The organism is Streptomyces sp. NPDC034085 (assembly GCF_055575555.1).
Genome location: NZ_JBVISL010000013.1, coordinates 1 through 57,671, shown reverse-complemented (window position 1 = coordinate 57,671; position 57,671 = coordinate 1). Strand labels below are relative to the sequence as shown.

Below are 57,671 nucleotides of genomic sequence, written 5' to 3'. Positions count from 1 at the left end.
CGGCCGGAGTCCGGGACGGCGGCGGCGGGGCGTGCGCCTGCCGCACTGCCCGCAGGGGCGGCGGGCGGGGGCACCTTCGCGGGGCTGCTGCGCGGGGCCCGGGCGCAGGGCCGGACCGCCGAGGGCGCGGCGCTGCTGATGGCGGCGGCCGAGCTGCTGCCCGGCTACGACGCGCGGTCGGGGGTGGAGCGCTGGCCGGCTCCGGCGCGGCTGGCGCCGCCGCGGGAGGGGGCGGCGGACGTGTTCGCGTTCCCCTCCCTGGGCGCGGCCTCCGGCCCGCACGAGTACCGGGCGCTGGCGGCGGCCCTGGACGGCCGGCGGGGCCTGACGGTGCTCGCGCACCCGGGCTTCGGGGGTGATCCGGTGCTGCCGCGCAGCCGGCAGGCCCTCGTACGGGCCCAGGCGGAGGCGGTGGCCGAGGCGGCGGGCGGGGCGCGGCCGGTGCTGCTGGGGCACTCCTCCGGCGGGTGGATCGCGCACGCGGTGGCCCGGGAGCTGCCGGAGGTCGGCGGGGAGGCGGCCGCCGTCGTCCTGCTCGACACGTACGCCCGGGACGCGGGCCTGCACGGTCTGGTGGCGTTGACGGAGCGTCTGCTGGACCCGGCGGGCCCGCTGGGCGTGCCCGAGGACGGACGGCTGCTCGCGATGGGCGGCCACCTGCGGGTGTTCGCGGACTGGACGCCCGAGCCGGCCGCGGCGCCCACGCTGCTGGTGCGCGCCTCGGCGTCCGCGGCCTCCGCGGCGGGCGGCTGGGAGTACGCGGACCACCTCGCGGAGGTGGACGGCGACCACTTCTCCCTGCTGGGCGCGGACGCGGGCGCCGTGGCGGACACCGTGGACGGCTGGCTGCGGGACGTCACCCGCTGACGGCGAACGGCCCCGGCCGGCCGGCTGCCGTTCGCGGGCCATTGACGACGGCGGGGCCCCGGGCAGGGACCGAATGCCGGTGCGGGACGCCCGCTCGAGTGGGAATCCGGCGGAATTCCGTTCAGGTAGGGGCGGGGCGGCCGGCGGGAATACGGAAAAAGGCTGCCGCGATCCGATGGGGTATTCGGATCGCGGCAGCCCGGGCGGGGTGCGGGGGTGATTCAGCCGGCCTTCCGGCGGAAGGTCCGGCTCTGGCCGTGGGGGCCGTTGTAACCCTTGAGCTTGAGATGGCCCTCGCTGTTCGCCTGCCGGGAGCGGGAGATCCGGGCCTTGCGCTCCAGAGCCTCCCGGAACTCCGCCTTGCCGTCGCTCTCGGCGGCCTGGTTTTCCGGCGTATCGGTCACGGGTACCTCCTGCGTTCTTTTCCGGAGCGGTCTTATGGTGACATCCGCGTGCTCCCTCCGGCGACCCCGTTTCACGGTGGTCGGCGGAATTCCGGCGGAGAAAGCAGAAGGGCCCGGCCGCAACTCGGTGGGGAGTTGCGGCCGGGCCCTTCGATCAGGCGGAGCGGCCGGCGGGTTCCGCGGCGCCGTCAGTGCCGGACGGGTTCCGGCTCACCCGGCACGGGACGCGAGCACGGCCGGCTCGTGACGGCACACGGCGTGCGCGTCCTCCCCGTTCTCGAGGACCGCGGCGGCGGCGCGGTCGAGGATGGACATGGCCCAGCCCGGCAGGTCCTGCTCCATGTCCGCCGCCGCGCTGGCCCAGCGCTGGCGCCGGTCGCGGGAGACGTTCACCTGGATCCGCATGCCGATGGCGTTTCGGTCGTTCTGCTCGTCCGCCTCGCGCGCGGCCTTCACGCGGGCGCGCAGGAAGTTCCGGGACCAGTTGAGCCGCTCGGCCCGGTCCATCCAGTAGTCCTGTTCCTGCTCCGGCAGGCTCGCCAGTTCGGCGTGGTGCTGGAAGCTCAGCGCCGGGCGCCTGCGCACGGGCGCGAACCGCCGTGCCACCCAGGCGTAGTTCCTCAGCGTCTGGTAGTCGAGGTCGGTCTCCTCGACCGCCCGCCGGTAGCGGTCCGGGTAGGACGACTGGCCGTAGATGAGCCAGTCCCCGAGCCACCAGGCGGACGAGTCCGCAGCGGCGAACAATCGATTACCAATCGTCCTCCAATCGTCCATGGATATCCCGGAAGGCATTTCCAGTACGGTTCGGCGCGCAGCGACCTGCTCGACGGCCCCGGCACGTCTCTCGACGGCCGCTTGCGCGGCCTGTCGAAAGACTCCGAACCGTTCCCTCGTTTTTACATCCCCCATGACGATCCTTCAGAGCTATCGATTCACTTGAGACAGTCGACACCACTGTACCCAGCCACGAGTGCGTCCCGTCCCGCCCGTCGGCGTCCTGTCGGGGATGAACTCGGGATTACGTGAAGATACGGCGAAGGAGATGTGTGAACCTGCGAACCGGGCGGCTCGGCGTCAAGACCGGTCCTCCGGGTTTCCGGCGTCGTGCACGAAGAGCGCGACCTGGACGCGGTTGTTGAGGCCGAGTTTGGTCAGGATGCTGGAAACATGGGTCTTCACCGTGGAGACGCCGAGATACAGCGCCTCGCCGATTTCCGCATTCGATTTCCCCTGGCCGATACCGAGGGCCACCGCCCGCTCCCGCTCGTTGAGGACCGCCAGCCGCTCCTCGGCGTCCCGCCTGCGGCTGCCGTCCGGCAGGGACACGACCCGGTCGATGAGCCGCCGCATGACGGGCGGCGACAGCACCGGCTGGCCCTGGGCCACCCGTCGGATGGCGGCGACGATCTCCGCCGGCGGGGTGTCCTTCAAGGCGAAGCCGGCGGCGCCCGCGCGCAGCGCACGGAGCACGTACTCGTCGGCGTCGAAGGTGGTCAGCACCAGCACTTCGGGGGCGTCGCTCATCGCGCGCAGCGCCTCGGTGGCCGCCAGCCCGTCCATGACCGGCATGCGGATGTCCATCAGCACCACGTCGGGACGGTGCCGGCGCGCCAGCTCGATCGCCTCGGCGCCGTCACCGGCCTGGGCGACGATGCGCAGGTCCTGGGCTCCGCCCAGCATCACCGACAGCCCCATGCGCACCAGCGGGTCGTCGTCGGCGATCAACACGTCGACCGTGGGCTGCTCGGCTGAGGTCATGCGGTGAGCATAACCGCAGCAGAACGGCCCCCGAGGCCCCCGGGCGGGGGGCGGGGCGGGCGACGGCGCACGGCACGGAAGTCGAGGCGCGGAGGGCACTTTGGTCCCGTCCGGCGGCCGGACCGCGGTGCTTCGGTCGCGCCGGGATGTACCGGTGAGGGATCTGCGGCACGGACAGGTCTTCCTAGCCTGACGGCATGCCAAAATTCCTTCAGTTCGCGGGAGCCTTCCTCGTCGTCGCCGGGATCAGCGGCACCATCGACCAGTTGGCGGTACAGCCCTTCCTGAGCCCGGTGCTCAACTTCGTCAACCTGTACGTGGTCCCCCACATCTCCGCGCTCCACGGGTACGAAGTCATCTGCAACCTCTCCCTGTCGGTCCTGGGAGTCATCCTGGTCATCGTCGCCGACGGTGCCCGAAAGACCGCCGTCTGAGCCGTGCCGCACGCGTGCCACGAGTCCGGCGGACACCATCCGTAAGAACAGGACGACGGCCGCCGAACCGTGTCCTACGTGGTGAGGTGATCGCCGAGGTGGCCAGGGGCCAGGGCACGTGGAGCTGGGTGGTTCCGGACGGGCTGTGGGAGGCGGCGAAACCGCTGATCCCGCCGCCCAGGGTGCGGCCGCAGGGCGGCGGGACCCCGGACACGCCTGACGAGACCGTCTTCGCCGCGATCGTGTACGTGCTGGTCAGCGGGTGCGCCTGGCGGGCGCTGCCGCCCTGCTTCGGCATATCGAAGTCGACGGCGCACCGCCGGTTCCTGCTCTGGTCGCGGTCCGGGGTGTGGGGCCGCCTGTACGAGGCGACGGCCCCGTACGGCGACGGCTCGGACGTGTCGGTGCTGACGCGGGTGCTCCTGGACTCCGCGCGCGCCCGGTACGACGGGGCGGGCCCCGCGTCCCGCGACGGGCTCGGCCCGGGGCGCCGGATTCCGCGGTGCGCCCTGTGCCGGCACCGCCGGACCTGCCCTTCCTCCCCGGCCGGCCGGCCGGCGCACGGGGGCGGACCGCGGGTGCCGCGCGGCGGCTGACGGCTCCCGCGGCGGCCCTCCGCGCGCGCCGCCACATGGGACACGGCCTTCGTGCGCGATCCCGGCCGCGGGGGGAACAGCGTCCGGCCCGCGCCGGGTTGTGACGCAGGGACGCCCGCGGCTGTCCCGCCGGCGGGACGCACCGGCGAGCCGCACGAGCGGGACGCGAGCAGGTTCAGACCATCCTCATAGGACCGCGGATCACGATCGGACCCGCGGGTTCACAGCACCATTTACCACCCTTGCGAAAACTCGAACGCCGTACACATGGCAGCCGGGTTCAGTGAAAGGAGCAGAAAGACATGCTCGACCACGCCAAGGAGAATCCCGTCACCGTCAGCCCCTCTGCGGCGTTTGGTCAGGCCATCCGAAGAAGAACGACGCTCTCCATCCCGCGTGGCATGTCGATGGAGGCCTGGAGCAGCCTCGGGCAGCAGATCGAGGCGATTTCCAATTCCTCTTCGTGGTGGCTCGGAGACTGGCTCATCTACGGTCAGAGCGAATTCCCGAACCGCTACAAGCACGCGATAGCGCAGACGTCGCTCGACTATCAGACCCTGCGGAACTACGCCTGGGTCGCCCGTAGTTTCGCACCGCACCAGCGGCTGGCCGAGCTGAGTTTCCAGCACCATGCCGAGGTGGCGGGCATGGATCCCGAGGAGCGGGGCCGGCTGCTGAGCCAGGCAGCGGAGCAGGGATGGTCCCGCAACGAACTGAGGCGGCAGGTCAGGGCGCGCAAGTCACCGGTCGAGGAAGAGCGTCCCGTTCCGCTGAAGATCAAGCCGAACGACGATCAGCGAGAACGCTGGCAGGCTGCCGCCCAGCACACGAGGCAGGATCTCCTGACGTGGATTACCGCGGCTCTCGACGACGCCGTGGAGTCCATTCCGGCCGTCGGCAGCTGAGTTCTCGTATTTCGTGTTCCGCTCTTCTTACGAGGGCATATCGGCGGTGCAACATGACGGTATGACTGGAGCAGAGGCGCCTTCCCCGGCGCTGTCGATCGGAACGCCCCGCGACCGGATCCGCCCGCCCCGCCACCGCGTGGAGAAGCGGGCCGTCTGGTGGTGGACGATCCGGGTCGTCATCTCCACGGCCGTCGTCCTCGGGACACTGGGGCTCACGTACTGGCTCTGGGACGCGTCCCGGCCCTGGCTGGGGCCGGGGCTCGTCATCCTGGCGGCCGGCCACGCGGTCACCGCGGTGCTCATGCCGAGCCTGCGGTACCGCGTCCACCGCTGGGAGTGCACCGAGCACGCCGTGTACGACCTCAAGGGCTGGCTCGTGCGGGAGTGGCGCATCGTCCCCGTGTCCCGCATCCAGAGCGTGGACGTGGTCCGCGGCCCCGTGCAGCAGTGGCTGGGCCTGGCCACGCTCCGGGTGGTGACCGCTTCCCACGAGGGCCACGTCAAGATCGTCGGACTCGACGCCGACGTGGTCGCGCGGACCGCCGCCGAACTCACCGCCCTCACCCAGGCCACGCCCGGGGACGCGACGTGAGTGCCGTGGACGCCGCCGGGACGGACGCTGCGGCGCCCGAGGACGACCTCGACGGGGCGCCCTGGCAGCGCCTGGACGGGCGGCTGATCTGGGTCAACCTGATGCGGCTCCTGCTGTCGCTGGCGCCGACCGTCCTGTCGGTCCTCTTCTTCGGCACCGGACGGCGCCTGTCGGACCTGTGGCCCGCGATGGCCGCCACCGGCGTCGGCGTCGTCATCAGCGTCGGCGACGTCGTGCGGTGGCTGCGCACGCGCTACCGGATCACCGGGGAGCTCGTCGAGATCAGGACCGGCCGCATCATGCGGGTCTACCGCCAGGTCCCGCGCGACCGCATCCGCGCCGTCGACCACAAGGCCCGGCTGCGCCACCGGCTCGCGGGCCTGCGCGTGGTGGTCATCAGCTCCGGCGGGGCCCGGCCGGCGCTGCGGCTCGACGCGGTCTCCAAGGAGAGCGCGCAGGCCCTGCGCCTGGAGCTGATGCGCGGCGTCCCGGACCCCGAGGCGGAGCAGGCCGCGTCCTTCCGGGAGACCCCCATCGCGCGGGTGCGCTGGTACTGGATCTTCTACAACGTCATCAACATCTGGGGGATGCTGGTCGGGGCGCTGATGCTGTGGAGCCTGGACTCCATGGCGGAACTGGTCGGCCTCGACCTCACCGGTGCGATCGGCGGCGTCGTCGACCGCCTCGCCCCCGGCCGCTGGGGCTCGTACGCGCTGTGGGGCGCCGTGGTCTTCCTGCTCGGCTTCCTCGCCCTGGCCACCGGCTTCGTGCAGGACAACTGGCACTTCACGCTGGTGCGCAGGTTCAAGGAGGACGGCAGCGAACTCATCACCCGGCAGGGGCTGATGTCCACCCGGGAGGTGCACCGCGACGACCGCCGGCTGCGCGGGGTGCAGCTCAGCGAACCGCTGTTCTGGCGCTGGATCGGTCTCACCGAGACGGCGGTCGTCTCCACCGGGCTCGCGAGCTGGTCGCTCACCGGGGAGCCCGCCAGCAGCATCCTGCCGCGCGGCCCCGTCCGCGAGGCCAGGCGGGTGGCGGCCCTGGTCCTGCCCGGCCCGGCGCGGCCCCTGGAGGCGCCGTTGCGCCGGCACCCCCGCGGCGCGCTGCTGCGCAGGCTGCTGTGGGCGGTGGCCTCCTGCACCGGGCTGTCGGGGCTGGCCGCCTGGCTGGGCGCCACGGGAGCGGTCCCCGGGTGGGTCTGGGCGGTGCCGCTGTGGGCGCTGCCGCTCGCCGCCGCCGGGGCCGTGGTCGCGTTCCGCGCCCTGGGGCACGCGTACGCGCAGCCGTACCTCGTGATGCGGCACGGCCTGTCCCGGCGTCAGACCTCGGCGCTGCGGCGGGAGGCGGTCCTCGGCCTGAGGATCCGCCAGTCCCTGGTGCAGCGGTGGCTGGGGCTGGTGAGCGTGGCCACGCCGACCGCTGCCGGACTGCGCATCTACCAGGCCCCGGACATGAGCGTCGAGCAGTTCGTGGCACTGGCCGGCGAGGCCGTTCCCGAGCTGCTCGCGGAGTTTCTCGAAGGCGGCGCACCGGAGAATCTCCCCACCCCCGCAAGTAATGCCCGGTGACGGCTCCCGGCTTTCCGGCCGATACGGAATGATCTGGGTCGGCGATCCGCCTCCCGAAGTGAATCCATGTGCCCTGCGGGCTACCGCCCCGGCCTCTCCGCAGCAGCACGAGAGTTGTCACCACCGGATTTTATGGAGTACATAGAAATGTGGCGCACCAAGCTGACCGACGGGTTTTCCGTGAGTGCGCTCGGCCTTGGCTGCAGTTCGATGTCCCACGGCTACGGAGCCGGTCCGCGGGATGACGAGGAATCCACCCGCGTCATCCACCGGGCCCTGGAACTCGGCATCAACGTCTTCGACACGGCCGATGTGTACGGTCCGTTCACCAATGAGGAACTCCTCGGCCGCGCGCTGGAACACCGCGGGGACGACGTCGTCATCGCGACCAAGTGCGGAATGATCGCCCAGCCCGACGGGAAGTTCGTCCGCGACGGCCGGCCCGAACACCTCCGCCGTGCCTGCGAGGCGTCCTTGCGCCGGCTTCGGACGGACACGATCGGCCTCTATCAGCTGCACCGCGTGGACCCGGCCGTGCCGATCGAGGAAACGTGGGGCGCCCTCGGCGAATTGGTCACCGAGGGAAAGGTGCGCGGCCTCGGAATTTCGCACGCCACCGGCGAGGAACTCGAGCGGATCCACGCGGTCTTCCCGATCACGGCGGTGCAGTACGAGCTGTCGGTCTGGTCCCAGCAGAACAAGCGGGACGTCCTGCCCTGGTGCCGGCGCAACGGCGTCGGGTTCCTCGCCTTCGCGCCCATCGGACGCGGCTACCTCTCCGGCCGGGTCGCGCACGAGCACCTGCACCCGGACGACTCACGGGTCCGGGACCCGCGGTTCGGGGCGGATGCCATGCGCGCCAACCGGGCCATCCTCGACGGCCTTCAGGAGATCGCCGCCCGCCACGAGGGCGCCACCGCCTCCCAGGTGGCGATCGCCTGGGCGCTGGCGCAGGGCCCGGACGTGGTCCCGATCCCGGGTACGCGGCACCTGCACTGGCTGGAGGAGAACGTGGCGGCCGCCGGCCTGCGGCTGACCGCGGCGGAGCTGAGCCTGCTCGACCAGCTGCCGACGGCGGTGGGCGACATGCGCTGGGACAGCCTCCGGGCCGGCCGCGCGCCCGCACCGCAGGCGCCGCACGCGGGGGGCGGCACGGCGGACGGGACCTGACGGCCGTCCTCCGCACGCCCACGCCTCCCCGACCGATTGGATCCCGACGTGCTCTTCCCGCACACCGCTTCCCGCCGCCTCGCGTTCCGCCCCGCCTCCACCCGCCACCACTCGGAACTCGTCCGCACCATGCTGCGCACCGGCATAGAGAGCGTCAGCCCTTCGGCGCGCGGGGAGGGCCGCGACCTGTCGAAGTGCGACGCCGCCTTCCTCGTCACCGCGCGGGGCAGCGGGGACGTCCTCGGGTTCAGCACGCTGCACGGGCTGGATCCCGCGGGGCACGTCAAGTCCGGGGTCTATCTGGACCCCCGGCGCGCCCGGCTCGGGGTCGGTTCCGAGGCGATCTACCTGACGATCAACTACGCCTTCGCGATGTTCGACATCGACAAGGTCATCGCGCAGACCACGGAGGCCACCTTCGGCTCGGTAGGCCTGACCCCCGACAGCAGTCAGGCCACCGCGGTGCTGCGGGAGCACCTCTACTTCCGCGGGCGCCACTGGGACCTGCACACCTTCGAACTCGGGCGCGCCGAGTGGGAGCGCCACGTCGACGGCGCCCTGGAGGGCGTCCTCGGCCCCGGGCTGAGCTGGCGCCGGGCCCCCGCGGGGCCCGCCGCCGCGCCCTTGCGCCCCCGCCCCGCGGCCTGACGCCGCCGGGCGCGCCCGCGCCCGCCGCCCACCGGAACAGGATTAAGGAGAACCAGTGCCAGGTCACGCAACGGCACCGCTGATCACCGTGCTCGGTGCCTCAGGCCTGCTGGGTACGGCCGTCAGCAGGGAACTCGCACGCAGGCGCGTCCGGCTCCGGCTCGTCGGCCGCCGCCCCGTGGCGGTCCCGCCCCGGCCCGTCGCGCTGATCGAGGAACGCCGGGTCGACCTCACGCGGCCCGGCGCGGTGGCGGACGCCGTGGCGGGCTCCGACGCGGTGGTCCACCTCGTGGCGCACCTGTCCGGGAAGGGCACCTGGCGGGTCGCCGACGGCGACGCCCTCGCCGAGCGGGTGAACGTCGGGCTGGTGCACGAGGTGATCGAGGCGGTCCGCGCCGAGCGCCGGGCGGAGCCGCCGGCGCTGCTGTTCTCCGGTTCGCTCTCCCAGTCGGCCAGCGTGCCGGCCGCCCCGGCGGACGGGGTCCCGCCGCAGTCGCTGCTGACCACCTACGACCGGCACAAGCTGGCCGCCGAGCAGGCCATCGCGGACGCCACGGCCGAGGGCGTGGTGCGCGGCGCGACGCTGCGCCTGTCGACCCTCTACAGCCTGGGCACGGACGCGACGGACCTCGACCGGGGCGTCGTCGCCGCCATGACCCGGCGTGCGGTCGCCGGGCAGCCGCTCACGGTGTGGCACGGCGGCAAGGCCAAGCGCGACCTGCTCGGCATCGACGACGCGGCCCGGGCCTTCACCGCCGCGCTCGACGCGCTCGACGCGGTCGTCGGCGGGGCGTGGGAGGTCGGCTCGGGCGAGCAGACCAGCGTCGCGGAGCTGTTCACGGCGATCGCGCGGGCCGTGTCCCGGCACACCGGGCTGCCGCCGGTGCCGGTGGTGGACACGGTGCCCGCCGAGTTCGCCCTGCCGACGGACCGGCTGGACTTCGTCCTGCGGTCCGCGCGGTTCCGGGAGCTGACCGGCTGGACGCCCCGCGTACCGCTCCGGGAAGGCCTGGACCGCCTCTGCGCCGCCGTGGCGGGAGCACAGCACGGTGTGACGGCCGCCCGCGCCGGTCGCGACTCCTAGGGGGAATCATGCGCGTACTGTTCACCTCCACTCCGGACAAGAGCCTCTTCCAGCAGATGGTGCCGCTGGCGTGGGCGCTGCGCACCGCCGGACACGAGGTCCGTGTGGCGGTCCCGCCGAAGTTCGCCGAGGTGGTCACCCAGGCGGGACTCACCGCCGTCCCCGTCGGCAGCGACCGTCCCGTCTGGCGGCTGCCGCAACTCGATCCCGACCGGATGGAGGCGGACCGCAAGGGCCTGCCCGACCCCTACAGTGCGGCCGAGCGGGCGCCGGAGGACCTCGACTGGCAGACGATGCGGGCCGGTTACGCGCACGTCGTCGGCCAGTGGCACAAGACCGACAACTTCCCGATGACCGCCGACCTGGTGGAGTTCGCCCGGCACTGGCAGCCCGACCTGGTCCTGTGGGAGCCGCTCGCGTACGCCGGCGCGATCGCCGCCAAGGCGGTGGGCGCGGCCCACGCCCGCCTGCTGTGGAGCATCGACGTGCTCGGGCTGACGCGGGAGCGCTTCCTGCGCCTGAAGGCGTCGCGGCCGCGGGAGGAGCAGGGCGACCCGCTCGCCGAGTGGCTGGGCGGATACGCCCGCAAGTACGGCGGCCCGGGCGCGGAGTACACCGAGGACCTCGCCACCGGCCACTTCAGCATCGACCAGTTCCCCGCCTCCATGCGGATGGCCGCGGACCTGCGCTACGTGCCCATGCGGTACGTGCCCTACGGCGGGCCCGCGGTGGTTCCCCGGTGGCTGTGGGAGCAGCCCGCGAGGCCCCGGGTCGCCCTCACCCTGGGCATCGCCGCCACCAACCGCTTCGCCGGCCACGTCGCGGACGTGTCGGACATCCTCGAGTCGCTGTCCGACCTCGACATCGAGGTCGTCACCACCCTCGCCGAGTCCGAGCAGCGCAAGCTGAAGCGGATCCCCGACAACGTCCGGGTCGTGTCGTACGTGCCGCTGCACGCCCTGCTGCCCACCTGCAGCGCGGTGATCAACCACGCGGGGCCGGGGACCTTCCTGACCACGGTGCTGAACCCGGTGCCCCAGATCGCGGTGCCCTGGGACTTCGACGAGCCGGAACTGGCCCGCCGGGCCGCCGCGGAGGGGGCCGTCCTGTCCGTCCGGGCCGACCGGGCCACGGGGGCGGTGGTGCGGGAGAACCTGCTGCGGGTCCTCGGCGAGCCGTCCTTCCGGCAGGCGGCGGCGGAGCTGCGCGAGCGGTTCCTCGCCCTGCCGACGCCCAACGAACTGGTGCCCGTGCTGGAGGAGCTCACCGTCGAGTTCCGATCTCCCGTCCGTCGTTCCGAGTAAGGCGAGGCCATGCGTGTCCTGTTCGCGGCGAACCCGCACAAGAGCATCTTCCAGTACATGGCGCCGATGGCCTGGGCGCTGCGCACCGCCGGCCACGAGGTGCGCTTCGCGAGCCTGCCCCGGTTCGCCGACGTGATCACCCAGGCCGGTCTGACCGCCGTGCCCGTCGGCCGCCGGCAGAACCCGGCCCGGCTGCTGGAGCTGGTCGATCCGGCGCTGCTGGCGAAGTCGCGCGCCGGTCTGCCCACGCCCTGGGACGTCGCGGAGGACCCGTCCAAGGCGACCTGGGAGCACCTGTCCACCGGCTACGAGCTGGCGACGGGGTCCCTGCGCGAGGACAACTTCCCGATGACCGGCGAGCTGGTGGAGTTCGCCCGGCACTGGAAGCCGGACCTGGTGGTGTGGGAGCCGTTCACCTACGCCGGCGCGATCGCCGCCAAGGCCGTCGGGGCGGCCCACGCCCGGCTGCTGTTCGGCATCGACGTCTTCGGCGTGGCCCGCGAGCACTTCCTGCGCCTGAAGGCGGAGCGGCCGCGGGGTGAGGACGGCGACCCCCTCGCCGACTGGCTGGGCGGGTACGCGCGCAAGTTCGGGGGCGAGTACACGGAGGACATGGCGGTGGGCCACTTCACCATCGACCAGTTCCCCGCGAGCCTCCAGACCCGCGCTCCGGGCCTGCGGTACGAGCCGGTGCAGTTCATCCCGTACGGCGGCCCGGCCACCGTCCCGGCCTGGCTGTGGAAGGCCCCGGAGAAGCCCCGGGTCGCCCTCACGATGGGCCTGAGCGCCACCGAGGTGTACGACGGCTACACCATCGACACCCGCGACGTCCTCGACGCCCTGGCCGACCTCGACATCGAGCTGGTCGCCACCATCGCCGACAGCGAGAAGGCGGCGCTGGGCCCCGTACCCGGCAACGTCCGGCTGGTGCCCTACGCGCCCATCCACCACCTCGCGCCCACGTGCAGCGCGTTCATCCACCACGGCGGCGCCGCCACCCTGGCCACCGTCGCCCGGCACGCGGTGCCCCACCTGTCCCTGACCTACCACTGGGACCAGCCGATCCTGGGGCGCCTGATCACCGGACAGGGCGCCGGGCTCGACCTGCACACCAGCCTGGCCACGGGCGAGAACGTCCGTGCCGCGGTCCGGCGCCTGCTGGACGAGCCGCGGTTCACCGAGCGCGCCGCCGCACTGCGCGACGAGACCCTCGCCCTGCCCACCCCCAACCAGCTCGTCGCGCGGATCGAGGAACTCACCGCCCGCCACCGCGACACCACCCACGCCTGACGCACACCAGAAGGGCAGCACCATGCGCGTCCTGTTCACCACCTATCCGGAGCGAACGCACTTCCTGAGCATGGCCCCGCTGGCGTGGGCGCTGCGCACCGCCGGACACGAGGTCCGCTTCGCCAGCCAGCCCAAGTTCGCCGACGTGATCACCCAGGCCGGTCTCACCGCCGTGCCCGTCGGCCGCGACCGGGACCTGTGGCAGATCCTGTCCCGGGACCCCGACTGGCTCGGCCGCTCGGACCGGGGCGGGATGCCCCTGCCCTACGACGTCGCCGAGCGGCAGCCCGACGACATCACCTGGGAGTACCTCAGCGAGGGGTACGCGACGCAGATCGACCGCTGGCACAAGAGCAGCAACGTGCCCATGGTGACGGAGCTGGTCGAGTTCGCCCGGTACTGGAAGCCGGACCTGGTCGTGTGGGAGCCGCTCACCTACGCCGGCGCGATCGCGGCCCGGGCGGTCGGGGCGGCCCACGTCCGGCTGCTGTTCGGCACCGACATGTACGGCGTGGCCCGCGACCACTTCCTGCGTCTGCGGGCCGAGCGGCCGGAGCGCGGGCGCACCGACCCCTTCGCCGACTGGCTGGGCGGCTACGCCCGCCGGTACGGGGGCGAGTTCGGCGAGGACCTGATCACCGGCCAGGCGACCGTCGACCTGGTCCCGGAGTGCCTCCAGCACCGCGCGGACCTGGACTACCTCCCGCTGCGGTACGTGCCGTACGGCGGTCCGGCCGTGGTGCCCGCGTGGCTGCACGGTGCCCCGCGCAAGCCCCGGGTGGCCCTCACCCTCGGGCTGAGCACCACCGGGCACGGTGGCGAGTACGTCGTCGGCGTGCAGGACGTCCTCGACGCGCTCGGCGAGATGGACGTCGAACTCGTCGCCACCATCGCGGAGGCCGAGCAGCGCAAGCTGACCCGGATCCCGGCCAACGCCAAGGTGGCCTCCTTCCTGCCGCTGGACGCGCTCGCCGCCACCTGCGACGCCGTCATCCACCACGCCGGTTTCGGCACCCTCGCCACGACGGCGCTGCGCGGACTGCCGCAGCTGATCCTGCCGTGGGACAACGACGGCCCCGCGCTGGCCTCCGGCGTCGCCCGGACCGGTGCGGGGCTGGTGCTCAACCCGCGCGAGGCCTCCGGGGCGGACGTGCGCGACGGGCTGCGCGCGCTGCTGTCCGAGCCGGAGTTCCGCCGGGGCGCCGCCGTGCTCCGCGACCGGATGCTGGCGATGCCCGCGCCGAACGAGCTGGTCGGTGTGCTGGAGCGGTTCACGGCCGAGCGGCGTGAGCGCGCGACGGCGGCCACGGCCCCACTCGGAGCGTGAGCCGTGCGCGTCCTGTTCGTCGCCAATCCCGAACGCGCGCACGTGCTGGCCATGGTGCCGCTCGCGTGGGCGCTGCGCACCGCCGGACACGAGGTGCGCTTCGCCGGCGCCCCCTGGTTCTCGGACGTGGTCACCCAGGCGGGGCTCACCGCCGTCCCCGTCGGCCGCGACTACGACCTGTGGGAGCTGCTGCGCCGCAGCATGCACACCGTCGAGGACTGGTCGTACCGGCCCGAGTTCGGGCTGCCCGCGCCGTACGACGTGGCGCAGGACCCGGAGCGGGCCGACTGGCGCCACCTGACGGAGGGGTACGCCGGGATCATCCACCAGTGGCACAAGCCGGCGACCTTCCCGATGACCGCGGCCCTGGTCCGCTTCGCCCGCGCCTGGCGTCCGGACCTCGTCCTGTGGGAACCCCTGGCGATGGCGGGTCCCCTCGCCGCCCAGGCCTGCGGCGCCGCCCACGGCCGGCTGCTGTGGAGCGTCGACGCCTTCGGCAGGACCCGGGAGGAGTTCCTGCGGCTGCGGGACGCGCGGCCCCCGGCCGAGCGGTCGGATCCGCTCGCGGAGTGGCTGGGCGGCCATGCCCGGCTGTACGGCGGCGACTGGTCCGAGGACCTGGCCACGGGGCACTTCACCATCGACCAGCTCCCCGCGTCCCTGCGGCCGGCGAGCGCGCTGCCCACCCTGCCCATGCGGTTCGTGCCCTACGGGGGGCCGGCGGTGGTGCCGCGCTGGCTGTGGAGCGCGCCGCAGCGGCCGCGGGTGGCGCTGACCATGGGGATCAGCTCCGCCGCGCACGGCGCCGGCCACGGGTTCGACGTCCAGGACGTCCTCGACTCGCTGGCCGACCTGGACGTCGAGGTCGTCGCCACCGTCGGCGAGGAGCAGCGCAAGGAGCTCTCCCGGGTGCCCGACAATGCCCGTCTGGTGTCCTACGTCCCCCTGCACGCCCTCGCGCCGACCTGCGACCTGGCCGTCCACCACGCCGGGTACGGCACGTTCCTGACGATGGCGCAGCACGCCGTCCCGCAGCTGCTGCTGCCCTGGGACTTCGACGGCCCCACGCTGGGCCGGCTCGCCGCCGCGCAGGGCGGCTCCCTGGCCATCGGGGCGGAGCGGGCGACCGCGGCGTCGGTGCGCGAGGCCGTGGTGCGGCTGCTGGGCGAGCCCGGCTTCCGCGAGCGGGCGGCGGCGCTGCGGGAGGAGTCCCTCGCGCAGCCGGCGCCCAACGAGCTGGTGCCCCGGCTGGAGGAGCTCACCGCCGCGTTCCGCTCCTCCGCCCGCCGCTCCGCCTGAGCCCGCGCGCCCCGCGGCGCCCCCTCCCGTCCCACACCCGGAAGGCAGCACTCATGCGCGTCCTCTTCACCGTCCTCCCCGAAAAAACGATCTTTCTGAGCATGGTCCCGCTGGCCTGGGCGCTGCGCACGGCCGGCCACGAGGTCCGGGTGGCCTGCCAGCCCAAGTTCGCCGACGCGGTCACCCGGGCGGGGCTCACGGCCGTCCCCGTGGGCCGCGACAGCGACCTGTTCCGGGTGGCGCGGCTGGACCCGGAGGAGCTGGAAGCGGCGCGGGCGGGGCTGCACGCGCCCTGGGACGCGGCCGAGGACCCGGCGAAGGCCGCGTGGGAGCCCATGCTGAACGGCTACTACGACGCGGTGGCGAAGGGCTTCAAGCCCGACAACTTCCCGCTGGTCTCCGGCCTGGTGGAGTTCGCCCGGCACTGGAAGCCCGACCTGGTGGTCTGGGACCCGCTGACCCAGGCCGGCGCGATCGCCGCGAAGGCCGTCGGCGCCGCCCACGCCCGCCTGATGTTCGGGCTGGACGTCTTCGGCGCGGCCCGCGAGCGGTTCCTGCGGCTGAAGGCGCAGCGGCCCGAAGGGGAGCGCACCGACCACCTCGCCGACTGGCTGGGCGGCTACGCCCGCAAGTACGGGGGCGAGTTCAGCGAGGACATGGCGACCGGGCACTTCACCATCGACCAGTTCCCGCGCAGCCTCCAGGTGGAGGCCGAGGACCTCGACTACGTGCGCATGCGCTTCGTCCCGTACAACGGCACGGCGACCGTCCCCAAGTGGCTGTGGAGCGGACCTTCCAGGCCGCGGGTGGCCCTGACGATGGGGCTCACGGCCACCGACCACTACGACGGCTACACGATCAGCACCCAGGACGTCCTGGACTCGCTCGCCGACCTCGACATCGAGCTCGTCGCCACGCTCTCCGAGGCCGAGCGGGCCGGGCTGCGGCACGTGCCGGAGAACGCCCGGCTGGTGTCCTTCGTACCCCTGCACGCACTGGCGCCGACCTGCTCCGCCGTGATCCACCACGCCGGAACCGGCACGGTCGCCACCATGGCCGGGCACGCCGTTCCGCACCTGTCGGTCCCGTACCACTTCGACGAGCCCCTCCTCGCCCGGAAGATCGTCGAGCAGGGGTCGGGGCTGGAGCTGGCGCACCACAGGGCGACGGGAGCGGCGGTCCGCGAGAACGTGCTCCGCCTGCTGGAGGAGCCGCGGTTCGCGGCGCGCGCCGTCGACCTGCGCGAGGAGATGGCGGCCCTGCCCGCCCCCAACGAGCTCGTCCCCCTGCTGGAGGAGCTCACCGACCGCCACCGCACGCCCGCCCGCTGACGCCGCGCGGCCGCCGAACGAGAGACGAAGCATGCGCATCCTGTTCACCTGCTATCCCGAGCGCACCCACTTCCTGCTCATGGCCCCGCTCGCGTGGGCGCTGCGCACCGCCGGCCACGAGGTACGGGTGGCCTGCCAGCCGAAGCTGGCCGACGCCGTCACCCGGGCCGGGCTGACGGCCGTGCCCGTCGGCAGCGAGCGCGACCTGTGGCAGGTCGCCGGCCGGCTCAAAGGCAGCGGGGCGCGGCTGGCCCCGGGTCTGGCCGAGCCGTACGACGCGGCGGAACGCGCCGCCGGGGACATCACGCTGCCGTGGCTGCGCGAGGCGTACCGGGTGCGGATCGAGGCCGCGCACAAGATGACGAACGCGCCGCTGGCGCCGGGGCTCGTCGAGTTCGCCCGGCACTGGAAGCCCGACCTGGTGGTCTGGGAGCCGCTGACCTTCGCCGGTGCGATCGCGGCCGAGGCCGTCGGCGCCGCCCACGCCCGCATGCTGATCGGGGCGGACGTCTACGGGATCGCCCGGCAGCACTTCCGGCGGCTGCGCGACGCCCTGCCGGAGGGCGAGCGGGGCGACGACCCGCTCGGCGCGTGGCTCGACGGCTACGCCCGGCGGTACGGGGGCGGGTTCACGGAGTCCATGGCCACCGGCAGGTTCTCCATCGACCTGCTGCCCCCCTCGCTCCAGGTGCACGCGCCCGGCCTCGACTACCGGTCGCTGCGCTTCACCCCGTACGGCGGGCCGGCGGTCGTGCCGCGCTGGCTGTGGGAGCCGCCGCGCCGCCCCCGCGTGGCCCTGACGCTCGGTCTGACGGTCAGCGACCACGGCCTCGCCTACCCGGTGGACGTCCAGGACATCCTCGACCACGTCGCCGACCTGGACATCGAGCTGGTGGCGACGGTGAGCGAGAAGGCCGCCAAGGAGCTGCGGCGGGTTCCCGGCAACGCCCGGCTGGTGCCCTACGTACCGATGCAGGCGCTGCTGCCGACCTGCGCGGCGGTGATCCACCACGCCGGGGTGGGCACGCTCACCACGGCGGCGTTCTACGGCGTGCCCCAGCTCGCCCTGCCCTGGGACGTGGACCAGCCGCTCCTGTCCGGCCGGCTGGCCGCGCACGGCGCGGGCCTCACCACGCACGCGACGCGGGCCACGGGGCCGGCCGTCCGCGCGGGCCTGCTCCGGCTCCTCGGGGACCCCGCCTTCGGCGCCCGCGCCCGCGACCTGCGCGAGGAGGTGCGGGCGGCGCCGCACGCGAACGCGGTGGCGCGGGAGCTGGAGGAGTGGGTGGCCGCCGGCGCCCGGTGAGCCGGCGCCCGGTGACCCCGGGCGGCCGTCCGGCCGGGGCCACCGCCGGTCAGCGCGCGAGCCGGCGCCAGTACTGGCGCTTGCTGCGGTCGCACACGACGAGGTCGAGGCGCTGGAGGTCGCGGCGCAGTTCCTCGAGTTCCTCGGCCGAGCCCGGCTTCTTCAGGAACTGCTGGCGGGCCTTGAACAGGGCGTGCGCCTGGGCGGGCAGGTGGGGGCTCTCCGGCACCCACAGCTGGAACTCCGCCTTGTGGGGGTCCTCCTCCGCCCAGGCGTAGCCGTGCCCGGTGAAGGCGTCGGCGAGCCGGCGCCGGTCCTGGTCGCAGTCCTCGCGCGCCAGTTCCTCGGTGCCGTGGCCGAGCAGGACGAGCTGCTTGCCGTCGCGGAAGGCCATGGCGATGTCGGAACCGGCGAATTCCTGCGACTCTCCCTTGCGGGTGAACAGCACCCGGGTGTCGGACACGGTGACGGACAGCTCGCTGAACTTGACGAGGAAGCCGGCGATCAGGCCGGCCAGGCCGCCGAGGACGATCGCCCCGATGGTCAGACCGGGTTCGGGGATCGCGGAGACCAGTTTCGCCGGGCCCTGCATGGGCGCCCAGGGCAGGGTCACCACCCACTTCGCGAGCGCCTTGGCCAGCCAGCAGATCCCGGCTCCGACCAGCCCGAAGACCAGGCAGACGAGCACTTGGCCCCAGAGCGGTTCCGAGACCTCGGTGGATTCGCCCGCCTTCGGATTCAACTCTTTCGCCACTGCTGGACTCTCCTGTTCGTTGATCGGTCACGCCGCGCTCGCGGCGTTCTGTTGCGGTGCGCGTTCGCTGCGGGGTGCCGTCCCGTACCCGGGGAGGCCGGCGCTACGGCCAGGGCAGCCGCGCCGTGATCCCCCAGCCGCCGTTGCCGGTGGGGCCGTACTCCAGCCGTCCGCCGGCGAGCGACACCCGCTCGGCGAGCCCCGCCAGCCCGTGTCCGGCGGGGCCGCGCCCGACGCCCGCGGGCCGGGGGCCGGGGGCCGGGTTGGTCACCTCGACGGTGAGGCCGTCGCCCTCTCCCCCGGTCACGTGGACGCTCGCGGGGGCTCCCGGCGCATGCTTGCGCACGTTGGTCAGGGCCTCCTGCACGACCCGGTAGGCCGTGCGGCCGATGAGGTCCGGGACCGCCTGCGGGATCTCCTTGAGGAGGCGTACCCGCATCCCGGCCGTGCACGACTCGGCGACGAGCCGGTGCACGTCCCCCAGCGTGGGCTGGGGGCGTTCGCCGGTTTCCGGTGCGCGCAGCACCGTCAGGACCTCGCGCAGCTCCTGCAGCGCCTGGTGCGCGCTCTCCCGGATCACCCCGGCCGCCCGGGCGATGTCCTCGCTGGGGGCGTCGGGCCGGTATTCCAGCGCGCCGGCGTGCAGGGTGAGCAGCGACAGCCGGTGCCCGAGTACGTCGTGCATCTCCCGGGCCACCTCCTCGCGGGCCCGCATCTGTGCCTGCTCCGCCCTCAGCTGTGCCTCGGAGGCCACCCTGACGAGCAGTTGGCGCCGGTGGTGGACGAACAGCCCCCACCCGACGGCACACCCCTGGACGATGGTCCCGAAGACGGCGTAGTGGAACGCCGACATGGCGGGGTCCGGGCGCAGCAGGGAGTCGCCGACGACCGGCAGCAGGCTGGCCGCGTAGACGATCGCGGTGGTCCGCGGCTTGCGGTGCACCGCTACGGAGAACAATGCCGCGAGCATGGCGCCCGAGACCATCTCGAACGGCACCGAGAGTGCCATCAGTACGCAGGCGACCTCGACCGGCCTGCTGCGGCGCAGCCACAGCAGGACGCAGCCGAACGCGCCGGCCATCTGCTCGACGTGCATCCAGTTGAACCCGGGCTCCGGGGTCACCTGGGTGCGGCTCTTCGCGATCGCCACTCCGTAGGCCACCGCGAGCAGGAACAGGGCGGTGTCCACGATCCAGTCCCGTGGACTCCGCCGAACGGGCTGAGAAGCAGTCGTGGAGTGAGGCACGGTTCGGACTTTACCGTCGTGATCTCTTCCCGCCGGAGGTCCGGCCGGTGGACGATACCTTGGTCGGACTGTTGGAGACGTTCGTCTCGGACGAGGTCGCAGGACGGCGTCACACACGTCCTCCCCCCGTCTCGCCGGCGGGACGCGGAACGCGCCGGCGGGCCGTCGCGCCAGGCCGTTTCCCGCTCTCCGTTCCCGTCGCCGCGCCCCCGGGAGTCCTCGGCCGGGGCGGCGGACGGGCCTGTCCGGCCACGCGGTCCGCACGGACCTCCCCCCGTCCGGACGGCTCCCGCGCAGCACCGGCGACGCAGCCCTTCAGGCCGGCCACTTTTTTCCCGAGAGAAGGCCCAGTTGACGAACACACCAGGTCCGACGAGCGACGCGCCCAACGATGTCCGCCCGATGAACGGCGCGGAGTACCTGGAGTCCCTGCGGGACGGCCGCGAGGTGTACATCCACGGAGAGCAGGTGCGGGACGTCACCGCGCACCCGGCGTTCCGCAACAGCGCCAGGTCCGTGGCGCAGCTGTACGACGCGCTGCACGAGCCGGAGTCCAAGGGCGTGCTGAGCGTCCCGACCGACACCGGCAACGGCGGGTTCACGCACCCGTTCTTCAAGACCGCGAGGAGCTCCGGGGACCTGGTGGCCGCGCGGGACGCCATGGTCGCCTGGCAGCGGCGCGTGTACGGCTGGATGGGCCGTACCCCGGACTACAAGGCGGCCTTCTTCGGGACCCTCGACGCGAACGCGGACTTCTACGGGCCGTTCGCCGGCAACGCCCGGGCCTGGTACCGGCGGGCGCAGGAGCGGGTGCTCTACTTCAACCACGCGATCGTCCACCCGCCGGTGGACCGCGACCGGCCGGCCGACCGGACGGCCGACGTGTGCGTGCACGTCGAGGAGGAGACCGACGCCGGCCTGATCGTCTCGGGCGCCAAGGTCGTGGCCACCGCCTCGGCGATCACGAACGCGAACCTGATCGCCCACATGGGTCTGCCGCTGCGTGACAAGCGCTTCGCGCTCACCTTCACGATGCCGATGGACTCCCCCGGGCTGAAGCTGTTCTGCCGGACCTCCTACGAGATGCACGCGGCGCTGCTGGGCAGCCCGTTCGACTACCCGCTGTCGAGCCGGCTGGACGAGAACGACTCGATCATGGTGCTCGACCGGGTGCTGGTCCCGTGGGAGAACGTGTTCATGTACGACGCGGCCGCGGCCAACTCGTTCGCCACCCGGTCGGGGTTCCTGGAGCGGTTCACCTTCCACGGGGTCACCCGCCTCGCCGTCAAGATCGACTTCATCGCCGGCTGCCTGCTGAAGGCCGTCGAGGTGACCGGGACCTCCGGCTTCCGCGGCGTGCAGGCGCAGATCGGCGAGGTCCTCAACTGGCGCGACATGTTCTGGGGGATGTCGGACGCGATGGCGAAGTCGCCCACGGAGTGGGTGAACGGAGCCGTGCAGCCGAACCTCAACTACGGCCTCGCGTACCGGACGTTCATGGGCATCGGCTACCCGAGGATCCGGGAGATCATCCAGCAGGTCCTCGGCAGTGGTCTGATCTACCTCAACTCCCACTCCAGCGACTGGAAGAACCCCGAGATCCGGCCCTACCTGGACCGCTACCTGCGGGGCTCGCGCGGGGTGGAGGCCGTCGACCGGGTCAAGCTGCTCAAGCTGCTGTGGGACGCGGTCGGCACGGAGTTCGCCGGACGGCACGAGCTGTACGAGCGCAACTACGGCGGCGACCACGAGGGCATCCGCGTGCAGACCCTGCTGAGCTACCAGGCGCGCGGGCAGGCCGACGCCCTGAAGGGCTTCGCGGACCAGTGCATGGCGGACTACGACCTCGACGGATGGACGCGGCCCGACCTCCTCGGGCCCGAGGACCTGCCCCGCCCGGCCACCGGGTACTGACCGTGCCCGGTACCCGCGGGCGATCTCCCGGCAGGCGGTCCTCGCCCGCCGGGACTCCACGTACGGCACGACGTACAGCACGACGTTCTCAGGGCAGGGGGAGCCGGTGACCGCGCACACGCTCAAGGGGATCCTGGCGACGGTGGGGAACACGCCCCTGGTCGAGCTGGAGCGGATCTCCGCCGACCACGGACTGCGGGTCCACGCCAAGATGGAGCGCTTCAACCCCGGTGGCAGCATCAAGGACCGCTCCGCGCTGGCCATGCTGCTGGAGGGGCTGCGCACCGGTGAGGCCGTGCCCGGCAGGACCACGGTGATCGAGTCCAGTTCGGGGAACCTCGCGATCGGCCTCGCGCAGATCTGCTGCTACCACGGGCTGCGGTTCATCTGCGTGGTGGACCCGCGCACCACGGAGCAGAACCTCGCGATCCTGCGGGCCTACGGCGCCGAGGTGGAGGTCGTCGGCGTGCCCGACCCCGACACCGGGGAGTTCCTGCCCCAGCGGCTGCGCCGGGTCGCCGAGCTGGCGGCGACCGTGCCGCACGCCTACGTGCCGGGCCAGTACTCCAACCCGCTCAACCCCCGGGCCCACCTGGAGACGATGCGCGAGATCGACCAGGCGCTGCGCGGCTCGGTGGACTACGTGTTCTGCGCGGCCGGCACCACAGGGACCCTGGGCGGATGCGCGGCGTACGTCCGCAGGCACGGCCTGGCCACCACGGTCGTCGCGGTCGACGCCGTGGGCAGCAGGCTGTTCGACTCGCCGGTGTCCTGCTCCCGTCTGATCCCGGGGCACGGCGCCGCCGTGGTGCCCGCCGTGTTCGATCCCACGGCCGCCGACCGCGTGGTGCACGTCAGCGACCTCGAGGCGGTGGCCGGCTGCCGCCGGCTGGTGCGGCGCGAGGCCGTCCTCGCCGGGGGGTCCTCCGGCGCCCTGGTCGCCGCGCTGGAGAAGCTGGCGCCGGAGATCCCGGCCGGCTCGACCTGCGTCCTGATCCTGCCGGACGGCGGGGACCGCTACCTGGACACCATCTACTCGGACCACTGGGTGCGCCGGCACTTCGGCGAGGTCCCGCTCCCGGCGCCGGCCGCGCACGACGCCGGCGACGCGTACGCGGCGCTGCGCGCGGCGACGGCTTCCGGCTGAGCGGGGGCCGCGCGGACGCCGCGCGGACGCCCCGGTCACGCACGAGGCCCAGGTCCCGGCACGGGCCTGGGCCTCGCCCTCACATCCCCTCGGTACGAAGGAGACTCCCTTGCTGGTCATCGGTCACGGTGAAGTGCGCGACGTCATGCGGGGGCAGGAGGAACGGATCCTCTCGCTGGTCGGCGACACCTACCGCCTGCACGACGAGGGCCGCACCGCCCTGCCCCGCTCGGTGTTCCTGCGCTTCCCCGACAGCCCCCGCGACCGCATCATCGGCCTGCCCGCCTACCTGGGGGGTGAGGACGCGGTGGCCGGGATGAAGTGGATCGCGAGCTTCCCCGGCAACATCGCCGCCGGCCGGGAACGGGCGAGCGCGGCCATGATCCTCAACTCCACCGTCGACGGCCGCCCGGAGGCCCTGATCGAGGCCTCCCTGATCTCGGCCCGGCGCACCGCCGCCTCCGCGGCGCTCGCCGCCGCCCACCTGGTCACCGGCCCGGAGCCGCACGGGATCGCCCTGGTCGGCTGCGGGCCCATCAACCGCGAGGTGCTCCGCTTCGTGAAGGTCCGGCTGCCCATGCTGCGCGAGGCCGTGCTGTTCGACACGGACCGCGCCCGCGCCGAGGCCTTCGCCGCCGAGGCCGCCGCGGACCTGCCGGACCTCGCGTTCAAGGTGGTGGAGCAGGCGCGGGAGGCGCTCGGCTCCCACCGGCTGGTCTCCCTCGCGACCTCCGCCGGCGAGCCCCACCTGGACCTGTCCGCGTGCCGGCCGGGGGCGACGGTCCTGCACGTCTCGCTGCGCGACCTGACCGTCGAGGCGATCCTGGGGGCCCAGAACGTCGTCGACGACGCCGACCACGTGTGCCGGGAGCGGACCTCGCTGCACCTGGCCGAACTCGCCTCCGGCGGACGGGAGTTCATCGACACGACGATCGGGTCGCTGCTGCGCGGCGGATCCGGCTTCCGCAGGGACCCGGGCCGGACCGCGGTGTTCTCCCCCTTCGGTCTGGGCGTGCTGGACCTCGCCCTGGCGCGCTGGGTGCGGGACGAGGCCCGGGCGCGGGGCGCGGGCACCCGCGTCGACGGCTTCCTGCCGTAGCGGGCCGTCCTTCCCGCACGCACGCGTACGGCCGGTGCCCCGCCCTTCCGGGCGGGGCACCGGCCGTCGTACGGCTCAGACCTCGACGACGAGCGCGTGCGCGCGGATCTCCTCGACCAGCGCGGCCTGGCGCAGGGAGCCCTCCTGGTGCTCGCGCACGTCGAGGCCCCTGAGGACGGCGCCCGCGAAGGTGTCGACGACGTTCGCGAACTGGTGGTCGGCCGGCAGGACGAACTGCTCCTGGTGGTCCTGGCGCTCGACGCGCATCACCGGCTGGTACGTCTCCGGCGGTGTGAAGGCGCGGTCGAGGACGATGCGCCCAGTGCTCCCCGAGAGGCTGTAGGTGTTGCGGTACGAGTGCTCCATCCCGAAGGTGAGCCGGGCGGGCACCCCCTCGGGCGTGCACAGCAGGACGCTGCCGGACAGCACCACGCCCCGGCTCCGGTCGTGCCGGAACACCGCGCCGACGACCTTCAGGTCGCTGCCGAGGAAGTACTGGGCCGCCCGCACCGGATAGCCCCCGAAGTCGAGGAAGGCGCCGCCGCCGACCGCGCGCTGGTAGCGGATGTCGCCGGCGGGCTTCGGCGGGATGGTGAACGCGCTGGTGAACTCGCGCACCTCGCCGATGGCGCCGTCGGCCAGGGCCTTGCGCACCGCCGTGTGCTGGGAGTGGTAGAGGAACATGTAGTTCTCCAGCAGGACCAGCCCGCGCGCCCGCGCGTCGGCGACCAGCCGGACGGTGTCCTCGCGGCTCGCCGTCAGCGGCTTCTCCACCAGGACGTGCTTGCCCGCCTCCAGCGCCCGGGAGACCCACTCGGCGTGCAGCCGTCCGGGCAGCGGTATGTAGACGGCGTCGACGTCGTCGCGTTCGAGCAGCGCGTCGTACCCCTCGACCGGCACCCCGCCGAACCGGTCGGTGAACCGGACGGCGGACTCCCGGCTCCGGCTGGCGATCGCCGCGACCTCCACGGCCGGGTTGCCCTCGACGGCCGGGAGCGTGCGCCGCCAGGCGATGTCCGCGCACCCCATGATCCCGATGCGCAGTCTGTCGCTCGTGCTTTTGAACATGTGGAAGAACTCCGCTCAGCATGGGGTGAGAAGACGGGCGCCCGGTGGGCCGGGACGCCCCGTGGGGCGTCAGCCCTTGATCGCGCGCTGCTTCAGCGCCTCGTAGTGGGCGAGGCACTCCTCGTAGGTCGGGAGCATGCCGAGGGACACCGCCTCCGCCAGGGTCGGCGCGGCGGCGTCCTTCTCCGACATGACGGGCGGTTCCTCGATCCCCCACGGGATCCCGATGTCCGGGTCCAGCGGGTTGACCTCGATCATCGTGCCGGGGATGTACGCCTCCGAGCACAGGTAGTTCATGCACGCGTCGTCGGTCAGGGACAGGAACGCGTGGCCGATGCCGTCGGCGAGGTAGACGGCGGTGCCGGACTCCTCGTCCTGCGGGGTCATCTCGTACATACCGAAGGTGGGCGAGCCCACCCTCAGGTCCACGGCGACGTCGAGGACGGCGCCGCGCACGCAGGTGACCAGCTTCGCCTGGCCGGGCGCGAGCGAGGTGCTGTGGATGCCGCGCATGGTGTTGCGGCAGCTGACGGAGTAGTTCGCCTGCCCGACGGTGAACGGATAGCCGATGATCTCCGTCAGGATCTCGGCGCGGAAGGCCTCGTAGAAGGATCCGCGCCGGTCCGGGTACTTGTTGGGGACGATCCGGTAGGCCCCCTTGATCTTCGTTTCGGTTACTCGTGCCGCATCAAACATGGCCCCACCCGTCTCGGAGTTTCGCGCGCGTTCTCATCACCCGGCCCGTCCGGCCCGCCCGGTCGGCGCCCGCTCAGCACAGGCTGAGCAGACAGGTGAGCAGGGACCGGGCCTCGATGTTGAGGTAGTGCCCGTGGCGGAGCAGGCCGGTCAGCTCACGGACCGTCATCCAGCACAGGTGGGGCGGTACGGCGGCCGGGAAGTCCTCGCCCACCTCGATGATCTGGTAGCGCGTGCCGGCGTGGTGGAAACGGCCGCCCTCCTCCGACAGGACACGGTCGTAGCGCGTCGTGCCGCCGCCCGGGAGCAGGGCGTCGCGCAGGAAGGGCTCCTGGACGGCGTCCACGTCCTGGCCCGGGTGCAGGTGCACCGTCGGCGCCATCTCCACCTGGTCCATCAGGCCGTACTCGGGCCGGGCGCGCACCAGGAGCCGGAGCGTCCCGTCGACCGTCCTGGCGACGAACGCCGCCCGGCCCTCCCCGCGCGGGTGGAGCAGGGGCTGGGTCCACCGGGCGACCTCGCGGTTGCCGGCCGTGACCTCGACGGCGATGATGCGGAAGCTCTCGGCCGACTCGTCGGTGATCTCCCAGTCGTCGCGCTTCCAGCCGGCGACGTCGGCCAGCGGGACCAGCCGGGCGGTCCAGTCGACACCGGTCTTCGCCTCGTTGAACCAGCTGAGGATCCTCTGCGCGCCGTCCGTGCCGAAGCGGCCGTCCGGCGCGGGCCCGTCCCGGTAGGAGCGCACCAGGGCGTCGCGGAAGGAGTCGCCGGTGGGTGTGCGGGCGCCCTCGGGGACCAGGAACGGCATGCAGGACAGCACGGTGCGGGCGTCCATGTTGACGAGGTGGTCCACCGCCATCAGTTCGCGGACCAGGTCCAGGGGGAGCCAGCGGAAGTCCTCGTGCTCCGGCACGTCCCCGGTCGCGAGCACCACCATGTTCCGGTTGCGCTTGCGCCAGAACCAGGCGCCCTGCTCGGACTGGAGCACGTCCACGAGCACCCGGCCGCGGTCCGGCCCCGTGAAGTGCTCCAGGTAGCGGGTGGAGGTCCCGCGGTGCACCTTCATGTAGTTGCTGCGGGTCGCCTGGACCGTCGGGGAGAGCTGGAGCGTGTTGGAGTTCCCCGGCTCCATCTTGGCCTGCATCAGGCAGTGCAGGACGCCGTCGAACTCCTTGACGAGGATGCCGAGGATGCCGATCTCGGGCTGGTGGATGACCGGCTGCGACCAGATCTCCGTGCCGCCGTCGCGGACCTGGAGCCCTTCGACCGTGAAGAACCGGCCGCTGGCGTGGCCGAGGTTGCCGGTCAGCGGGTCGAACTCCCACGCGTCCAGGGCTTCGAGGGGGATGCGACGGACCGAGAACGCACCGGCCCGGTGGCGTTCGGCCCACCAGGCGTGGAACTCGGCGGTGGACTTGAGGATCACCGGGCTCAGAGCCTTCCCAGGACGTCGGACACCGCGTCGATGACCCGCTCCTGCTCCTTGTCGGAGAGGGAGGGGTACATGGGCAGGGAGAAGATCTCGTCCGCCACGCGGGTGGTGACCGGCAGCGCGTCCGCGGCGTACCCGAGGTGGGCGAAGCCGGACTGGGTGTGCACCGGCCACGGGTAGCTGATGTTCAGCGCGATGTCGTGCTCCGCCTTGAGCTCCTCGATGATCCTGTCCCGCAGCGGATGGCGCACCACGTAGACGTAGTAGACGTGCTCGTTGCCCGGTGCGGTCTTCGGGGTGATCAGGGCGGTGCCCGCGAAGGCCTCCTCGTACCGCCGCGCGATGGCCCTGCGCCGGGCCGTGTAGGTGTCGAGGCGGGTCAGCTTGCGGCGCAGGATCTCGGCCTGCACCTCGTCGAGGCGGCTGTTGTAGCCGGGGGTCTCGACGACGTAGTAGCGGTCCTCCATGCCGTAGAAGCGCAGCCGGCGCAGGCGGGCGTCCACCTCCGGGTCGTCGGACACCGTGGCGCCGCCGTCCCCGTAGGCCCCGAGGACCTTGGTCGGGTAGAAGGAGAACGCGGCGGCGTCGCCCATCGTGCCCGCGAGCGTGCCGTGGTGGCGGGCGCCGTGCGCCTGCGCGCAGTCCTCCAGGATCACCAGGCCGTGGGCCTCGGCCAGCGCCCGCAGGGGCGCCATGTCCACGCACTGCCCGTACAGGTGGACGGGGAGCAGGCAGCGGGTCCGCTCGGTGATGACGCCGGCCACCCGGTCCACGTCCATCAGGTACGTGTCGGGGTCGATGTCGACGAAGACCGGCACGGCACCGACGGCGTCGATGGCGATGACGGTCGGCGCGGCGGTGTTCGACACCGTGATCACCTCGTCGCCGGGGCCGATGCCCAGGGCGCGCAGGCCGAGCACGATCGCGTTGGTCCCGTTGTCGACGCCGACGCAGTGGGCGAGGCCGTGGTAATCGGCGAACTCCCGCTCGAAGGCGCTGACGCTCTTCCCCAGCACCAGTTGCCCCGAGCTGAACACCGTGTCCACCGCGTCAAGAATGTCAGCGCGTTCTTCGTCGTACTCGGGCAGGTAACCCCATACATGCTGGGTCATCGCGGCACGTCACCTCCAACAGGGTGGTCGTCAGGATTGCAAGAGCCGGCCGGGGGAAACACCCCGGCCTCCGGGGGTTCAGACGATTTTCTCCAGAAGAGCCACGCCGTGCGTATTCCAGTCCTCACGGTGAATTGCGAGGACGTGGACGTCCCACAGCCTTCCGTGGAAATACGTGTGCTCGGGCAGGATCGCCTCGGTGCGCACCATGGCTTCGTGGGCGTCGCCGAATCCGATGGCACGGGTGTCCGGCGACGTGCGGTGAATGTACACCTTCCGGGTGCGCCACATGGAGAACGCGAAGTTGGCGGTCAGCGCGTGGACGTCGCCGCTGATTTCTGCGGCCGTGCCGCCGGTGAGGTGGACCTCGATCCGGAGGTGGCCCGCCGGATTGACCGCGGAGACGGTGCTGAGCCCGACGACCTCGTCCGTGTCCTTGTCACGGACGAGGAAGCACGCCGCCAGCCCCTCCCCGAAGGTCTTGGTGAAGACGTCCAGCACGGGCAGCCCGGCGGTTCCAAGCCGGAGCAGGACCTCGTACGCCGCGGCGGCGTCGTCGGCGCCGGCCGGGCGCAGCGCGACCCGCCGGGTCTCGGTGTACGGGAAGAACATGGGGCACTCGCCTCTTTCGCGGTGGTCACCGTCGGCCGGTGTCCGGCCGCGTCCCTCGGGAATGCGTACCGCCGGAAAATGCGGTCGGCAATGCGGAAGCCCGCGGCGTCTCATCGGCCTGGGCGAGGGGAATCACCGGACCGTACGCACGCCCGGCGATGGGGGTCAAGACTTCCCGGGAAGAGCCGGGCCGAAAGCGGACCGACCGGCCGCGGCAGCCGGGGGCGGGACGCCGAAACGGCCTGCGGTGTCTCGCCGGCGGGACGCCCGCGGGCAAAGCGGGGATCCGCGCATTGACCCTGTGGCGGGCCCCGAACTACGGTCGGACCCGGTCAGCGGCAGGCCTCGAATTCCGTCCGGCAGACGCCCGACCGACCTCGGACAGTTCATCCGCGTACACCCTTGAGGAGCGTAATCCGAACATGATCCTGGACAATGAGACCGTCGCGGAAGAAACCCCGACCTTCATCGAGGAATTCACGGAACTGATTCGCCGGACGGCCGCCACCATCTGCGCCGAGCAGCCCGACGTCCCGGAGCCGGAAGAGCTGCGCGACCTCGATTCCTTCTCGATGGTCCAGGTCCTGCTCGACCTGGAGAACGAACTCGACCTGAAGGTGCTGGAGGGGCTGGAGGGATTCGACGGACGGACCTTCCAGGAGATCGCGGAGCACATCACCGAGATCGCCCACCGTGCGGGCACCTACCCCGAGTTCGAGGCGAACGTGCGGCGGATCGTCCACGCGGACTCCGACTGACCCCGGGCGTCCGACCGCCTCCCGCCCCCATCCCTGTCCCGCCCGAGCCTGGGAAGACCACATGGACGACCAGAACAACGACCGCGCCTACCTCGTGGTCCACAACGACGAGGAGCAGTTCTCGATCTGGTGGGCCGACCGGCCGCTGCCGGCCGGCTGGTACGCCGAGGGGACGGAGGGCAGCCGGGAGGAGTGCCTCAGCCGCATCGAGGCGGTGTGGACCGACATGCGTCCGCTGAGCCTGCGCCGCCGGATGGAGCGCTCCGCCGCCGGCTGAGGAGTCCGCCGGCCTTCCCCCTGCCCGCCCCTGTCCGGGGCGATTTCGCCGAAGGAGCATCTGTGAACGACGGGACGCTGCCGGCCCCCGCGCACCGGTCGCCCGTGCGACCCGACCCGGCGGGCGCGCCGGACCCGCTCCCGCTGCTCGCCGAGCTGGTCGTGGCGCAGGCCGCCGCCACCCCCGACGCGCTCGCGGTCGACGGTGCGACCGCCGGCACGGGTTCCCTGACCTACCGGGAACTGGCCCGGCGGTCCGCCCGGCTGGCGGGGCGTCTGGCCGCCCTCGGCATCGGGCCGGGGAGCCTGGTCGGGGTGTCGCTGCGCCGGAGCCCCGATCTGGTGGTGGCCCTGCTGGCGGTGTGGCGGGCGGGCGCCGGCTACGTGCCCATGGACCCGGACCACCCGGCCGAGCGCCTGTCCTGGACCCTCGCCGACACGCGGACGCCGCTGGTGCTGACCGAGCGTGCCGTCGCCGCGGCGTTCCCGCGCCGCGGGGGCACCCGCCTGCTGGTGCTCGACGGGTCCGGTGGGGCGGACGAAGTGGCGCAGCCGGCAGGCGAGTTGCCCGGCGCCGGAGCCGCCGGCCACCCGGCCTACGTGCTCCACACCTCCGGCTCCACCGGCCGCCCCAAGGGGGTCGTCGTCCCGCACGGCGGGATCGCCAACCGGGTGCGCCACCTGGCCTCCCGGCACGGTCTGGGCCCCCGCGACCGGATGCTGCTGAAGACCACCGTCGGCTTCGACGCCGCCGGTCTGGAGCTGTTCGCCCCGCTCGTCAGCGGCGGCACCGTCGTCCTCGCGCCGCAGGGCGTCGAGCGCGACCCGGCCGCGATGCTCGACGCGGTGGCCGCCGGCCGCGTCACCGTCCTCCAGGCCGTGCCCTCGGTGTGGAACGCCCTGGCCAACGCCCCGGGCTGGGACGGCTGCCGTTCCCTGCGGCTGCTGTTCAGCGCCGGCGAGCCGCTCCACGCGGAGCTGTGCCACCGGCTGCTGGAGCGCGCGCCGCAGGCGGAGATCTGGAACACCTACGGGCCCACCGAGTGCTCCGTGGACATCACCGAGCACCGCTTCGATCCCGCCGTGGCCGCCGGTCCGGTGCCCATCGGGCGCCCCATCGGGGGGCTGAGCGCGCTGGTGCTGGACCCGGACGGCCGTCCCGTCGGACCGGGCGGCACCGGAGAGCTGTACGCCGGCGGGGCCGGCGTCGCCACCGGCTACCTCGGGCGGCCCGCGCTGACCGCCGAGCGCTTCGTCCCCGACCCCTTCGGCCCGCCCGGCGCCCGGCTGTACCGCACCGGCGACCTCGTGCGCCGCTCGGCCACCGACGAGCTGGAGTACCTCGGCCGGCTGGACCGGCAGATCAAGGTCAACGGCGTACGGATCGAGCCCGGGGAGGTCGAGGCCGCGCTCCTCGCCCACCCGCGCGTGGACGCGGCCGTCGTCGACGCGGTGGCCGACCGCGACGGCGGGCACCGGCTCGTGGCCTGGATCCAGCCGCACGGCACCGCGCCCGACGCCGCCGAGCTGCGGGAGTTCGCCCGCCGCGTCCTGCCGGAACAGCTGGTTCCGCGCGTGTTCACCGTCGTGGCCTCCTTCCCCCGGACCGCCAGCGGCAAGACCGACCGGGCCGCTCTGCCCGCGCCCGGCGCGGACGGCGCCGCACGGCCCCACGTGCCGCCGCGCACCCCCGCCGAGCAGGCCGTCGTCCAGGCCTGGGCGCAGACGCTGGACGTGCCCGCCGAGACCCTCGGCGCCCACGACGACTTCTTCGCGGCCGGCGGCTCCTCCCTGCTGCTGGGGCGGCTCGCGGGACGGCTGACCGCCGCCTCGGGCCGGCGGATCGAGCTGCGCGCCCTCTTCTCGGCCGTCACCGTGGCCGAGCAGGCCGCCCTCCTGGACCGTGCCGGGGACTCCCCCGCGCCGGACGGCCCGCCGGACCGGGGGCCCGCCCCGGTGGAGGAGGACGCCGTGGTGCGCGTCCCGCGCGGCGACGCGCTGCCGCTGTCGAGCGGGCAGCAGGGCCTGTGGCTGCTGGAGCGCATGCGGCCCGGCAGCCCCGAATGGGCCGAGCTGGTGTGGATCCGGCTGCCCGCCGCATGGACGGCGGGAACCATCGGAACCGCCCTCGGGCTGCTGGCGGACCGGCACGAGATCCTGCGCACCCGTTACGCGCTGCGCGACGGGCAGCCCGTACAGCTCGTGGACGGTCCCGGCCGGCCCGTGGACCTGCGCGTCGCCGACGCGGCCGACGCCGACGCCCTGCGCGGGCTCGCGGCCGGGGAGCTGGAACGGGGCTTCGACCTGGAGCACGGGCCGGTGTGGCGCGCGCTGCTGGTGCGCACCGACGACGGGGGCCAGGTCCTGTTGCTGGCCGTCCACCACATCGCCTGCGACGGCTGGTCCTCGGTGCTCCTGGACCGCGACCTGCGCGCCCTGGGCGAGGCCGTCCACACCGGCCGGCGGCCCGCGCTCCCCGAGGTCGGCGCGCAGTACGCGGACCACGCCGCCTGGCAGCGCCGCCGCCTCGACGCGGCCGCGGCCGGCGGCGCCGACCGCGACCTGGCGTACTGGAAGGCGGCCCTGGCCGGCGCCACGCCCCTGGAGCTGCCGGCGGACCGGCCGCGCCCCGCCGAGCGCGACGGGCGGGGGGCCCTGCGCACCTTCGTGGTGCCGGCCGCCCTGACGGGGCGGCTCGCCGCCCTCGGCCGCGAGTCGGGCGCCACCCTCCACCAGACGCTGCTGGCCGGCTTCGCCGCGTTGCTCGCCCGGCTCACCGGCCGCGCGGACGTCACCCTCGGCATGCCCGTCGCCGGCCGGGACCGGCCCGAAGTCGCCGACACCGTCGGCTACTTCCTCAACACCCTGGTGCTCGACTGCCGGCTGGACGCCGGCCTGCCGGTCCGCGACGCGCTCGCCTCGGTACGCGAGACCGTGCTGGACGCCCTCGCCCACCGGGACCTGCCCTTCGACCGCCTCGTGCGGGAGCTGCGGCCGCCGCGCGACCCGTCCCGCACCCCCCTGTACCAGGTGATGTTCGACTTCCACGAGGAGGGACGCACCGGGACCGCGCTGCGCGCGGACGACCTGGACGCGTTCGCCGCGGCCTGGGGCTCCGCCCGCACCGACCTGACCTTCGTGGTGCAGCGGCAGGCGGACGGCACCCTGCTGGGCATGGTGGAGTACGCGACCTCCCTGTTCGACGCGGCCACCGTGGACCGGCTGGCGGCGTGCTGGGTCCGGCTCCTGGAATCCTTCGCCGACTCCCCGTCGGCCCCGCTGGCCGCCGCCGAACTGCTGCCCGACGCCGAACGCGACCGCCTGCTCGCCCTCGGGGCGGCCGCGCCCGCGGCAGCCGGCGAGCCCGACGGCTGCGTCCACGCCGCGTTCACCGAGCGGGCGCGCAGGACCCCGGACGCCACCGCCGTCGTGTGCGGCGACGAGCGGTGGACCTACGCCCGCCTGCGGGAGCGCGCCGACTGGTTCGCCCGCCGGCTGCGCGCCCTGGGCGCCGGCCCGGAGACCGCGGTCGCCGTGATGCTGCCGCGCACCCCCGATCTGATCGCCGCCCTGCTCGGTGTCTGGCAGACCGGAGCGGCGTACGTGCCGCTGGACCGGACCGCGCCCGACGAGCGGCTGGCGTACGTGCTGGGCGACTGCCGGGCCGCCGTACTGGTGTCGGACGAGGCCGGCCGGGCCCGCCTGGCCCCCCGTCACCCGGGTGCGGTGCTCACCGTCGACGGCCCCCCGTCCCCGGCGGCCGCCGCTCCCGCCTCCCCGCCCCCGGGCGACCCCGGCGACCCGGCGCGCCTCGCCTACCTCGTCTACACCTCCGGTTCCACCGGCCGTCCCAAGGCCGTGGGCGTCGAACACCGGGCGCTGCTGCGCCTGCTGCGCGCCTGTGCCGACCACCTGGACTTCGGCCGCGGGCCGGACGACGCCTGGCTCGCGCTCGCCCCGGCCACCTTCGACATCTCCTTCACCGAACTGGTGATGCCGCTGGTGTCGGGCGGACGCGTGGTCCTGGCCCGTGACCGGGAGGCCGACGACCACGCGGGCCTGCCCGCGCTGATCGAGCGCACCGGTGTCACCCACCTCCAGGCGGTGGCGCCGCAGTGGCGCATGTTCCTGGACGCCGGGCTCGGCCACCGGCGGCTCGTCGGGCAGACCGGCGGCGAGCCGTGCCCGCCCGACCTCGCCCGGGAGCTGTCCCGCCGCCTCAAGCGGTTCGTCAACGAGTACGGTCCGACCGAGACCACCGTCGCCGCGACCCGCTGGGAGATACCGCGGGACGTGACGGCCGTCGCCATCGGGCGGCCGTACCCGCACGCCAGCGCCCGCGTCCTGGACGCGCTGCTGCGCCCCGTGCCCCCGGGCGCGACCGGTGAGCTGTGCGTGGGCGGACTCGGGGTGGCCCGGGGCTATCCGGGCCGGCCGGGCCTCACCGCCGAACGCTTCGTGCCCGACCCGTACGGTCCGCCGGGATCCCGGCTGTACCGCACCGGCGACCTGGCCCGGACGCTCGCGGACGGCACGCTCGTCTTCGTCGGCCGCGCCGACGGCCAGGTCAGGATCCGCGGCCGCCGGGTGGAGACCGGCGAGGTGGGCGCGGTGCTGGCCGAACACCCCGGCGTGGCCCAGGCGGTGGTCGTCGCCCACGGGACCGGGGACGCGGCCCGCCTGGTCGCCTACTGCGTCCCCGCCGGCGCGGCGCTGCCCGCGCGGGGCGAGCTGCTGGAGCACTGCGCGCGCCACCTGCCCGCGTACATGCTGCCGACGCTGGTCGTGCCGCTCGCGGCGCTGCCCCTGACCCGGCACCACAAGGTCGACCTCGCGGCGCTGCCCGCGCCCGACCTGAGCACGGCGGCCGACGACGAGCCGTACACCGCCCCCCGGGGGCCGCTGGAGGAGGGCATCGCCGCGATCTGGCGCGCGGTGCTGGCCGGACCCGACGGGCGCGCGCCCCGGATCGGCGCCCGCCACGGCTTCTTCGCCCTGGGCGGGGACTCCGTCCGCGCCGCCCGGGTCGTCGCCCGGATCCAGGAGGAGTACGGGGTGACGCTGCCGCTGCGCGCCCTCTTCGACCGGCCCACCGTCGCCGGACTGGCCGAGGCCGTCGAGGACGCCGTACGGCGCGAGATCGCGGAGCTGAGCGATGCCGAGCTGGACGCCGCACACAGGGAGTACCACGCATGACCGAAGCCACCCCGCCCCCCGCGGACGCGTCCGCCGCGTCCGCCGCGGCCCTGCGCGAGGAGCTCCTGCGCCGCCGGCTGTCCGGTTCCGCTCCGCGCGCCCGCCGGGGCATCCCGCGGCTGCCCCGTGAGGAGCCGCTCGCCCTGTCCGCCGGACAGCGCCAGATGTGGTTCCTGCACCAACTGGACCCCGCCGGACCGGAGTACCTGCTGCCGGTGGCGTACCGGCTGCGCGGGCCGCTCCGGGCGGACCGGCTGCGCCGCGCCTTCGACCTGCTGTGCGAACGCCACGAGATCCTGCGCACCCACTACGTGCTGGTCGGGTCGGAGCCCCGGCAGGTGGTCCGGGCCCCGGGCCCCGCCGACTTCACCGAGACCGGACGCGGCGGGCTGTCCGCGGACGGACGGGCGGCGGCGGTCCGGGAGATCGTGGAGGAGGAGTCGCTGCGGCCCTTCGACCTCGCCGCGCAGGCACCGCTGCGCGCGCGCCTGGTCCGCTTCGCCGAGGACGACCACCTGCTGGTCGTCGTCCTCCACCACATCGCCTGCGACGCCGCCACCCGCCCCCTGCTGCTCGCGGAGCTGTCCGAGCTGTACCAGGCGCAGGCCGAGGGGCGCGCCCCCGCCCTGGCGGCGGAGCCGGTGCAGTACGCCGACTACGCGGGCTGGCTCAACGCGGAGCAGGACGGCCCGGAGGTCGGCCGCGCGCTCGACTGGTGGCGCGCCCACCTGGCCGGACTGTCCTCCCTCGACCTGCCCACCGACCGGCCGCGCCCGGCCGTACGGTCCTGGGCGGGCGCGCTGGAGGACTTCACGGTGCCCGCCCCGGTCGCCGGGCGGCTGGCCGCCCTGGCCGGCGAGGGCGGCGCCTCCTCGTTCATGGTGCTGCTCACCGCCTTCCAGGTCCTGCTGTCGCGCTACGTCGGGACGCGCGACATCGCCGTCGGCACCTCGGTGTCCGCGCGGATCCGCCCCGAGCTCGCCACCATGGCCGGCTACGCCTCGGACAGCCTGGTGATGCGCGCCCGCTGGGACGGTGACGAGTCCTTCGCCCGGCTGCTGGAACGCAACCGGGACACGGTGCTGGCCGCCTTCGACCACCGCTCGGCCCCCTTCGACCGGCTGGCCGACGCCCTGGAGCCGGACCGCGACCTGTCCGCCACCCCCGTGTTCCAGGTGATGTTCGACCTGACCCGGGCCGACGCCGCCGAACCCCTCGACCTTCCCGGGGTGACGGCCGGGCCGGTCGAGGTGCCCGGCCGCACCGCCCGTTTCGACCTCACCGTCCACCTGGAGGAACAGGGCGACGGCTCCCTGCGGGGCTCGCTGGAGTACGCCACCGCGCTCTTCGACGCCGCCACGGCCCGGCGGATCACCGGCCACTACACCCGCCTGCTGGGCGCCGTCGCCGCGTCCCCCGGCAGCCGGGTCTCGGAGCTGGACATCTTCGACGCGCACGAGCGCGCCCTGCTGCTGGACGGCCCGGCCGAACCCCTGGCCACCCGTACGCCCCTGGACCCCGGGGCGCTGCGGCCCGTACACGAGACCGTCTCGCGCCGGGCGGCGGCCACGCCCGGGGCGGTCGCCGTGGTCCACGGCGGGCGCCGCGTGACCTACGGCGAGCTCGACGCGCTGGCCCATGGGATCGCCCGGCGGCTGCGCGGGCTCGGCGCGGGGCCGGAGAGCACCGTCGGTGTGCTCCTCGACCGCGGCCCCGAGCTGGTGGCCACCCTGCTGGCCGTCTGGCGCACCGGCGCGGCGTACGTCCCCCTCGATCCCGGCTATCCGGACGAGCGCCTGGAGTTCATGCTCGCCGACACCGGCACCCGGCTCGCCGTCACCGAACTGCGGTACGCGGACCGGCTGGCGGGTACGGCCGCCCGTCCCGTGGTGCTCGACGACGACACCGAGCGCGCGGTCGTCGGCGGCCTCGCCGCCACCCCCGTCGAACCGCCGGCCGGCGGCTACGACATCGACCACCTCGCCTACGTGATCTACACCTCCGGCTCCACCGGCCGCCCCAAGGGCGTGCTCGTCACCCACCGGGGGCTCGCCAACTACCTGGGCTGGACCGTCGACGCGTACGCGAGCGCCGGGACGGGCGGAGCCGCGCTGTTCTCCTCCGTGGCCTTCGACCTCGGCATGCCCGACCTGTTCACCCCCCTGATGACGGGGCAGCCGGTCCATCTGCTCGACCAGGACTTCGACATCACCGAGCTGGGCCGGCTGCTGCTCCAGGAGGCCCCGTACGCGTTCCTCAAGCTCACCCCGGGCCATCTGGACCTGCTCTCCCGGCAGTTGTCCCCCGAGCAGCGCCGGGACCTGGCCCACCTGGTGATCGCCGCGGGCGACTCCTTCACCGGCCGGCTGGCCAACCGCTGGCTGGAGCCGGAGGGCTCCGGCGGCCGGCGGCTGGCCGCCGAGTACGGTCCCACGGAGATCACCGTCGGCAACTCGGCGCACTTCGTCGACGGCCGCGTGGACTCCGAGCTGGTCTCCATCGGCCGGGCCATCCCCAACACCACCATGCGGGTCCTGGACGGGGACCTGCGCCCGGTGCCGATCGGCAGCGTCGGCGAGGTGTGCGTCGGCGGCGTCGGCCTCGCCCGCGGCTACGCGAACCGGCCCGGCCTCACCGCCGAGCGCTTCCTGCCCGACCCGTACGGCCCGCCCGGCTCCCGGCTGTACCGCACCGGCGACCTCGCGCGCGTCATGCCGGACGGCGACCTCGACTTCGTCTCGCGCGCCGACCACCAGGTCAAGCTGCGCGGCTACCGGATCGAGCCCGGCGAGATCGAGACCGTCCTGACCTCGGACCCCGCCGTGGCCGAGGCCGTGGCCCTGGTCCGGGAGGACGCGCCGGGCGACAGGCGCCTGGTCGCCTACCTGGTGCCGGCCCCGGGCGCCGGATCCGCCGCGCTCGCTCCGGCCCGGCTGCGCGGGCTGCTGGGCGCGCGCCTGCCCGAGTACATGGTGCCGTCGGCGTTCGTCACGCTCGACGCGCTGCCGCTGACCGCCAACGGCAAGCTCGACCGCACCGCCCTGCCCGCCCCCGGGCGCGCCGCGACCGCCGTCGGCGAGCACGTCGCCCCGCGAGACGAGGACGAGCGGGTCATGGCCGGGGTGTGGTCCGAGGTGCTGGGCCTGGAGCGGATCGGCGTCCACGACAACTTCTTCGACCTGGGCGGTGACTCGCTGCGGGCCGTCGCGCTGGTGGGGGCGCTGCGCGAGTCGGGCCGCCGGGTGGCGGTCCGCGACGTCTTCGAGCACCGCACGGTGGCCCGGCTCTGCCGGGCGCTGCGTCAGGACGCGGCGGCGGGCGCGCCGGCCGGGGAGGCGGCCTTCGAACCGGTCGCCCCGTTCGCGCTGCTGTCGGCCGGCGAACGGGCCGCGCTGCCCGCCGACGCCGTCGACGCCTATCCCGTCTCGCTCACCCAGGCCGGGATGTTCGTGGAGCTGTTCCGCGACCCCGAGGTGAACCGGTACCACAACGTCACCTCGTTCCGGATCCGTGACGGGCGGCCCTTCGACCCGGCGGCCTTCCGCGCCGCGGCCGACCTGGTCGTCGCCCGGCACGAGGTGATGCGGACGTCCTTCGTGCTCGGCGGACCCGAGCGGCCGTTGCAGATCGTGCACGCCCGCGGGGCGATGCCGTACGTCCACGACGACCTGCGGCACCTGCCCGAGGACGAGCGGTGGCCGGCGCTGGCGGCCTTCGCCCGCGCCGACCGCGCGCGGCTCTTCGACGTCTCGTGCGCGCCGCTGATGCGGATGGCCACGCACGTGCTGGACGACGACGGCTGGTGGCTGTCGATCACCGAGTGCCACCCGGTCATCGAGGGGTGGAGCTACCACTCGCAGCTGATGGAGATGCTGGGCGCCTACGGGCGGCTGCGCGACGGGCAGGAGCCCGATCCGGCACCGGCGGCGCCGGCCGTGCGCTACGCCGACTTCATCGCGGCGGAGCTGCGCTCCCTGGCCGGTGAGGAGGACCGGGTCTACTGGCACGGACTCCTCGACGGGTACGAGAAGTTCCGGCTGCCGTCGGGCTGGTCGGGCGGCCGGGACGCGCCGGCCGGGCGGTACCGCCTGGACCTGCCCCTGCACGCCCTGCGGCCCGGACTGCAGGCGCTCGCCTCGCAGACCGGCGTGCCGTACAAGAGCGTGCTGCACGCCGCGCACGCGAAGGTGCTGAGCCTGCTGACCCGCCAGGACCGCTTCCGCGGGGGCATGGTGGCGGACGCCCGGCCCGAGGTCAGCGGGGCGGACCGGGTCTCCGGCATGTACCTCAACTCGGTGCCCTTCCCCTACGAACGCGGCGCCCGGACGTGGGGCGAGCTGGCCCGGCGGACCTTCGCCGCCGAGATCGCGCTCTGGCCGCACCGCCGGTTCCCGATGCCCGCGATGCGCCGCCCCGGCGGTGACCCCCACCTGGTCGACGTGCTCTTCCACTACCTGGACTTCCACCAGGTCGACACCGATCTCGTCGACACGGCCGCCACCGTCGACGACAGCCCGAACGAGTTCCCGGTGGTGGTCGGCACCCCGCTGCGCGACCACCTCACCATCGCCTCCGACACCCGGACCCTGCGGCGCGACCGTGCCGACCGGCTCGCCCGGCTCTACCTCGCGGTCCTGTCCGACATGGCCGCCGGGGGTGCGGACGGCGACGCCCGGCGCGGGTACCCCGAGGCCCCCGAGCTCGACGCGGGCCGGAGCGTGCTGCCCGCCGGCCCGGACGCGGCCGCCCCGGAGTTCGAGCCCGCCCCGGAGTTCGAGGACACCCTCGCCGCCTTCGAGGCGCAGGCCGCCCGTACCCCGGGGGCGACGGCCCTCGTCACCCTCGACGGCCGCCTGACCTACGCCGAGCTCGACTCCCGGGCCGGGCTGCTGGCCCGGCGGCTGCGCGGACTGGGCGTCGGCCCCGAGGACCGGGTGGGCGTGCTCCTGGACCGCGGGGCGGACCTGGTGGTGGCGCTGCTCGCCGTCTGGAAAGCCGGGGCGGCGTACGTGCCGTGCGATCCCTGCACGCCGGACGCCCGGCTGCGGGCGGTGTTCGCCGGGGCCGGCTGCCGGCTGGTCGTGACGGAGAGCGCCCACGCCTCCCGCACCGCCCCGTGCACGCCGGTGCTCGCGGCCGGGGCCGCCGAGGACGGCGCGGCTGCGCCGCAGCCGCCGCGGGCCCCCGCCCGCGACCTCGACCCGGGCCGCCTGGCCTACGTCCTGCACACCTCCGGCTCCACCGGCGAACCCAAGGGCGTCGCCGTCGACCACCGGGCCCTGGCCCACTACCTGCGCTGGGCCGCGGCCGCGTACGCGGGAGCCGGGACGGGCGGCGCCCCCTTCTTCACCTCCGTCGGCGCCGACCTCGGCGTCCCCGCCCTGTTCGTCCCCCTGCTGACCGGCCGGACCGTGTACGTACTGCCGCAGCGGTTCGAGCCGGACGAGTTCGCGAAGCTGCTGGCGACCTGGGCCCCGTACGCCTTCGTCGGCATGACGCCGGGTCATCTCGCGCTGCTGGAGACCCACCTGGACGACGCGCAGCTCGGCGCGCTGGCCGGGCTGCTGGTCTGCGCCGGTGACGCCTACCCGGCCCGGCAGGCCGAGCGGGTCGCGTCCCGGATCGCGGCCGCCGGCGGGCGGATGCGGCTGGCCGCGGAGTACGGGCCGACCGAGGCGACCGTGGCCGCGGCGGCGTACCGCCTGTCCGGACCCGTCGGCCGGGCGCTCGTACCGCTGGGCTCCGCGCTGCCGGGCACGACGCTGCGGCTGCTGGACGAAGACCTGCTCGCGGTGCCCGACGGCGTCGTCGGCGAGGTGCACATCGGCGGCCCGGGCCTGGCCCGGGGGTACGTGGGCCGACCCGGCACGACGGCCGAGCGCTTCGTGCCCGACCCGTACGGCCCGCCGGGCGCCCGGCTGTACCGCACCGGTGACCTCGCCCGGGTCCTGCCGGACGGGCGGCTGGAGTTCGCCGGCCGCGCGGACCGGCAGCTCAAGGTCGGCGGCCACCGCATCGAGCCCGCGGAGGTGGAGGCCGTGCTCGGCGCCGACCCGCGGGTGCGCGAGGTCCTCGTGGACGCCGTCCCCGGGTCCTCGGGCGGGCAGCGGCTCACGGCCTGGGTGGTGCCGGCCGACGGGGCCGCCCCGCCGGCGGCGGAGCTGCGGGCCCGGGTGGAGGCCGCGCTGCCGGCCCCGTTCGTCCCGGCCTCGTACCGGATCGTGGACGCCCTGCCCCTGACGGCGAACGGCAAGTACGACCGCGCGGGCACGGCGGCGGCCGGGGCGCGGCGCGAGACCACGGTCGTCCGGGCTCCGTACGCGGCGCCCCGCACGGCCACCGAGCGGCGGCTGGCCGAGGCGTGGCAGCACGTGCTCGGCCTCGACCGGGTCGGCGTCCACGACCGCTTCCGCGACCTCGGCGGTGACTCGCTCGCCCTGCTGCGGGTGCTGTCCGTCGCCGGGGCGGCCGGACTCGTCGTCGATCCGGGCACCGCCCTGCGCCATCCGACCATCGCCGAGCTGGCCCGTGCCCTCGGCCCCACCACGGAAGAGGACTGATGTCCATGGACCGGCGAAGCGTCCGCCACCTGATCTCCCTCGACGACCTCACCGACGCGGACCTGCGCCATCTGGTCGAGCGCGGTGCCCGGTTCTCCGCCGGCGGGGGCGGTTCCGGCCGGCCGCTCGACGGCGCCGTCACGGGGATCTACTTCGCCAAGACGTCGACCCGTACCCGCACCGCCTTCTCCGCGGGGGCGCTGCGGCTCGGCTCTTCCCTCGTCACCTACGGTCCGGGCGACCTGCAGACGAACACCGGGGAGACGAGCGAGGACACCGGCCGGGTGTTCTCCCGGATGCTGGACGTCCTGGTGGCCCGGACGGCCGGGGACCCGGCGGAGATGCGGGCCTGGGCCGCCCAGAGCCGCATGGCCGTCGTCAACGCGATGAGCGCCGAGGAACACCCCACCCAGGCGCTGACCGACCTGACGACGATGACGCGGCACTTCGGCCGCGTCGAGGGCCTGCGCGTGCTCTACCTCGGCGAGGGCAACAACACGGCGGCGGCGCTGGCGCTGGCGCTGACCCGCTACCCGGGGGTGGAGTTCGAGCTGCGTACGCCGCCGGGGTACGGGCTCACCGCCCCGATCGCGCGGAAGGCCGCCCGGCAGGCCGCGGCGGCGGGGGCGCTGTTCCGCGAGCGGCACACCATGGAGGCGCTGCCCGCGGACTTCGACGTCGTGTACACCGCGCGCTGGCAGACGACGGGCACGACGAAGGCGGACCCGCGCTGGCGCGAGGTGTTCGCCCCGTTCCAGGTCCGCGAGGAGCTGTGGGAGACCAGCCCGAAGGCGGTGTTCATGCACGACCTGCCCGCCCACCGGGGGGACGAGGTGACGGCGGAGGTGCTGGACGGGCCGATGAGCATCGCCTTCGACCAGGCCGAGAACAAGATGCACAGTGCGATGGCGGTCCTGGAGTGGTGCCGGGGGGCGGAGCCGGCGGCGGACGGCGCCTGACCGTACGCCGTGCGGCCGTCCCGGGGACGGCAAGGCCCGGGGGCCTTGCCGTCCCCGGTTCAGTCCAGCACGCTCCCGCCGCCGCGGCGGTCGGCGCGGGAGCGGCGGTGGTCCACGACGGCGTAGACGCGGTGCAGCCAGCGGTCCGTGCCGTCGTAGCGGGGTGTGAAGGCCGTACGCCCGTGCACGCTCAGGCGGTTGTCGACGACGGCCAGGTCCCCCGCGGTCAGGGCGAAGGCCTGCGCGGTGCCCTCGAAGGCGGTGCGCAGCTCCTCCATGGCCTGCTTCGCGTCGCCGTCGAGGGGGTGGGTGCTGTTGAAGTCGACGACCACGTCGTGGTCCTCGGGCGCGCCGCGCAGGATCGGGCGGGGCGACGGCGGCAGGTCCCGGGAACCGCCGAAGGAGGGCGGCGCCTCGGTGACGAAGCGCTCCTGGGACAGCACCTCGCGGGCCTGCCGCGACAGCAGCGGCAGGGCCCGGCGGACGGAGGCGGTGCGCAGCCGGGCATCGCCCGTCGGGTCGGTGCGCACGCACAGCAGGCCGACGTAGTCGGGGCGGTTGCGGTGGAAGGCGTTCTCGGTGTGCATCTCCAGGAGGACCGAGCCGGCGTTGCTCTGCTGCCGTTCCCGGCCGGGCACCGGCACCACGTCCTGGACGAGGGCGCCGGACTTCTCGTTCCGGTAGGCGATGACCTCCCCGAGCTGGAGCATGATCATGGCGATGGCGCCCGTCGCGGTGGTCGCGGAGCGCCGTACGGAGCCGGGCCGGGTGGGGGTGGCGGGCAGCTGTTCGGGGACCGGGAGGTTGCGGACCAGCAGCACCCCGTCGGGTCCGGCGTCGTGCCGGAACTCCCGTACGGCGGCCTGGAGCCGCGACGGCAGCCGGGCGGAGGCGGCGCGGGCCGCCGCGAGCCATTGCGGGGCGTCCAGGGCGCCGGACGCGGCGCGGGCGAGTTCCGCGGCCACGTCCGCGATTTCCTCGCGCTCGGCATCGGTGATCACCAGCGCCGATTCGGCCGGGGCGGGAAGATAACGTGTCTCTGTTGTCATTGTCGCTTGCCTTCTCACTGAAGCCGCGCGCGAGGACCGCCGGCGCGGACTCCCTCGGGATTCGGCCCCGATCCCGCGATTTCTGCGGATCTCCTCTTGCGGACCGTACGCGCGGACGGGGACGCAGCGAGGATAGGCAGCGGGGACGCCGGTATGACAGGCCGTTTCGCGATTTCGTGAACGGGCCGGGCGGGGCCGTCGGGGAATGCCGTGCGCGGCGGTTTTTTTGTCCCGCCAGCGAGACACCGGGCCATGTGCGCGCTTCCACCGCGCACGATTTCTGAGGCAGACTCACCGGGACCCGCTTCGGACGGCGCACAGAGAACGCTCCGAAGCTTCTGCATTCGTGTGGCCGGCCGCCGGTCGGACTTCCAGGAGCATGTATGTCGAGCAAGTTCCACTGCCGTATCTGTGCCGCTCCGGTACAGAGTTTCTTCGACTTCGGGCGCCAGCCCCTGTCGGACGCCTTCCTCCCCGTGGACGCGGATCTCGGCCAGGAGTTCTTCTTCCGGCTGGACGTCGGCGTCTGCGAGTCCTGCACCATGGTGCAGCTGACGGAGGAGGTCCCGCGGGACCGGATGTTCCACGAGGCCTACCCGTACTACTCGTCGGGCTCCGCGTACATGCGGACCCACTTCGAGGACCTCGCCAAGCGCCTGCTGTCCACCGAGCTCACGGCGGACGACCCGTTCATCGTCGAGCTGGGCTGCAACGACGGCGTGATGCTCAAGGTGATCGCCGACCACGGCGTCCGGCACCTGGGCGTGGAGCCCTCCGGCGGTGTCGCGGACGTCGCAGCGGAGAAGGGCGTCCGGGTCCGCAAGTCCTTCTTCGAGGAGGCCACGGCGCGGGAGATCCTCGCCGAGGACGGCCAGGCGGACGTCATCTACGCCGCGAACACCCTGTGCCACATCCCGTACTCGATCCTGCCGGGCGTGCGCGCCCTGCTGAAGCCGACCGGGGTGTTCGTCTTCGAGGACCCCTACCTCGGGGACATCGTCGAGCGGACCTCCTTCGACCAGATCTACGACGAGCACTTCTACTTCTTCACGGCGCGGTCGGTGCGGGAGATGGCCCGGCGCAGCGACCTGGAGCTGGTGGACGTCGAGCGGCTGTCGGTGCACGGCGGCGAGGTGCGCTACTTCCTGGCGCCCGCCGGACAGCGCCGGCCGTCCGAGGCCGTGGCCGCGCTCATCGCCGAGGAGGAGGAGCGCGGGCTGGCCGACCCGGCCACGCTGCGCGCGTTCGGCGAGCGGGTCCTGAAGATCCGCGACGACCTCAAGGCGCTGCTGGAGCGGCTGCGCGACGAGGGCAGGACGGTGGCCGGCTACGGCGCGACGGCCAAGAGCGCCACGGTGACCAACCTCTGCGGCATCGGCCCCGACCTGGTCCCGTTCATCTGCGACACCACCCCCGCCAAGCAGGGCCGTCTCAGCCCGGGAACGCACATTCCGGTGAAGCCGCCGACGGCGTTCTCCGAGTCCTACCCGGACTACGCGCTGCTCTTCGCGTGGAACCACGCCGAGGAGATCATGGCGAAGGAGCAGGAGTTCCGTGACGCCGGGGGCAAATGGATCCTCTACGTGCCCGACGTGCACATCGTGTGAGCCGGAATTCCGATCGCCCCCACCCTGACGAAAGGGAAGAGACATGAAGGGAATTCTTCTCGCGGGCGGCAGCGGGACGCGTATGTACCCCTCGACGCTCGCGACTTCGAAACAGCTTCTCTCGGTCTACGACAAGCCCATGATCTACCACCCCCTTTCGGTGCTGATGCTGGCCGGCATCAGGGAGATCCTGGTGATCTCGCAGCCGACCAGCATTCCCGCGCTGCAATCGCTGCTGGGGGACGGCGCGCACCTGGGCCTCACCATCACCTATGCGGAGCAGCAGGAACCGCGCGGTATCGCGGAAGCGCTCATCATCGGCGCGGACCACGTCGGGGACGAGCCCTTCGCGCTGATCCTCGGGGACAACATCTTCCACGGCGCCGGATTCCCGCGGCTTCTGCGGGAAGCGCAGGAAAGCCTGGACGGATGCACCCTCTTCGGCTATCCGGTCTCCGACCCCGAGCGGTACGGGATCGCCGAGACCGACTCCGAGGGGATGTTGGTGTCACTGGAGGAGAAACCGCTCAAACCGCCCTCCGACAACGCGGTCACCGGCCTGTACTTCTACTCCCCCGAAGCGGTGGAGATCGCCCGCGGGCTCACCCCCTCGGACCGCGGCGAGCTGGAGATCACCGACGTCAACCGGGCGTTCCTGAAGGAGGGCCGAGCCCGGCTCATCCGGCTGGGACGGGGCTTCACGTGGCTGGACGCGGGGACGCACGACTCGCTGCTGGCGGCCAGTCAGTACGTCCAGGTCATCGAGGCGCGCCAGGGCGTCCGGGTGGCGTGCATCGAGGAGATCGCGCTGCGCATGGGCTACATCGACGCGGAGGACTGCCACCGCCTCGGCGTGCGGATGAAGAGCTCGCAGTACGGCCGGTACCTGATGCAGATAGCCGAGGTGGCCGCCTGACCGCGGCCCGGTTCCCGTCTCCGCGTCCCGCCCGTGCGGCGGGGCGCGGGCGGGACCTCAGTACAGGGGAGTTCGGGTGGAGTATCAGAAGCTGACGCCGGCGCGCGCGCTGGCCCTCGGGGCGGGCGCGCCGCCGGAGGTCGCCGACCGCGCCTGGTGCGTGCGCTGGGACGAGGTGCCGGACGCCGCCCGTACGGTCCTCCGTACGCTCCCGGCCGCGCTGGAGTTCCACACCTCCGGCAGCACCGGCCCCAGCCGCCGCTGGCTGCGCGGCCGCGGGGACTCCTGGCGCGAGGCCGGCATGCTCGCGGAGTTCGTCCGGCGGGACGCTCCGCAGGCGGTGGTCTCCTTCGCCCCGCCGGTCCACGTGTACGGCGCGCTGGCCACGGTGCTGCTGCCCGCCCGGCTGGGCGTGCCGGTCTGGTACCGGCCCGGCTACATCGGGGGGCTGCCGGACACCGGCGCGCGGCGGATCGTGGTCGTGGCCACGCCCTGGATCTTCTCCCTGCTGCTGCGGCACATGGACCGCGTCCGGTCCCTGGAGCACGTCACCGTCCTGTACAGCAGCGCGATGCTCCCGGCCGACGCCGCGGTGTTCCTCCGGGAGGCCGGGCCCGGGCGTGCGGCGATCGTGGAGCTGCTGGGGTCGACGGAGACCGGCGGGGTGGCCGTGCGCCGCTGGAGCGAGGGCGAGCCGCCCGCATGGACCCTCTTCCCCGACGTCGCCTTCGCCGGAGGCGGGAGCGGTCCCGCTCCGGACGGCCGCACCGGCGACGGCGCGGCGGACACCGCGGTCCCCCTGGTCATCCGCAGTCCGCGCCTCGCCCACCGGCCGGGCGAGCCCGCGCCGCACGAGTGGCCGACGGGCGACCTCGTGGAACCGGTGGACGGACGGACCTTCCGGCTCCTGGGCCGCACCGGCCGGCTGGTCAAGATCAACGGGCAGCGGATCAACCTCGACGAGGCGGAGCACACCCTGCGCGCCCGCCTCGACTGCGCCGACCTGGCGCTCGTACCGGTCGACGACACCATGATCGGCGAGCACGTCGACCTGTACGTGGTGCCCCGGCCGGGCACCGCGTCCGCCGGCACCGACCTTGCCGCGGTGCGCGCCGTCCTGGGTGCCCGCCCGCGCACGACACATGTGGTGCCCGCCCTCGGCCGGTCCGCGATGGGCAAGTTGCAGCACCTCACGACCTCACACTCACCGACAGGGATACCAACGTGACTCAGACCCCCGTCCCGGCCGACCGCGACGTCCTCGACATGCCCTCCCTGGACGCCATCGTCGAGGCCGCCTCCTGGACCGCGAAGCTCGGCCCGCTGACCGACGCGGACGTGGCCCGGATGCGGGAGAGCGGCGCCGTGGTCGACCGGTACCTCGCCGAGGGCAAGCCCGTCTACGGGCTGACGCAGGGCTTCGGTCCGCTGGTGACGCACTCGGCCAAGTCGGAGATGGAGCAGGGGAACTCGCTCATCTCCCACCTGGGCACGGCGCAGGGCCGGCCCGTCGACCCCGACGCCTCGCGGCTGGTCTTCTGGCTGCGGCTGAACAGCATGCGCAAGGGCTTCTCCGCCGTCTCGCCCGATTTCTGGGAGCGGCTGGCCGACCTGTGGAACGCGGGCTTCACCCCGGTGATCCCCCGGGACGGCACGGTGAGCGCGAGCGGTGACCTCCAGCCGCTGGCGCACGTGGCGCTGGCCTGTTCCGGACACGGCGAGGCCTGGGTGCGCGACGCGCGGGGCGCCTGGTCCGTGCGCCCGGCCGCCGAGGCCCTCGCGGAGCTGGGCGCGCAGCCGCTGGAGTGGCCCGTCCGCGAGGCCCTCGCCTTCGTCAACGGGACCGGGGTCGGGCTGGCCGTCTCCATCCTCAACCAGCGTTCGGCCCTGCGGCTCGTGCGGGCCGTGGCGTCCCTGACCGCCCGGCTGACGGTCCTGCTCGGGGGCAACGCCGAGCACTACGACGAGGGCGTCGGCCTGGCGCGCGGCCAGGTGGGGCAGCTGCGCGCGGCCAGGTGGATCCGCGCCGACCTGCCCGGGGACCACCTGCGCGACGAGCGCCGGCCGCTCCAGGAGCCGTACAGCCTGCGCTGCGCGCCGCAGGTGCTCGGCGCGGCGCTGGACCAGCTGGAGGCGGCCGGCACGTTCCTGCTCCGCGAGGCCAACGGCGTCACCGACAACCCGATCACCTTCGAGGGCCGGGTGCTGCACGCCGGCAACTTCCACGCCATGCCGGTGGGCTTCGCCTCCGAGCAGACCGGGCTGGCCATGCACATGGCCGCCTATCTGGCGGAGCGCCAGCTGGCCCTGCTGGTCAGCCCCACCACCAACGGCGACCTGCCCATCATGCTCACGCCCCGCGCGGGCCGCGGCGCCGGACTGGCCGGGGTGCAGATCAGCGCCACCTCCTTCATCTCGCGGATCCGGCAGCTGGTCACCCCAGCGTCGCTGACCACGCTGCCCACCAACGGCTGGAACCAGGACCACGTGCCCATGGCGCTGAACAGCGCGAACGGCGTGGGCGAGGCGCTGGAGCTGGGCTGGCTCGCCGTCGGCTCGCTCGCCCTGGGCGCGGCCCAGCTGGCGGTGATGACCGAGCGGGAGGCGCAGACCGCGGGAGTGTGGGCCGAACTCGCCGGAATCTCCCCGGCCCTGGAGGCCGACCGCCCCATGGCCGGCGAGGTGCGCGCGGCCGCCGTCCTCCTGCGCGACCACGCGGAGGGCCTCCTCGGCGCCGACGCGGAAGGCCTCCCCGGCGACGGCGCCTGAGGACGGACGCAGAACCCCGCCGGCCCCGTACCCCCGCGGGGCCGGCGGAGCACCCCCCCGCCGACCGCCCGCCCGCGTACCGCCGCACCCACCGCACACGAGACTGGAGACCACCCGATGACCCGCTGGGGGATCACCCTCCCACTGACCGGCGTACCCCTGCCGGCGCACCGGGAGCTCGTCGAGCGGCTCCCCGACCTGGGCTACACCGACGTGTGGACGGCCGAGACCGCGGGCACCGACGCCTTCACCCCCCTGGCGCTGGCCTCGCAGTGGTCCTCACGGCTGCGGCTGGGCACCGCCGTCGCCCCGGTGTTCACCCGCGGGCCCGCCCTGCTGGCCATGACCGCCTCCTCCCTCGCCGACTGCGCGCCCGGCCGGTTCGCCCTCGGCATCGGGGCGTCCTCGCCCGGCGTGGTGCGGGACTGGAACGGACTGGAACACACCCAGCCCTACGCCCGCACCCGCGACACCCTGCGGTTCCTGCGCTCCGCCTTCACCGGCAGGCCCGTCAACGCGCAGTACCCCACCTTCTCGGTCCGCGGGTTCCGGCTGGAACGGCCGCCGGCCACTCCCCCGCCGGTGCTGCTGGCCGCGCTGCGCCCCGGCATGCTGCGGCTCGCCGCGGCCGAGGCGGACGGGGCGATCACCAACTGGCTGGCACCGCACGACGTGCCGAAGGTCAGGGCCGAGGTCGGGCCGCAGACCGAGCTCGTCGCCCCGGTCTTCGTCTGCGTCACCGAGGACGCCCGCGAGGCCCGGCGCCTGGGCCGCATGATGATCAGCAGCTACCTCACGGTCCCCGCCTACCGGGCGTTCCAGGACTGGCTCGGGCGGACGGAGCCGCTCGCCGCGATGCACCGGGCCTGGGACGCCGGCGAGCGGTGGCGTGCGGTGATGGCCGTACCGGACGAGGCGGTGGACGAACTGATCGTGCACGGCAGCCCCGAGGAGTGCCGGGCGCGGATCCGCGCGTACGCGGAGCACGGGCTCGACACTCCCGTGATCGCGCTGCTGCCCTCCCAGGGCGGCGATCCCGTCGCGCAGGTCGAGGCGCTCGCTCCCGGGCGGGACTGACGGCGTGCTCCCACTGATCGTTCCGGCCGGTGTCGAGACGGCCGAATGCCACGAGGACGAGCCGGCGCCCGTGCTGTTCCCCGAGGAGCGGGCGCTGGCGGCCGGCCTGGGCGCCGCCCGGCGCCGCGAGTTCGCCACCGTGCGGCACTGCGCCCGGCGCGCGGGCCTGCGGATCGGCGTCCCGCCCGCTCCGCTGCTCACCGGTCCGAGGGGCGCGCCCCGGTGGCCGGACGGGGTCGTCGGCAGCCTCACGCACTGCCGGGGGTACCGCGCCGCGGCGCTGGCCCGGGCCGGCGACGCGCGTGCCATCGGCATCGACGCCGAGCCGCACCGGGCACTGCCGGACGGCATGCTGGACCGCATCGCGCTCCCCGAGGAGCGCGCGGAGCAGCGCGGCCTGCGGGCCCTGGACGCCGGGGTGTGCTGGGACCGCCTGCTGTTCTGCGCCAAGGAAGCCGTGTACAAGGTGTGGTCCCCGCTGACGCGGGCCTGGCTGGGCTTCCACGAGGCTTCGGTGAGCATCGCGCCGGCGACCGCCGCCCCGGCTGCCGGCACGACGGCGGGCACGTTCCGCGTACGCCTGCTCAAGGCCCCGCCGGACGGCGCCGCGGGCCGCGTGCCGCCCGTCCTCGAGGGCCGCTGGATCGCCTCCGGGCAGCTGCTCCTCACCGCGATCGTGGTGCCGGCCGGTCCCCCGGCCCGTACCGCCGGTGCAGCGCGCGGGGGCCGCCCCCGCGCCTGAGCCCTCCGCCGACCCTTCCCACCCTTCCTTCCCCACCGGTCCGTGCCGGTGCTCACGACAAGGTGCGCATGCCCCATGACGACCCGGATGCTCGTCACCGGGGGAGCCGGATTCATCGGCTCCCACTACGTCCGTACGCTGCTCGGCCCGCAGGGTCCCGGCGACGTGTCCGTGACCGTGCTCGACAAGCTCACCTACGCCGGCTGCCCCGCCAACCTCGATCCGGTGCGCGCGCATCCGGGCTTCTCGTTCGTGCACGGCGACATCTGCGACCGGAAGGTCGTACGGGACCTCATGGCGGAGCACGACCAGGTGGTGCACTTCGCCGCGGAGTCCCACGTCGACCGTTCCATCGAAGGCGGTGACGAGTTCTTCCGCACGAACGTCCTGGGCACCCACACCCTCCTGTCCGCCGCCCACCAGGCGGGCGTGGACACCTTCGTCCAGGTCTCCACCGACGAGGTGTACGGCTCGATCGACGAGGGCTCCTGGCCCGAGTCCCACCCCCTGCGCCCCAGCTCCCCGTACTCGGCGAGCAAGGCGGGCGGGGACCTGGTGGCGCTGTCGTACCACCACACCCACGGCCTGGACGTGCGCCTCACCCGCTGCTCGAACAACTACGGGCACCACCACTTCCCCGAGAAGGTCATCCCCCTGTTCATCACCCGGCTCCTGGACGGCGACACGGTCCCGCTGTACGGGGACGGCGGCAACGTCCGGGACTGGCTGCACATCGACGACCACGTCCAGGGCATCGAGCTCGTACGGACCGGGGGGCGCGCCGGGGAGGTCTACAACATCGGGGGCGGCACCGAGCTGTCCAACCGCGAGCTCACCGAGCTGCTCCTGGAGGCCACCGGCCGGAAGTGGGAGGAGGCCGTGGAACACGTCGCGGATCGCAAGGGCCACGACCGCCGCTACTCCGTCGACTGCACCAAGATCCGCGAGGAGCTCGGCTACGCCCCCCGCGTGCCGTTCGCCGAGGGACTCGCCGACACCGTGCGCTGGTACCGCGACAACCGCGCCTGGTGGGAGCCGCTCAAGGCCCGGGCGGCCCTGTGACGGCACGCGGGGCGCGGCCCTGGCTGGTGACCGGCGCCGGGGGCATGCTCGCCCGGGACCTGCTCGGCCGGCTGGCGGACGCGGGGATCGACGCCGTGGCCGCCGGCCGCGCCGAACTGGACGTCACCGACCCGGTCGCGGTGCGCGCGGCGTTCGCCGCGCACCGCCCCGCCCTGGTCGTCAACTGCGCCGCGTGGACCGCGGTGGACGCCGCCGAGGACCACGAGGCTCAGGCGCTCGCGGTCAACGGCACCGGACCGCGCCTGCTGGCGGGGGCCTGCCGCGCCGCGGGCAGCCCGCTGTTGCAGCTCTCCACCGATTACGTCTTCGACGGCCTGCGCCGCGAGCCGTACCCGGAGCACGCGGCGGCCGCCCCGCGCAGCGCGTACGGACGCAGCAAGCTGGCCGGCGAGCGGGCGGTCCTGGAGCTGCTGCCGGACATCGGCTACGTGGTGCGGACCGCCTGGCTGTACGGCGCCGGCGGCGACAGCTTCGTCCGCACGGTGATCGGGCTGGAGCGCGAGCGGCCGACCCTGGACGTGGTCGAGGACCAGTGGGGCCAGCCGACCTGGACGGCCGATCTGGCCCGGCAGCTGGTGGGGCTGGGCCGGCGGGCGCTGGCCGGCACCGCCCCGGCGGGCGTCTACCACGGCAGCAGCGGCGGCCGGACGACGTGGTTCGCCTTCTGCCGGGAGATCTTCCGGCTGCTCGGCGCCGACCCGGAGCGGGTCCGTCCCACCACCGGCGACCGCTACGTACGCCCGGCGCCCCGGCCGGCCTACAGCGTGCTCGGCCACCAGCGCTGGCACACCGCGGGCATGGCGCCGATCCGGCACTGGCGGGCGGCGCTGGCCGAGGCGCTGCCGGCGATGGGCCACGGTCCGGCGCTCCGCCCCGTGACGGCGGGCGCGCCGGAGGAACGCGACACGCACGAGAAAGCCGAGATCACATGCGACCCCTGCGCATAGAAGGTGCCTGGATCCACGAGCCCGAGGTGTTCGCCGACGAGCGCGGCAGCTTCCACGAGTGGTTCAAGGGCGACGCCTTCCGTGCGGCCACCGGGCTGGACCTCCCGCTCGCCCAGGCCAACGTCTCCGTGTCCCGGCGCGGCGCCCTGCGCGGCATCCACTTCGCGGAGGTCCCCCCGGGGCAGGCGAAGTACATCACCTGTGTGCGCGGCGCGGTCCTGGACGTGATCGTGGACGTGCGCACGGGGTCCCCGACGTTCGGGCAGTGGGAGATGGCCCGGCTCGACGACACCGGCCGCCGGGCGGTCTACCTCTCCGCGGGGCTCGGGCACGCCTTCCTCTCCCTCACGGACGACGCCACCGTGGTCTACCTGTGCTCCGAGGGCTACGCGCCCCACCGCGAGCACGGCATCCACCCGCTGGACCCGGACCTCGCCATCGACTGGCCCGCGGACCTGGTGCCCGTCCTGTCGCCGAAGGACGCGCGGGCCCCCTCGCTGGCCGAGGCGGGCCGGCGCGGCCTGCTGCCCGCCTACGGCGCACGGCCCCGCCCGGCACGGCGGCCCGCGCACGTGGCCATGTTCAGCGTGGCCGCCCACGGGCACGTCAATCCCAGCCTGGAGGTGATCCGCGAACTCGTCGCCCGCGGCCACCGCGTGACGTACGCCGTCCCGGAGTCGTTCGCCGACGTCGTCGCCGCCACCGGGGCCGAGCCGCGCACCTTCACCACCACGCTGCCCGCCGCCGGCGCGCCGCACGCGTGGGAAGGCGAACTCGTCGACCACCTGCGGCTGTTCATGGCCGATGCCGGCCGGGCCCTGCCCCAGCTGCTGCGGCTGTACCAGGACGACCGCCCCGATCTGGTCCTGTACGACCCGATGGCCTACGCGGCCCCCGTCCTGGCCGGCCGCTGGGGGATCCCGGCCGTCCAGCTCTCCCCGCACGCCGTCGCCTGGGAGGGCTACGAGGAGGACCTGGCGGCGGGGCGGGTGGGCGCGGCCCACACCTGGCTCGCCAACGACGGCGTGTCCATCGGCCCGGGGCGCGTCGCCCGCCGCCCCGAACGCTGCATCGCCCTGGTCTCGAAGCTCCTCCAGCCGCACGCCGACCGGGTCGACGGCTCCGTCTACTCCTTCACGGGCCCCTGCCGGGGCGCCGGCGGGCACCCGGACGACGGCTGGACGCGCCCGGCGCACGCCGAGCGGGTCGCCCTGATCTCCCTGGGCACCCTGTTCACCCGGGCCGGCGACTTCTACCGGGCGTGCGTCGCGGCCTTCGCCGACCTGCCGGGATGGCACGTCGTCCTGCAGATCGGCTCCGGCACCGACCCGGCGGAGCTCGGGGACGTCCCGCCCCACGTCGAGGTGCGCACCTGGGTCCCCCAGGCGGCGGTGCTCGCCGAGGCCGACGTCTTCGTCACGCACGCGGGCGCGGGCAGCGCGCACGAGGGGCTCCTCCACGGGGTGCCGATGGTGACCGTTCCGCGGGCCGTCGACCAGTTCGGGAACGCCGAGATGCTGGAAGGGCTGGGCGTCGCCCGGCGGCTGGCGGCGGACGACCTCACGCCGGACGCCCTGCGCGCGGCGGTCCTCGCCCTCCTCGCCGACCCCGGGCTCCCGGAGCGCTTCGCCGGGATCCGGCGCCGGCTGGCCGCGGAGGGCGGTGCCTCCCGCGCGGCCGACCTGATCGAGGACGCCCTCGCCTCCCCGCCGCCGCCCTCCGGCTCCCCCGCCCGTACCGCTACCCGACCGTGACGCCGGGGTCGCTCTGATCAACCCGCACCGGATCGTGTGCCGGCAGCCGCGGCGGTGTCGGACGCTTCCGCGGTGAAGGCCGTCTTCCTGAGCGGAGAGGCCCGGCGCGGGCTCCGGCGGCGGCCGCGGTCTCGATGGTGCGGCCGGTCCTGGTAGTGGGGGCGGCCGCCGTCGGCCCAGGTCGACGGGGGACGGCGGAAGAACCACATCAGCCACATGGGTGTGCTCCGGTTCCGAGGAGGGGGAGGGGGAGGGAGAGCGGCAGCAGCGCACGGTCGAGGGCCTCGGCGGTCAGGAGGGTGCCGCGGGCCGCGAGGTAGCCGTCGGGCCTGATCAGGAGCCAGCCGCCGGGCGGGGTGCCCAGCGCCGTGCGCAGCCGCCGGCCCGGGTCGGGGAGGGAGGCGGCATCGCCCAGGATCCGCACCGACAGCCAGGCGCCGTACTGGGCGCCGGCCGCGGCAGCCACGGTTTCCGGCGTACCCTGCGGCCCTGCTCCGCCCGCCGCGAGCAGCAGGGACCATCTCGGATCCCTGAGTTCCGCGCGCAGGACGTCGCAGGCCGGCCCGGCCTCGGTGACGCGCGACCCCGGCCCGGGGGCCGGGGTCGGTTCGGGTCCTGCCACCCCGACGTGGTAGCCCGAGATGAACTCGACGGCGCTCCTGGTGGTCAGGGAGCTGTCGCGGTAGGCGAGCCCCAGCCCCGAGCGGCGGCCCAGTGCCGTGCGCCGCAGGGCGGGGACGCGGTCGGCGAGGGCCAGGAGCCCCGGCCGGGGACCCGGGTCGGCGGAGAGCTCCTCCTCGTAGCTGTGCAGCAGCCGCGGACCTGCGTGGCCCTGCTCGACCATCGCGAGCTTCCAGGCGAGGTTGTATGCCTGCCGGATACCGGTGTCGGGGTCCCGGTCCACTCCGGCCGTGAAGCGGCGGCCGGCGTGGCCCGAGGGCTCCGCGGACCCGTCGCAGGTGACCAGCCAGGACGGGCCGGGGGCGTACGGGGGCCGCACGCCCCATTCGACGCCCACCCCGAGGGCCGCCACAGCTTCGCGCAGCAGCGCCCCGAGGAGCGCCCGGTCGATGACGACGGTGTACGGGTAGCGGGTGGGCAGCGCCGAGTAGTCCGCGTCGAGCCCGCTCGTACGCCCGTTGAGGAGGACGCCGTCCACGATGCCCATCTGGTCGAGCACTTCCAGGGTGCGCGGGCGGAGGTCCACCGGGTGGCCGGCCGCGGCCGGTCCGGCAGCGGCGTCGACCACGCGTACGGGCAGTCCGCGGCGGGCCAGTTCGTGGGCGACCGTCAGGCCCGCGGCGCTCGCGCCCACGACGAGTGGCCGGCGTCGCGGCTGCTCGGTCACCGGGCTCATCCCCTCTCCGTTCCACGGCCGGCGGGGTGCCGAGCCGCCATGAGCGTGGGCAGGGCCGCTCAACGGAAGACCGAGTACCTCTCGATGCGCGGTGGAGCCGCGGGGCGGTCCGCGGAGCTGCGGGACCGGGCCGCGGGAAATCTGTTCGGGATCTGGTCTGTACCGGGCAGGCCGGTTCATCGGCGGTGACCATCGGGGTGCGTCTCGATCCCGGTGGCGCAAGGAGACCAGTCAGGAGGCGACCGTGTACGAGTTGAGCGCGGAACAGCGGGAGGCGGCAGCTGCCGTACGGCGGTTGCTCTATGCCCAGCTTCCCTCTCGTGCGCTGGTCGTCGTGGCGCAGCTGGGTGTTCCCGACCTGCTCGCCGAGGGGCCCTTGGACATCTCCGCCATCGCGGAGCGGACCGGGACGGACGCCGTCGCGCTCGCCCGGCTGCTGCGCGGTCTCGCCGTGTTCGGCCTGTTCGAGGAAGGCGTCGGCCAGGTCTACTCCCTGACGCCGCTCGGTGAGGCCCTGACGTCCGGGCACCCGGCTTCCGCGCTGCCGTCGGCGACCCTGGTCGCAGGGCAGTTCGGCGAGGCCTGGGACCGGTTGCTCGAGACCGTGCAGTCGGGGCAGTCGCCCTTCGAGCGCAGCCGGGGCGTCTCGCTGTTCACCCACATGGAGCAGGACGAGGAGCTTCGCGCCACCTTCGACGATTCCCAGGGCCGCGGGCTGGCCCTGGAGCTGGACGAGATCCTGCGCTCGATCGACTTCTCGGTGTATCCCACGGTCGTCGACGTCGGCGGCAGCGACGGCACGTTCCTGCGGAAGATCCTTGCGGCGCACCCCTCCATCAGGGGGGTCGTCTTCGATCTGCCCAGCTCGACGTCCCTCCAGGCGGAGCGCACCGCCCCGGATCCGCTGGAGGGCCGCTACTCCGTGGCCACGGGGGACTTCTTCGACAGCGTCCCCGAGGGCGGCGACCTGTATCTGCTCTCGCACATCCTGCATGACTGGGACGACGAGAGGGCGGTCCGGATCCTGCGCACCTGCCGCGCCGCCATGTCGGACGACGCGACGCTGATGGTCGTGGACCTGATCGCCGCGGACCGCGGGCAGCGGGACGAGCGGCTGCACACCGCAGCCCTGATGGATCTCTACATGCTCTCGCTGTTCGGCGGAAACGGCGGCCAGGAGCGCACCGCGGCCCAGGTCGAGGTCCTGCTGGACAAGGCTGGTTTCCGGATCACCCGTGTGGACGCCCTTCCCAGTGGCATGAACGTCATCCGCGCGGTCCCCACCGCCTGAAAAATCCTGGAGGAATCCGTCATGGGACGTCTCTTCACTTCCGAGTCGGTGACCGAGGGTCACCCCGACAAGATCGCCGACCGGATCAGCGACACCATTCTCGACGCGCTCCTGCGCGAGGACCCGACCTCCCGGGTCGCGGTCGAGACGCTGATCACCACCGGCCAGGTCCACGTCGCCGGTGAGGTCACCACCAAGGCCTACGCGCCGATCGCGCAGCTCGTGCGCCAGGCCGTCCTGGACATCGGCTACGACTCGTCCGCGAAGGGCTTCGACGGCGCCTCCTGCGGTGTGTCGGTGTCCATCGGGGCGCAGTCCCCGGACATCGCGCAGGGCGTGGACACGGCCTACGAGCAGCGCG

46 protein-coding genes and 1 pseudogene (1 of these 47 running past the window's edge) are annotated in these 57,671 nt (G+C 73.9%); 35 read left to right on the top strand and 12 right to left on the bottom strand.

Going from position 1 to position 57,671, the window contains the following annotated elements; translation table 11 throughout:
• A protein-coding gene (locus ACZ501_RS31365) for an acyltransferase domain-containing protein (RefSeq protein ID WP_468799984.1) crosses the window boundary here: on the top strand, positions 1–867 show its 3' end. Its footprint begins 1,020 nt before the window's first position; the window shows 867 of its 1,887 coding nt (coding positions 1,021–1,887); the start codon falls outside the window, past its left edge; its stop codon occupies positions 865–867.
• A 221-nt stretch (positions 868–1,088) separates the two neighbouring features.
• Here ACZ501_RS31365 and ACZ501_RS31360 read toward each other — a convergent pair whose 3' ends face one another.
• The 3 genes from ACZ501_RS31360 to ACZ501_RS31350 form a co-directional block, all read right to left on the bottom strand.
• Positions 1,089–1,271 carry a DUF5302 domain-containing protein gene (locus tag ACZ501_RS31360; protein ID WP_361601847.1) on the bottom strand — a complete coding sequence of 61 codons (183 nt, stop codon included), beginning with the start codon at positions 1,269–1,271 and terminating at the stop codon, positions 1,089–1,091.
• A 210-nt stretch (positions 1,272–1,481) separates the two neighbouring features.
• Positions 1,482–2,180 carry an LmbU family transcriptional regulator gene (locus ACZ501_RS31355; protein WP_468799982.1) on the bottom strand — a complete coding sequence of 233 codons (699 nt, stop codon included), beginning with the start codon at positions 2,178–2,180 and terminating at the stop codon, positions 1,482–1,484.
• Positions 2,181–2,345: 165 nt separating this feature from the next.
• A complete protein-coding gene (locus ACZ501_RS31350) occupies positions 2,346–3,029 on the bottom strand; it encodes a response regulator transcription factor (protein WP_362456687.1) in 684 nt (227 codons plus the stop codon).
• Positions 3,030–3,226: 197 nt separating this feature from the next.
• Here ACZ501_RS31350 and ACZ501_RS31345 point away from each other — a divergent pair, with 197 nt between their 5' ends.
• From ACZ501_RS31345 to ACZ501_RS31280, 14 genes are all read left to right on the top strand, one after another.
• Positions 3,227–3,463 (top strand): hypothetical protein, encoded by a 237-nt coding sequence (locus ACZ501_RS31345; protein WP_361601838.1) that lies wholly within the window; start codon positions 3,227–3,229, stop codon positions 3,461–3,463.
• Between the two features lie 98 nt (positions 3,464–3,561).
• Entirely contained in the window at positions 3,562–4,059 is a 498-nt protein-coding gene (locus tag ACZ501_RS31340; protein WP_468799980.1) for a transposase, read from the top strand.
• 302 nt (positions 4,060–4,361) lie between these two features.
• Positions 4,362–4,964 (top strand): LmbU family transcriptional regulator, encoded by a 603-nt coding sequence (locus ACZ501_RS31335; RefSeq protein WP_468799978.1) that lies wholly within the window; start codon positions 4,362–4,364, stop codon positions 4,962–4,964.
• A gap of 61 nt (positions 4,965–5,025) precedes the next feature.
• On the top strand, positions 5,026–5,559 hold the full coding sequence (locus ACZ501_RS31330) for a PH domain-containing protein (RefSeq protein WP_361601832.1): 534 nt from the start codon (positions 5,026–5,028) through the stop codon (positions 5,557–5,559).
• On the top strand, positions 5,556–7,130 hold the full coding sequence (locus ACZ501_RS31325; RefSeq protein WP_468799976.1) for a PH domain-containing protein: 1,575 nt from the start codon (positions 5,556–5,558) through the stop codon (positions 7,128–7,130). The genes ACZ501_RS31330 and ACZ501_RS31325 overlap by 4 nt, the downstream gene beginning before the upstream one ends.
• Positions 7,131–7,277: 147 nt before the next feature.
• Positions 7,278–8,300 carry an aldo/keto reductase gene (locus ACZ501_RS31320; RefSeq protein WP_361601874.1) on the top strand — a complete coding sequence of 341 codons (1,023 nt, stop codon included), beginning with the start codon at positions 7,278–7,280 and terminating at the stop codon, positions 8,298–8,300.
• Between the two features lie 48 nt (positions 8,301–8,348).
• A complete protein-coding gene (locus ACZ501_RS31315; protein WP_468799974.1) occupies positions 8,349–8,948 on the top strand; it encodes a GNAT family N-acetyltransferase in 600 nt (199 codons plus the stop codon).
• Positions 8,949–9,003: 55 nt separating this feature from the next.
• Positions 9,004–10,032, top strand: a complete 1,029-nt coding sequence (locus ACZ501_RS31310; RefSeq protein WP_468799972.1) for an NAD-dependent epimerase/dehydratase family protein — start codon at positions 9,004–9,006, stop codon at positions 10,030–10,032.
• A gap of 8 nt (positions 10,033–10,040) precedes the next feature.
• Positions 10,041–11,336 (top strand): activator-dependent family glycosyltransferase, encoded by a 1,296-nt coding sequence (locus ACZ501_RS31305; RefSeq protein WP_468799970.1) that lies wholly within the window; start codon positions 10,041–10,043, stop codon positions 11,334–11,336.
• A 9-nt stretch (positions 11,337–11,345) separates the two neighbouring features.
• A complete protein-coding gene (locus ACZ501_RS31300) occupies positions 11,346–12,626 on the top strand; it encodes an activator-dependent family glycosyltransferase (protein WP_468799968.1) in 1,281 nt (426 codons plus the stop codon).
• Positions 12,627–12,648: 22 nt separating this feature from the next.
• Positions 12,649–13,953 (top strand): activator-dependent family glycosyltransferase, encoded by a 1,305-nt coding sequence (locus ACZ501_RS31295; protein WP_468799966.1) that lies wholly within the window; start codon positions 12,649–12,651, stop codon positions 13,951–13,953.
• A gap of 3 nt (positions 13,954–13,956) precedes the next feature.
• Positions 13,957–15,252: an activator-dependent family glycosyltransferase gene (locus ACZ501_RS31290; protein ID WP_361601811.1), complete on the top strand. Its 1,296-nt coding sequence runs from the start codon at positions 13,957–13,959 to the stop codon at positions 15,250–15,252.
• A gap of 53 nt (positions 15,253–15,305) precedes the next feature.
• Positions 15,306–16,583 carry an activator-dependent family glycosyltransferase gene (locus ACZ501_RS31285; protein ID WP_468799964.1) on the top strand — a complete coding sequence of 426 codons (1,278 nt, stop codon included), beginning with the start codon at positions 15,306–15,308 and terminating at the stop codon, positions 16,581–16,583.
• Positions 16,584–16,614: 31 nt separating this feature from the next.
• The gene (locus ACZ501_RS31280; protein WP_468799962.1) at positions 16,615–17,889 is read left to right on the top strand and encodes an activator-dependent family glycosyltransferase; all 1,275 of its coding nucleotides are present in this window, start codon (positions 16,615–16,617) and stop codon (positions 17,887–17,889) included.
• 49 nt (positions 17,890–17,938) lie between these two features.
• Here ACZ501_RS31280 and ACZ501_RS31275 read toward each other — a convergent pair whose 3' ends face one another.
• Together ACZ501_RS31275 and ACZ501_RS31270 are read right to left on the bottom strand one after the other, a co-directional pair.
• The gene (locus tag ACZ501_RS31275) at positions 17,939–18,643 is read right to left on the bottom strand and encodes a YqeB family protein (protein WP_361601802.1); all 705 of its coding nucleotides are present in this window, start codon (positions 18,641–18,643) and stop codon (positions 17,939–17,941) included.
• A 103-nt stretch (positions 18,644–18,746) separates the two neighbouring features.
• On the bottom strand, positions 18,747–19,832 hold the full coding sequence (locus ACZ501_RS31270; protein WP_361601799.1) for a sensor histidine kinase: 1,086 nt from the start codon (positions 19,830–19,832) through the stop codon (positions 18,747–18,749).
• A 459-nt stretch (positions 19,833–20,291) separates the two neighbouring features.
• Between ACZ501_RS31270 and ACZ501_RS31265 the strand changes: the two genes are divergently transcribed.
• The 3 genes from ACZ501_RS31265 to sbnB all read left to right on the top strand — a co-directional run bounded on the left by ACZ501_RS31265 (position 20,292) and on the right by sbnB (position 24,049).
• Positions 20,292–21,803: a 4-hydroxyphenylacetate 3-hydroxylase family protein gene (locus ACZ501_RS31265; RefSeq protein ID WP_468800123.1), complete on the top strand. Its 1,512-nt coding sequence runs from the start codon at positions 20,292–20,294 to the stop codon at positions 21,801–21,803.
• A 106-nt stretch (positions 21,804–21,909) separates the two neighbouring features.
• Entirely contained in the window at positions 21,910–22,950 is a 1,041-nt protein-coding gene (gene sbnA, locus ACZ501_RS31260) for a 2,3-diaminopropionate biosynthesis protein SbnA (RefSeq protein WP_361601796.1), read from the top strand.
• Between the two features lie 109 nt (positions 22,951–23,059).
• Complete coding sequence (gene sbnB, locus ACZ501_RS31255) at positions 23,060–24,049, top strand: 2,3-diaminopropionate biosynthesis protein SbnB (RefSeq protein ID WP_361601793.1); 990 nt, start codon at positions 23,060–23,062, stop codon at positions 24,047–24,049.
• A gap of 75 nt (positions 24,050–24,124) precedes the next feature.
• On the opposite strand, the gene ACZ501_RS31250 is transcribed toward sbnB, so the two are convergent.
• The 5 genes from ACZ501_RS31250 to ACZ501_RS31230 form a co-directional block, all read right to left on the bottom strand.
• Positions 24,125–25,117 (bottom strand): Gfo/Idh/MocA family protein, encoded by a 993-nt coding sequence (locus ACZ501_RS31250; protein ID WP_361599467.1) that lies wholly within the window; start codon positions 25,115–25,117, stop codon positions 24,125–24,127.
• Between the two features lie 69 nt (positions 25,118–25,186).
• Positions 25,187–25,813 carry a dTDP-4-dehydrorhamnose 3,5-epimerase family protein gene (locus ACZ501_RS31245; RefSeq protein ID WP_361599464.1) on the bottom strand — a complete coding sequence of 209 codons (627 nt, stop codon included), beginning with the start codon at positions 25,811–25,813 and terminating at the stop codon, positions 25,187–25,189.
• Between the two features lie 73 nt (positions 25,814–25,886).
• Complete coding sequence (locus ACZ501_RS31240; protein WP_361599461.1) at positions 25,887–27,239, bottom strand: NDP-hexose 2,3-dehydratase family protein; 1,353 nt, start codon at positions 27,237–27,239, stop codon at positions 25,887–25,889.
• Between the two features lie 5 nt (positions 27,240–27,244).
• On the bottom strand, positions 27,245–28,357 hold the full coding sequence (locus tag ACZ501_RS31235; RefSeq protein ID WP_468799960.1) for a DegT/DnrJ/EryC1/StrS family aminotransferase: 1,113 nt from the start codon (positions 28,355–28,357) through the stop codon (positions 27,245–27,247).
• A gap of 78 nt (positions 28,358–28,435) precedes the next feature.
• A complete protein-coding gene (locus ACZ501_RS31230) occupies positions 28,436–28,969 on the bottom strand; it encodes a GNAT family N-acetyltransferase (RefSeq protein WP_468799958.1) in 534 nt (177 codons plus the stop codon).
• A gap of 422 nt (positions 28,970–29,391) precedes the next feature.
• Between ACZ501_RS31230 and ACZ501_RS31225 the strand changes: the two genes are divergently transcribed.
• The 5 genes from ACZ501_RS31225 (at position 29,392) to ACZ501_RS31205 (ending at position 42,718) form a co-directional block, all read left to right on the top strand.
• Positions 29,392–29,727 (top strand): hypothetical protein, encoded by a 336-nt coding sequence (locus ACZ501_RS31225; protein WP_361599452.1) that lies wholly within the window; start codon positions 29,392–29,394, stop codon positions 29,725–29,727.
• A 61-nt stretch (positions 29,728–29,788) separates the two neighbouring features.
• Positions 29,789–30,004: an MbtH family protein gene (locus ACZ501_RS31220; RefSeq protein ID WP_361599449.1), complete on the top strand. Its 216-nt coding sequence runs from the start codon at positions 29,789–29,791 to the stop codon at positions 30,002–30,004.
• 62 nt (positions 30,005–30,066) lie between these two features.
• The gene (locus ACZ501_RS31215; protein WP_468799956.1) at positions 30,067–35,199 is read left to right on the top strand and encodes an amino acid adenylation domain-containing protein; all 5,133 of its coding nucleotides are present in this window, start codon (positions 30,067–30,069) and stop codon (positions 35,197–35,199) included.
• Positions 35,196–41,759 (top strand): amino acid adenylation domain-containing protein, encoded by a 6,564-nt coding sequence (locus ACZ501_RS31210; protein ID WP_468799954.1) that lies wholly within the window; start codon positions 35,196–35,198, stop codon positions 41,757–41,759. Before ACZ501_RS31215 ends, ACZ501_RS31210 begins: the two co-directional genes overlap by 4 nt.
• 5 nt (positions 41,760–41,764) lie before the next feature.
• Positions 41,765–42,718 (top strand): ornithine carbamoyltransferase, encoded by a 954-nt coding sequence (locus ACZ501_RS31205; protein WP_361599437.1) that lies wholly within the window; start codon positions 41,765–41,767, stop codon positions 42,716–42,718.
• A gap of 59 nt (positions 42,719–42,777) precedes the next feature.
• Here the strand turns inward: ACZ501_RS31205 and ACZ501_RS31200 are convergent, their stop codons facing one another.
• Entirely contained in the window at positions 42,778–43,767 is a 990-nt protein-coding gene (locus tag ACZ501_RS31200; protein ID WP_468799952.1) for a TauD/TfdA family dioxygenase, read from the bottom strand.
• A gap of 383 nt (positions 43,768–44,150) precedes the next feature.
• Here ACZ501_RS31200 and ACZ501_RS31195 point away from each other — a divergent pair, with 383 nt between their 5' ends.
• From ACZ501_RS31195 to ACZ501_RS31150, 10 genes and pseudogenes are all read left to right on the top strand, one after another.
• Complete coding sequence (locus ACZ501_RS31195; protein ID WP_361599431.1) at positions 44,151–45,374, top strand: class I SAM-dependent methyltransferase; 1,224 nt, start codon at positions 44,151–44,153, stop codon at positions 45,372–45,374.
• Between the two features lie 43 nt (positions 45,375–45,417).
• Positions 45,418–46,290 carry a glucose-1-phosphate thymidylyltransferase RfbA gene (gene rfbA / locus ACZ501_RS31190; RefSeq protein WP_361599428.1) on the top strand — a complete coding sequence of 291 codons (873 nt, stop codon included), beginning with the start codon at positions 45,418–45,420 and terminating at the stop codon, positions 46,288–46,290.
• Between the two features lie 76 nt (positions 46,291–46,366).
• Positions 46,367–47,518, top strand: a complete 1,152-nt coding sequence (locus ACZ501_RS31185; protein WP_468799950.1) for an AMP-binding protein — start codon at positions 46,367–46,369, stop codon at positions 47,516–47,518.
• A complete protein-coding gene (locus tag ACZ501_RS31180; RefSeq protein ID WP_468799948.1) occupies positions 47,515–49,059 on the top strand; it encodes an aromatic amino acid lyase in 1,545 nt (514 codons plus the stop codon). The genes ACZ501_RS31185 and ACZ501_RS31180 overlap by 4 nt, the downstream gene beginning before the upstream one ends.
• 117 nt (positions 49,060–49,176) lie before the next feature.
• The gene (locus tag ACZ501_RS31175; protein ID WP_468799946.1) at positions 49,177–50,136 is read left to right on the top strand and encodes an LLM class F420-dependent oxidoreductase; all 960 of its coding nucleotides are present in this window, start codon (positions 49,177–49,179) and stop codon (positions 50,134–50,136) included.
• Between the two features lie 4 nt (positions 50,137–50,140).
• A complete protein-coding gene (locus ACZ501_RS31170; RefSeq protein ID WP_468799944.1) occupies positions 50,141–50,878 on the top strand; it encodes a 4'-phosphopantetheinyl transferase family protein in 738 nt (245 codons plus the stop codon).
• Between the two features lie 75 nt (positions 50,879–50,953).
• Positions 50,954–51,940, top strand: coding sequence for a dTDP-glucose 4,6-dehydratase (gene rfbB / locus ACZ501_RS31165; protein WP_361599413.1), 987 nt, complete (start codon positions 50,954–50,956; stop codon positions 51,938–51,940).
• Positions 51,937–52,908: a dTDP-4-dehydrorhamnose reductase gene (gene rfbD / locus ACZ501_RS31160; RefSeq protein ID WP_468799942.1), complete on the top strand. Its 972-nt coding sequence runs from the start codon at positions 51,937–51,939 to the stop codon at positions 52,906–52,908. The genes rfbB and rfbD overlap by 4 nt, the downstream gene beginning before the upstream one ends.
• Positions 52,890–53,357 (top strand): annotated as a pseudogene (locus ACZ501_RS31155) (dTDP-4-dehydrorhamnose 3,5-epimerase family protein); the annotation flags it as partial. The gene rfbD and the pseudogene ACZ501_RS31155, both read left to right, overlap by 19 nt.
• Before the next feature lie 129 nt (positions 53,358–53,486).
• Positions 53,487–54,662: a macrolide family glycosyltransferase gene (locus tag ACZ501_RS31150; RefSeq protein ID WP_468800121.1), complete on the top strand. Its 1,176-nt coding sequence runs from the start codon at positions 53,487–53,489 to the stop codon at positions 54,660–54,662.
• A gap of 208 nt (positions 54,663–54,870) precedes the next feature.
• Here the strand turns inward: ACZ501_RS31150 and ACZ501_RS31145 are convergent, their stop codons facing one another.
• Positions 54,871–56,019, bottom strand: coding sequence for an FAD-dependent monooxygenase (locus ACZ501_RS31145; RefSeq protein WP_468799940.1), 1,149 nt, complete (start codon positions 56,017–56,019; stop codon positions 54,871–54,873).
• Between the two features lie 244 nt (positions 56,020–56,263).
• Here ACZ501_RS31145 and ACZ501_RS31140 point away from each other — a divergent pair, with 244 nt between their 5' ends.
• Positions 56,264–57,310: a methyltransferase gene (locus ACZ501_RS31140; RefSeq protein WP_361599401.1), complete on the top strand. Its 1,047-nt coding sequence runs from the start codon at positions 56,264–56,266 to the stop codon at positions 57,308–57,310.
• 21 nt (positions 57,311–57,331) lie between these two features.
• On the top strand, positions 57,332–57,671 hold a 340-nt coding region (locus tag ACZ501_RS31135), incomplete at its 3' end, for an S-adenosylmethionine synthetase N-terminal domain-containing protein (RefSeq protein ID WP_468799938.1).

Bases quoted from the DNA above. Each gene is read 5' to 3' on its own strand.
- ACZ501_RS31355 (WP_468799982.1), bottom strand. From the start codon at position 2,180: ATGGGGGATGTAAAAACGAGGGAACGGTTCGGAGTCTTTCGACAGGCC.
- ACZ501_RS31350 (WP_362456687.1), bottom strand. From the start codon at position 3,029: ATGACCTCAGCCGAGCAGCCCACGGTCGACGTGTTGATCGCCGACGAC.
- ACZ501_RS31345 (WP_361601838.1), top strand. From the start codon at position 3,227: ATGCCAAAATTCCTTCAGTTCGCGGGAGCCTTCCTCGTCGTCGCCGGG.
- ACZ501_RS31335 (WP_468799978.1), top strand. From the start codon at position 4,362: ATGCTCGACCACGCCAAGGAGAATCCCGTCACCGTCAGCCCCTCTGCG.
- ACZ501_RS31330 (WP_361601832.1), top strand. From the start codon at position 5,026: ATGACTGGAGCAGAGGCGCCTTCCCCGGCGCTGTCGATCGGAACGCCC.
- ACZ501_RS31320 (WP_361601874.1), top strand. From the start codon at position 7,278: ATGTGGCGCACCAAGCTGACCGACGGGTTTTCCGTGAGTGCGCTCGGC.
- ACZ501_RS31305 (WP_468799970.1), top strand. From the start codon at position 10,041: ATGCGCGTACTGTTCACCTCCACTCCGGACAAGAGCCTCTTCCAGCAG.
- ACZ501_RS31300 (WP_468799968.1), top strand. From the start codon at position 11,346: ATGCGTGTCCTGTTCGCGGCGAACCCGCACAAGAGCATCTTCCAGTAC.
- ACZ501_RS31295 (WP_468799966.1), top strand. From the start codon at position 12,649: ATGCGCGTCCTGTTCACCACCTATCCGGAGCGAACGCACTTCCTGAGC.
- ACZ501_RS31285 (WP_468799964.1), top strand. From the start codon at position 15,306: ATGCGCGTCCTCTTCACCGTCCTCCCCGAAAAAACGATCTTTCTGAGC.
- ACZ501_RS31280 (WP_468799962.1), top strand. From the start codon at position 16,615: ATGCGCATCCTGTTCACCTGCTATCCCGAGCGCACCCACTTCCTGCTC.
- ACZ501_RS31265 (WP_468800123.1), top strand. From the start codon at position 20,292: ATGAACGGCGCGGAGTACCTGGAGTCCCTGCGGGACGGCCGCGAGGTG.
- ACZ501_RS31250 (WP_361599467.1), bottom strand. From the start codon at position 25,117: ATGTTCAAAAGCACGAGCGACAGACTGCGCATCGGGATCATGGGGTGC.
- ACZ501_RS31245 (WP_361599464.1), bottom strand. From the start codon at position 25,813: ATGTTTGATGCGGCACGAGTAACCGAAACGAAGATCAAGGGGGCCTAC.
- ACZ501_RS31235 (WP_468799960.1), bottom strand. From the start codon at position 28,357: ATGACCCAGCATGTATGGGGTTACCTGCCCGAGTACGACGAAGAACGC.
- ACZ501_RS31230 (WP_468799958.1), bottom strand. From the start codon at position 28,969: ATGTTCTTCCCGTACACCGAGACCCGGCGGGTCGCGCTGCGCCCGGCC.
- ACZ501_RS31225 (WP_361599452.1), top strand. From the start codon at position 29,392: ATGATCCTGGACAATGAGACCGTCGCGGAAGAAACCCCGACCTTCATC.
- ACZ501_RS31220 (WP_361599449.1), top strand. From the start codon at position 29,789: ATGGACGACCAGAACAACGACCGCGCCTACCTCGTGGTCCACAACGAC.
- ACZ501_RS31210 (WP_468799954.1), top strand. From the start codon at position 35,196: ATGACCGAAGCCACCCCGCCCCCCGCGGACGCGTCCGCCGCGTCCGCC.
- ACZ501_RS31205 (WP_361599437.1), top strand. From the start codon at position 41,765: ATGGACCGGCGAAGCGTCCGCCACCTGATCTCCCTCGACGACCTCACC.
- ACZ501_RS31200 (WP_468799952.1), bottom strand. From the start codon at position 43,767: ATGACAACAGAGACACGTTATCTTCCCGCCCCGGCCGAATCGGCGCTG.
- ACZ501_RS31195 (WP_361599431.1), top strand. From the start codon at position 44,151: ATGTCGAGCAAGTTCCACTGCCGTATCTGTGCCGCTCCGGTACAGAGT.
- rfbA (WP_361599428.1), top strand. From the start codon at position 45,418: ATGAAGGGAATTCTTCTCGCGGGCGGCAGCGGGACGCGTATGTACCCC.
- ACZ501_RS31175 (WP_468799946.1), top strand. From the start codon at position 49,177: ATGACCCGCTGGGGGATCACCCTCCCACTGACCGGCGTACCCCTGCCG.
- rfbB (WP_361599413.1), top strand. From the start codon at position 50,954: ATGACGACCCGGATGCTCGTCACCGGGGGAGCCGGATTCATCGGCTCC.
- ACZ501_RS31150 (WP_468800121.1), top strand. From the start codon at position 53,487: ATGTTCAGCGTGGCCGCCCACGGGCACGTCAATCCCAGCCTGGAGGTG.
- ACZ501_RS31145 (WP_468799940.1), bottom strand. From the start codon at position 56,019: ATGAGCCCGGTGACCGAGCAGCCGCGACGCCGGCCACTCGTCGTGGGC.